At 59.5% G+C, this 43,879-nt stretch carries 38 protein-coding genes and 1 tRNA gene (1 of these 39 only partly in view); 19 read left to right on the forward strand and 20 right to left on the reverse strand.

Going from position 1 to position 43,879, the window contains the following annotated elements; all coding sequences use genetic code 11:
- The 13 genes from ACQZ5K_RS07865 to ACQZ5K_RS07925 form a co-directional block, all read right to left on the reverse strand.
- Window positions 1-1,150 carry the 5' portion of a LysM peptidoglycan-binding domain-containing M23 family metallopeptidase gene (locus tag ACQZ5K_RS07865; protein WP_196377945.1) on the reverse strand. 416 nt of this gene lie to the left of the window's left edge, so only the first 1,150 of its 1,566 coding nucleotides appear in the window; the start codon lies at window positions 1,148-1,150; the stop codon falls past the left edge of the window.
- A 345-nt stretch (window positions 1,151-1,495) separates the two neighbouring features.
- Window positions 1,496-2,149: a protein-L-isoaspartate(D-aspartate) O-methyltransferase gene (locus ACQZ5K_RS07870; protein WP_003522731.1), complete on the reverse strand. Its 654-nt coding sequence runs from the start codon at window positions 2,147-2,149 to the stop codon at window positions 1,496-1,498.
- On the reverse strand, window positions 2,146-2,916 hold the full coding sequence (gene surE / locus ACQZ5K_RS07875; protein WP_020811580.1) for a 5'/3'-nucleotidase SurE: 771 nt from the start codon (window positions 2,914-2,916) through the stop codon (window positions 2,146-2,148). Before surE ends, ACQZ5K_RS07870 begins: the two co-directional genes overlap by 4 nt.
- A gap of 213 nt (window positions 2,917-3,129) precedes the next feature.
- Window positions 3,130-4,413, reverse strand: a complete 1,284-nt coding sequence (gene serS, locus ACQZ5K_RS07880; protein ID WP_448740061.1) for a serine--tRNA ligase — start codon at window positions 4,411-4,413, stop codon at window positions 3,130-3,132.
- A 101-nt stretch (window positions 4,414-4,514) separates the two neighbouring features.
- The gene (gene tatC / locus ACQZ5K_RS07885) at window positions 4,515-5,318 is read right to left on the reverse strand and encodes a twin-arginine translocase subunit TatC (protein WP_003522727.1); all 804 of its coding nucleotides are present in this window, start codon (window positions 5,316-5,318) and stop codon (window positions 4,515-4,517) included.
- Window positions 5,315-6,082 carry a Sec-independent protein translocase protein TatB gene (tatB, locus tag ACQZ5K_RS07890; protein ID WP_448740062.1) on the reverse strand — a complete coding sequence of 256 codons (768 nt, stop codon included), beginning with the start codon at window positions 6,080-6,082 and terminating at the stop codon, window positions 5,315-5,317. Before tatB ends, tatC begins: the two co-directional genes overlap by 4 nt.
- 157 nt (window positions 6,083-6,239) lie before the next feature.
- Window positions 6,240-6,446, reverse strand: a complete 207-nt coding sequence (locus ACQZ5K_RS07895; RefSeq protein ID WP_003509722.1) for a twin-arginine translocase TatA/TatE family subunit — start codon at window positions 6,444-6,446, stop codon at window positions 6,240-6,242.
- A 128-nt stretch (window positions 6,447-6,574) separates the two neighbouring features.
- Window positions 6,575-7,309 carry an SMC-Scp complex subunit ScpB gene (gene scpB, locus ACQZ5K_RS07900; RefSeq protein WP_448740063.1) on the reverse strand — a complete coding sequence of 245 codons (735 nt, stop codon included), beginning with the start codon at window positions 7,307-7,309 and terminating at the stop codon, window positions 6,575-6,577.
- Window positions 7,299-8,147, reverse strand: a complete 849-nt coding sequence (locus ACQZ5K_RS07905; RefSeq protein WP_173999888.1) for a segregation and condensation protein A — start codon at window positions 8,145-8,147, stop codon at window positions 7,299-7,301. The genes scpB and ACQZ5K_RS07905 overlap by 11 nt, the downstream gene beginning before the upstream one ends.
- 58 nt (window positions 8,148-8,205) lie before the next feature.
- The gene (gene nagZ / locus ACQZ5K_RS07910) at window positions 8,206-9,222 is read right to left on the reverse strand and encodes a beta-N-acetylhexosaminidase (RefSeq protein ID WP_448740064.1); all 1,017 of its coding nucleotides are present in this window, start codon (window positions 9,220-9,222) and stop codon (window positions 8,206-8,208) included.
- Between the two features lie 246 nt (window positions 9,223-9,468).
- Complete coding sequence (locus ACQZ5K_RS07915) at window positions 9,469-12,471, reverse strand: SPOR domain-containing protein (protein ID WP_448740065.1); 3,003 nt, start codon at window positions 12,469-12,471, stop codon at window positions 9,469-9,471.
- Window positions 12,472-12,537: 66 nt separating this feature from the next.
- On the reverse strand, window positions 12,538-14,295 hold the full coding sequence (gene argS / locus ACQZ5K_RS07920; RefSeq protein ID WP_003522720.1) for an arginine--tRNA ligase: 1,758 nt from the start codon (window positions 14,293-14,295) through the stop codon (window positions 12,538-12,540).
- Window positions 14,296-14,370: 75 nt separating this feature from the next.
- Window positions 14,371-15,588 carry a deoxyguanosinetriphosphate triphosphohydrolase gene (locus tag ACQZ5K_RS07925; protein WP_448740066.1) on the reverse strand — a complete coding sequence of 406 codons (1,218 nt, stop codon included), beginning with the start codon at window positions 15,586-15,588 and terminating at the stop codon, window positions 14,371-14,373.
- A gap of 215 nt (window positions 15,589-15,803) precedes the next feature.
- Between ACQZ5K_RS07925 and erpA the strand changes: the two genes are divergently transcribed.
- Together erpA and xth are read left to right on the forward strand one after the other, a co-directional pair.
- Window positions 15,804-16,136 carry an iron-sulfur cluster insertion protein ErpA gene (gene erpA / locus ACQZ5K_RS07930; protein WP_003509729.1) on the forward strand — a complete coding sequence of 111 codons (333 nt, stop codon included), beginning with the start codon at window positions 15,804-15,806 and terminating at the stop codon, window positions 16,134-16,136.
- A 96-nt stretch (window positions 16,137-16,232) separates the two neighbouring features.
- A complete protein-coding gene (gene xth / locus ACQZ5K_RS07935) occupies window positions 16,233-17,030 on the forward strand; it encodes an exodeoxyribonuclease III (protein ID WP_127756934.1) in 798 nt (265 codons plus the stop codon).
- Window positions 17,031-17,072: 42 nt separating this feature from the next.
- On the opposite strand, the gene exoR is transcribed toward xth, so the two are convergent.
- The 5 genes from exoR to ACQZ5K_RS07960 form a co-directional block, all read right to left on the reverse strand.
- Window positions 17,073-17,867 carry an exopolysaccharide production regulator ExoR gene (gene exoR, locus ACQZ5K_RS07940; RefSeq protein WP_003509731.1) on the reverse strand — a complete coding sequence of 265 codons (795 nt, stop codon included), beginning with the start codon at window positions 17,865-17,867 and terminating at the stop codon, window positions 17,073-17,075.
- 564 nt (window positions 17,868-18,431) lie between these two features.
- The gene (locus ACQZ5K_RS07945) at window positions 18,432-19,715 is read right to left on the reverse strand and encodes an outer membrane protein transport protein (RefSeq protein ID WP_448740067.1); all 1,284 of its coding nucleotides are present in this window, start codon (window positions 19,713-19,715) and stop codon (window positions 18,432-18,434) included.
- A 463-nt stretch (window positions 19,716-20,178) separates the two neighbouring features.
- Complete coding sequence (locus tag ACQZ5K_RS07950) at window positions 20,179-23,022, reverse strand: valine--tRNA ligase (protein ID WP_448740068.1); 2,844 nt, start codon at window positions 23,020-23,022, stop codon at window positions 20,179-20,181.
- 218 nt (window positions 23,023-23,240) lie between these two features.
- A complete protein-coding gene (popZ, locus tag ACQZ5K_RS07955) occupies window positions 23,241-24,248 on the reverse strand; it encodes a cell division protein PopZ (RefSeq protein ID WP_448740069.1) in 1,008 nt (335 codons plus the stop codon).
- Between the two features lie 389 nt (window positions 24,249-24,637).
- The gene (locus ACQZ5K_RS07960; RefSeq protein WP_448740070.1) at window positions 24,638-25,309 is read right to left on the reverse strand and encodes a protein-L-isoaspartate O-methyltransferase family protein; all 672 of its coding nucleotides are present in this window, start codon (window positions 25,307-25,309) and stop codon (window positions 24,638-24,640) included.
- A gap of 304 nt (window positions 25,310-25,613) precedes the next feature.
- On the opposite strand from ACQZ5K_RS07960, the gene ACQZ5K_RS07965 reads away from it, so the two are divergent.
- A tRNA-Cys gene (locus ACQZ5K_RS07965) sits at window positions 25,614-25,687 on the forward strand.
- A gap of 106 nt (window positions 25,688-25,793) precedes the next feature.
- Here the strand turns inward: ACQZ5K_RS07965 and ACQZ5K_RS07970 are convergent.
- A complete protein-coding gene (locus ACQZ5K_RS07970; RefSeq protein WP_003495626.1) occupies window positions 25,794-25,946 on the reverse strand; it encodes a DUF3309 family protein in 153 nt (50 codons plus the stop codon).
- Window positions 25,947-26,654: 708 nt separating this feature from the next.
- On the opposite strand from ACQZ5K_RS07970, the gene ACQZ5K_RS07975 reads away from it, so the two are divergent.
- Window positions 26,655-26,960, forward strand: a complete 306-nt coding sequence (locus ACQZ5K_RS07975) for a hypothetical protein (protein ID WP_142779319.1) — start codon at window positions 26,655-26,657, stop codon at window positions 26,958-26,960.
- A 94-nt stretch (window positions 26,961-27,054) separates the two neighbouring features.
- On the forward strand, window positions 27,055-27,300 hold the full coding sequence (locus ACQZ5K_RS07980) for a DUF982 domain-containing protein (protein ID WP_448740071.1): 246 nt from the start codon (window positions 27,055-27,057) through the stop codon (window positions 27,298-27,300).
- 513 nt (window positions 27,301-27,813) lie between these two features.
- Here ACQZ5K_RS07980 and wrbA read toward each other — a convergent pair.
- The gene (gene wrbA, locus ACQZ5K_RS07985; RefSeq protein WP_448740072.1) at window positions 27,814-28,413 is read right to left on the reverse strand and encodes an NAD(P)H:quinone oxidoreductase type IV; all 600 of its coding nucleotides are present in this window, start codon (window positions 28,411-28,413) and stop codon (window positions 27,814-27,816) included.
- A gap of 278 nt (window positions 28,414-28,691) precedes the next feature.
- On the opposite strand from wrbA, the gene ACQZ5K_RS07990 reads away from it, so the two are divergent.
- The 14 genes from ACQZ5K_RS07990 to ACQZ5K_RS08055 all read left to right on the forward strand — a co-directional run bounded on the left by ACQZ5K_RS07990 (window position 28,692) and on the right by ACQZ5K_RS08055 (window position 43,803).
- Window positions 28,692-29,483: a competence/damage-inducible protein A gene (locus ACQZ5K_RS07990; protein WP_003523372.1), complete on the forward strand. Its 792-nt coding sequence runs from the start codon at window positions 28,692-28,694 to the stop codon at window positions 29,481-29,483.
- 221 nt (window positions 29,484-29,704) lie between these two features.
- On the forward strand, window positions 29,705-30,550 hold the full coding sequence (locus tag ACQZ5K_RS07995; RefSeq protein ID WP_448740073.1) for a universal stress protein: 846 nt from the start codon (window positions 29,705-29,707) through the stop codon (window positions 30,548-30,550).
- A 109-nt stretch (window positions 30,551-30,659) separates the two neighbouring features.
- On the forward strand, window positions 30,660-31,157 hold the full coding sequence (gene gpt, locus ACQZ5K_RS08000; RefSeq protein WP_003523375.1) for a xanthine phosphoribosyltransferase: 498 nt from the start codon (window positions 30,660-30,662) through the stop codon (window positions 31,155-31,157).
- Between the two features lie 554 nt (window positions 31,158-31,711).
- A complete protein-coding gene (locus ACQZ5K_RS08005) occupies window positions 31,712-31,843 on the forward strand; it encodes a hypothetical protein (protein ID WP_256364474.1) in 132 nt (43 codons plus the stop codon).
- Window positions 31,833-35,651: a vitamin B12-dependent ribonucleotide reductase gene (locus ACQZ5K_RS08010; protein WP_448740074.1), complete on the forward strand. Its 3,819-nt coding sequence runs from the start codon at window positions 31,833-31,835 to the stop codon at window positions 35,649-35,651. The genes ACQZ5K_RS08005 and ACQZ5K_RS08010 overlap by 11 nt, the downstream gene beginning before the upstream one ends.
- A gap of 222 nt (window positions 35,652-35,873) precedes the next feature.
- The gene (locus ACQZ5K_RS08015; protein WP_262513486.1) at window positions 35,874-37,400 is read left to right on the forward strand and encodes an adenylate/guanylate cyclase domain-containing protein; all 1,527 of its coding nucleotides are present in this window, start codon (window positions 35,874-35,876) and stop codon (window positions 37,398-37,400) included.
- Between the two features lie 8 nt (window positions 37,401-37,408).
- Complete coding sequence (locus ACQZ5K_RS08020; RefSeq protein ID WP_262513487.1) at window positions 37,409-38,194, forward strand: E2 domain-associated cysteine-rich protein; 786 nt, start codon at window positions 37,409-37,411, stop codon at window positions 38,192-38,194.
- 10 nt (window positions 38,195-38,204) lie between these two features.
- Window positions 38,205-38,771, forward strand: coding sequence for a Pycsar system effector family protein (locus ACQZ5K_RS08025; protein ID WP_262513488.1), 567 nt, complete (start codon window positions 38,205-38,207; stop codon window positions 38,769-38,771).
- 11 nt (window positions 38,772-38,782) lie between these two features.
- Window positions 38,783-39,481, forward strand: coding sequence for an adenylate/guanylate cyclase domain-containing protein (locus ACQZ5K_RS08030; RefSeq protein ID WP_262513489.1), 699 nt, complete (start codon window positions 38,783-38,785; stop codon window positions 39,479-39,481).
- A gap of 5 nt (window positions 39,482-39,486) precedes the next feature.
- Window positions 39,487-40,407 carry a TIR domain-containing protein gene (locus ACQZ5K_RS08035; RefSeq protein ID WP_448740084.1) on the forward strand — a complete coding sequence of 307 codons (921 nt, stop codon included), beginning with the start codon at window positions 39,487-39,489 and terminating at the stop codon, window positions 40,405-40,407.
- Between the two features lie 240 nt (window positions 40,408-40,647).
- Entirely contained in the window at window positions 40,648-41,862 is a 1,215-nt protein-coding gene (locus ACQZ5K_RS08040) for a DUF4236 domain-containing protein (protein WP_448740075.1), read from the forward strand.
- A 270-nt stretch (window positions 41,863-42,132) separates the two neighbouring features.
- Window positions 42,133-42,828 carry a restriction endonuclease gene (locus tag ACQZ5K_RS08045; RefSeq protein ID WP_262513491.1) on the forward strand — a complete coding sequence of 232 codons (696 nt, stop codon included), beginning with the start codon at window positions 42,133-42,135 and terminating at the stop codon, window positions 42,826-42,828.
- A gap of 241 nt (window positions 42,829-43,069) precedes the next feature.
- Window positions 43,070-43,435, forward strand: a complete 366-nt coding sequence (locus ACQZ5K_RS08050; RefSeq protein WP_262513492.1) for a hypothetical protein — start codon at window positions 43,070-43,072, stop codon at window positions 43,433-43,435.
- Between the two features lie 80 nt (window positions 43,436-43,515).
- Entirely contained in the window at window positions 43,516-43,803 is a 288-nt protein-coding gene (locus ACQZ5K_RS08055; protein ID WP_448740076.1) for a hypothetical protein, read from the forward strand.
- Window positions 43,804-43,879 lie beyond the last annotated feature (76 nt).

Consider the following 43,879-nt stretch of genomic DNA (forward strand, 5'->3'; position numbering starts at 1 on the left):
TCTCGATGTCACTGACACTGGCGGTGGCCGGCGTGGCAGGCGCAGTCGGAGCCGCGGCAGCAGCCGGTGCCTTGTAAGGCTCAGGCTTGGCCGATGCGGTTTCGACCGGCTTGGCCGCTTCCTTGGCGGGAACGGAAGCCGTCTTGATGGCATCCGTCGAAGCGCCCGGCATATTGAGCGTCTGGCCGACGCGGATGCTTTCGTTGCTGAGACCGTTTGCCGCCTTGAGGGCAGCGACCGACACGCCGTTTTCGCGGGCGATCTTCGCCAGGCTGTCGCCCGGCTGAACCTTGTAACCACCGGTCGGCGGCAGCGGCTTGCCGCCGGGAGGCGTCAGCTTGCCGGTCTCGGAGGAAACCTTGTCACGGGCGGCCGCCTGCGACGGCAGCACGGCCACGTTCCCTTCAGGACTACGCAGCGGTGTCGGCTGGTCGCCATTGCGGTTGAGAGCGATATCGCCGGCCGCGTCCTTGGCGGCATTGCGGACCTGACCGAACTTCGGAATGAGGATCGACTGGCCGGCCTGCGCCGAGGATGCGGTCTTCAGACCGTTGACGCGCAGCAGTTCCTTTTCCGGAACGCCGTAGCGGTTGGAGAGGGTCGCGATGCTTTCGCCGGGACGCAGGGTCACGGAGGAAGCGCCATCGGTATGCCAGCCGTTCTTGTCGGAACGAACGGTTGCGGTCGTCAGATTGTCGGTGACGGGAGCGGCAGCCTGCCGGGCGGGCGCAGCAAGAGACGGCGCGGCCTTGGGCTGAGCGGACGGGAAAGGCTGGGCCATGGCTTCGTTGCGGCTCGACGGATCGCGGCTTGCCACCGCCGTCGGCGCCGACAGCTCGGAGCGCTGCACCGGAGAGGCCGAAGCCGAGCGGGCCGTGGAAGGCTGAACGCCGCCATAACCACCCGATTGCGGGTAGGAATTGCCCGCCATGTTCTGGTTGGCATAACCGCCCTGCGGTGCGGCAGAGGCGTAACCGCCATTCATGTCGCCCTGCGGAACCGGGGCCTGCCCGTAAGCACCGCCGCCCTGACGGGCAGGAATTGACGCCGTGGTCATCTGATCCGGTCCACTGGAAAAGAGGCCGCTGAACCGCGTTGCATCCGAGCTACAGCCCGTTGCGACGCTTGCCAGCAATGCCGCTGCGAACATTTTTGCGACTGATTTTCCGATTTTAGACGAATGTCTCATACGCATGACTCGATCTACACTGACGCCAACCCGCCGCATCGAGACCGATCCGGCACAAATTTCACTTCTTGCAAGGCCCATTTCCCGAGGTGGGGAAAACCATGCGTCGATGTTTATGATTAAAGCGCGTTAGTGTTACCACGCCGTTAAAACGTTAAGCCGTTCAGCGCTTTTTTGACACTTCGATAACCATGACGAAAACCGGATGCGTCATGTTGATACAATAATGATATTGAAAATCAGATAGTTGCGGCAATTCAGAACATTAGGAGACAAAAATAGAATGTCGCCAAAATTTTCATTTTGTCACAAATGACGCGCAATATGAGTGCTGAGCGGCAGGTAAGGCGCCTCGAACAGCTCTTCCTTCTCGAAGCGGCTGCCGGTCTTGGAGAAGCGTGTCATCACGCAACGTTCGTCTTCGAGAATGATCGGCGCGATCATCATGCCGCCCGAAACGATCTGTTCGGCAAAGAAGCGGGGCATGGTAGTGAAGGCGGCGGTGGAGACGATGCGGTCGAAGGTGCCCTCGCCCACCAGGCCGTTGCTGCCATCCGCCTGACGGATGACGACATTGCGGATGGAGAGATCGTCGAGACAGTTCTGCGCCTGCTGCACCAGCGTCTTGTAACGCTCCAGCGAAAAGACGCGCTCCACCCGACGAGCGATGATCGCGGTCATGAAACCGCTGCCCGTGCCGATTTCCAGCACGCGCTGGCCGGGTTTCAGCTGCAGCCGGGCAAGGATTTTTACCGCCATGTCGGCGCCTTCCATGAAGGCGCCGCAGTCGATCGGGATCGTGCGGCTGGAATAGGCGTCCGCCGCAAATTGCGGCGGCACGAATTTGGAGCGCGGCGTCTGCTCGACCGCCGTCAGAAGGTCGAGATCGGAAATTCCCTCGCCCCTTAAGCGGAGAACGAGAGCGGCAAAACCTTCCTTTTCGACCATTGCGGATTTCAATCGGCGACTCCGAATCCAAGCGCTTGCGCAACCCGATCCTTCACCGTGTAGTCCGTCAGGTCAAGCTTAAGCGGTGTGACGGAAATCTTGCCATGTTTCAAAGCGTGGATATCGGTGCCTTCGCGGAAGGTGCCGAGACGCTCTCCGAAGCGCAGCCAGTAATAGGGAAAACCGCGGCCATCCTGACGTTCTTCCACCGTCAGGCCGAAATCGAGCTTGCCCTGCCCGGTCACGGAAACGCCCTGCACATCCTTGGGCGCGCAATTGGGGAAATTCAGATTGAGGAACGTGCCATCGGGCAGATCGACATTCATCAGCTTGCGCAGGAGGTCCGGCGCATAGGTCTCGGCGACTTCCCACGGCACGACGCGGCCGTCGGCGTGGCTGAACGCCTGGCTGAGCGCAAAGGAGCGCACGCCCTGCAGCGTGCCTTCGATGGCGCCGGCAATGGTGCCGGAATAGGTCACGTCATCGGCCATGTTGGCGCCGGCGTTGACGCCGGAGAGCACGAGATCCGGCTTCTCCGGCAGCACTTCGCGAATGCCCATGATGACGCAATCGGTCGGCGTGCCGCGCAGCGCGAAATGCTTGTCGGAAACTTTTCGCAGACGCAGCGGTTCAGACAGTGTCAGCGAGTGCGCGAGACCGCTCTGGTCGGTCTCCGGCGCGACGATCCAGACATCGTCGGACAGCGTGCGGGCGATACGCTCCAGCACGGCCAGACCTTCGGCGTGGATACCGTCGTCATTCGTCAGCAAAATCCGCATGTTTCTCTCTCCGCTTCTCATGTCTTCAGTGACGGAGCATCCTTTCCTCCGGCGGTGAAGTGTGCAGTTCACTCAACGTCATCCTCGGGCCTGTCCCGAGGATCTAATCACGTCCAAATAAATCGATAGGTTGCAGATCCTCGGGACAGGCCCGAGGATGACGGTCGGAGTAATTGGCAGACTCTCCTTCCAATAGCACGATGCCGCGCTCTCTTAAGCCGCCTTTTCGATCCGCGTCAGACCGCCCATATAGGGCAGCAGCACGTCTGGAATTGTGACGGAACCGTCCTCGTTCAGATAATTTTCGAGAACCGCAATCAGGCAGCGGCCGACAGCCGTGCCGGAGCCGTTCAGCGTGTGCACGAACTTCGTCGCCTTGTCGTCCTTGCCGCGATAGCGCGCATTCATGCGCCGCGCCTGGAAATCGCCGCAGACCGAGCAGGACGAAATTTCGCGATAGGTGTTCTGGCCGGGCAGCCACACTTCCAGATCGTAGGTCTTGCGGGCGCTGAAGCCCATATCGCCGGTGCAGAGCGTCATGGTGCGGAAATGCAGGCCAAGGCGCTTCAGCACCTCTTCGGCGCAGGCCGTCATGCGCTCATGTTCGGCAACGGCGCTTTCCGCATCGGTAATGGAGACGAGTTCGCACTTCCAGAACTGGTGCTGGCGCAGCATGCCGCGCGTGTCGCGGCCGGCCGAGCCCGCTTCCGAACGGAAGGACGGCGTCAGCGCCGTGAAGCGCAGCGGCAACTTCTCCTGATCGAGAATTTCACCGGAGACGAGGTTGGTCAGCGTCACTTCCGCCGTCGGGATTAGCCAGCGGCCATCCGTGGTCCTGAACAGGTCCTCGGTAAATTTCGGCAATTGGCCGGTGCCGAACATCGCCTCGTCGCGCACCATCAGCGGCGAGGATACCTCCGTATAACCGTGCTCGCCGGTGTGCAGGTCGATCATGAACTGGCCGAGCGCCCGTTCCAGACGCGCAAGCTGGCTGGTCAGCACGGTAAAACGCGCACCGGAAAGCTTGGCGGCGCGCTCGAAATCCATATAGCCGAGCGCTTCGCCGATATCGAAGTGTTCCCTGGCCTCATGGTTCCAGCCGGGCTTCTGGCCGACCACGCGGGCCACCACATTGTCATGTTCGTCATTGCCGTCGGGCACGTCGTCAAAGGGCATGTTGGGCAGGCGCGACAGGGCATCGTTGAGCTCGGCGGTGACCTGACGGTCCTCCTCCTCCGCGCGCGGCATGTTGTCCTTGAGATCGGCGACTTCGGCTTTGAGTTTTTCCGCAAGCTCCATGTTCTTCTGCGCCATGGCGGCACCGATTTCCTTGGAGGCGGCGTTGCGGCGCGATTGCATGTCCTGCAGGGACTGGATGACGGAACGGCGCTTTTCATCAAGCGCGATCAGGCCGCTGGCAGCAGGCTCCGCGCCGCGGCGTGCAAGCGCCGCATCAAAAGCTTCGGGGTTTTCACGTATCCATTTAATGTCGTGCATCGTCGTTCCAGACCGTTGTTGCATCGTCGCGTTTTACAGCAAAACGCCGGGCATGAGCCCGGCGCGAGGAAATGTCGTGAGCGGCGAGACCTTCAAGAATGTCAGGTCTCCTCCAGCTCCGTGCTTTTGGATTCCGCCGCACGTTTCCTCTCCACGAGTCGAGCCATGTAGATGGAAATCTCGTAGAGAATGATCGCAGGCAGCGCAAGACCGATCTGGGACATGGGATCCGGCGGCGTCAGCACAGCGGCGACCACGAAGGCGAGGACGATCGCGAACTTGCGCTTTTCCCGCAGCCAGTCGCTGGTCAAAAGCCCCACACGCGCCAGAAGCGTGGTGACGACAGGCAGCTGGAACACCAGACCGAAGGAGAGAACCAGCGTCATGATGAGGCTGAGATATTCCGACACCTTCGGCATCAGCGAAATCGCCACCTCGCCATCTTCGGGCAATTGCTGCATGGCGAGGAAGAACCACATGACCATGGGCGTGAAGAAGAAATAGACGAGCGCCGCACCGATGAGGAAAAGGATCGGCGACGCGATGAGGAACGGCAGGAAAGCCGCCCGTTCGTTCTTGTAGAGACCGGGCGCCACGAATTTATAGAGCTGCGAGGCGACCACCGGAAACGAGATCACCATCGCGCCGAACATGGCGACCTTGATCTGCGTGAAGAAGAATTCCTGCGGCGCGGTATAGATCAGCGACGATTTCGTGACATCGAGACCCGCCCAGAGAACCGCCCATTTGTAAGGAATGACGAGCAGGTTGAACAGGTGCTTGGCAACGGCGAAACAGGCGATGAAGGCGACGAAGAACGCGCCGAGCGCCCAGATCAGCCGCGTGCGCAACTCCATGAGATGCTCGATAAGCGGCTGCGGCTTATCCTCGATATCCCCGCTCATGCTTCATCCTTTTTGGGCTTTGCGGCCTTGGTTTTTGCCGTTTTCGCCGGCTTGGTCTCGGCCACGACCGCCTTGTCTGCGGCAGCCTTCCTGACGGCCGCCTTTTTGGCGACGGCCTTCACGGTGGGATTGGAAACAGCGGGCTTCGAAACGGCGGGCTCACTGGTTTTCGCGGCGGTTTTCGTCGCCGGAGCGGTTTCGGGCGTTGCCGCTGCGGCCTTGCTGCGGGCGGCGCGTTTGGGCTTGGCGGCAACCGTTTCGGCCTCCACGGTCGCAATCGATTTCGCCCGCGCCCGCTTCGGCTTCTCCTCCGCAGCGACGGCTGCGGCGACCGGCGCGGCGGATGCGGCGACAACAGGCGGCGCATCCGGCAGCTTCATCTCCGGCTCAGGCACGCTCACCAGCGGCGCAACCGGCTCGCTTGTGACGGGCGCTTGGGTGGAAGACAGGCCGTCCGGCGGGGTGGTCGCCTTCTGCAGATCGGACTTGATCTCGTTGCCAAGCTGGCGAAGCGGGTTCATCGCATCGCGCAGCGAATTGGTGGGGTTAAGATTGCGGACATCGGAGATGGTCTGGCGCACATCGTCCATGTCGGCCTCTTTGAGGGCCTCGTCGAACTGGGTGCGGAAATCCCCCGCCATCTTGCGAAGGCCGGCCATCGTCTTGCCGAAAGCGCGGATCATGGGCGGCAAGTCCTTCGGCCCGACGACCACGATCAACACGACCGCAATCACCAGAAGCTCGCTCCAGCCGATATCTAACATCAATATGCTCCCGAGACCCTAGCGCATCGGCCCCAAAAATCGGAATCGATTTTCGACCGGAACGATGCGCAACATACAAGTGGTAGAGCGTCCTTGTGCGTCCGAAAGAACGCACGGCGCTCTAGCGCCAGTCCCACACCAAGCGGCGACAGGCCGCTTACTTGATCTCGTCAGCCTTGTGGTCGACGGTCTTCGTGTTGGCATCGGCCGGCGGCGGCGTCTGGTCTTCGTCAGCCATGCCCTTCTTGAAGCTCTTGATGCCCTTTGCGACATCGCCCATCAATTCCGGGATCTTGCCGCGTCCGAAGAGGACGAGAACGATCACCAGCACGATAAGCCAATGCCACACACTAAAAGAACCCATAACTGAAACTCCTGAATTTCGCTTTCAGACGATGTAAGACGTTTGAAAGGCTTTTTCAAACGACAAATCGTCGCTTCAACAGCGAGTGCGCATAAAGTTTTCGTGGCCCCGCCAACAGGATGGCGATATCAGTCGTCGCCATCGCCGCCGCCCGGCGCAAGCAGGCCCAGTTCCTCGAGATCGAGCTGCGTGATCGGGTCTTCGTCCTCACGCAATTCGTCGCTCATCATCGGCAGAGGAACGCCGAAATTGGAGGGAATGCGGCCGGAAAGCAGCCCTGCCCCCTTCAGCTCCTCAAGGCCCGGCAGATCCCGCAATTCCTCAAGGCCGAAATGGTCGAGAAACTCCACCGTGGTACCGATCGTCACCGGCCTGCCGGGTGTGCGCCTGCGGCCACGGAACCTGACCCAGCCCGCCTCCATCAGCACATCAAGCGTGCCGCGCGAGGTCTGAACGCCGCGGATTTCCTCGATTTCGGCGCGTGTCACCGGTTGATGATATGCGATAATCGCCAGAACTTCCAGCGCCGCGCGCGACAGCTTCTTCGGCTCCTTTTCCTCGGCGCGGATGACGAAGGAGAGATCGCCGGCGGTGCGGAAGGCCCATTGCCCACCCACCTGCACGAGATTGACGCCCCGCTCCGCATAAAGAACCTTGAGATGCTGCAGAATGGCGACGACATCCATGCCGCGCGGCAGGCGCTCGGCGATGAAAGCCACGGAAACCGGCTCGGACGAGGCAAAGACCAGGGCCTCGGCGATCCGCTCGGCCTCCTTCAACTGGCGCTCGGAAAATACCGTGGGTTCGGGCTCGGCCCCATCGGCCGTGATGGTGGCCTCGGCGGTCTCGTCGTCATTCATCATTGTCAGTCCTTTCGGCATTCACCGCACGGTCGTCTCGTCCACCCTTACGCATATAAATGGGCTGGAAAGCGCCCTCCTGCCGGATTTGCAGCGAGCCCTCGCGCACAAGCTCCAGCGAAGCGGCAAAGGCGCTGGCAATCGCCGTCACCCGCATGGCGGGATCGGGCACATATTGCAGCAGATACTGATCGAGCACGGTCCATTCCCCGACATCGCCGAGGAGATGGGTCAGAAGCTCACGCGCCTCGACAAGCGACCAGACCTGCCGTTTTTCAATCGTGACCTGGGTAATCGCCTGCCGCTGCCGCAGATTGGCATAGGCGCTCAGGAGATCGTAGAGGTTCGCCTCATAGGCCGAGCGGTTGATATGGGGAATATGCTCCGGCGCGCCACGGGCAAAAACATCGCGGCCGAGCTGGGCGCGGTTGACGAGCCGTTCCGCCGCCTCGCGCATCGCCTCCAGGCGTTTCAGCCGGAACGCCAGCGTCGCGGCCATTTCCTCACCCGAGGGACCGTCATCCTTCGATTGTTGCGGAATGAGAAGCTTGGATTTGAGGAAGGCGAGCCACGCCGCCATGACGAGATAATCGGCCGCAAGCTCGATGCGCACGCGGCGCGCGCTTTCCACGAATTGCAGATATTGTTCGGCAAGCGCCAGCACCGAAATGCGCGATAGATCGACCTTCTGCGTGCGGGCAAGATGCAGCAGCAGATCGAGCGGGCCTTCGAAACCCGCGACATCGATGACCAGCCCGGCCTCGCCCGTCAGCCGCTCCGGCGTCACATCCTGCCAGAGCTTGTCCATCGGTGTTAAATTGCGAGACTTGTCTGCGGCCATTGTTCCATCCGCCGGGCGTCCGGCCTGTCGTCCCGAGTAACGGGCCGCCGCCCGACTGTCAGGAAACGGCCCACATGGCGTTGAATTCGGCTCTCAGCTCCGCTTCGTCGGAAGGGTCCGCAACGGGGAAACCCGCTTCCACGGCCCGCACCCGCTCCAGCGAACGGCCGGAAAGAACGGGAACCTCCTTCACGACCTCAAGCATTTCACCCATCACGCCGTTGCAATGCAAGACTATATCGCAGCCGCCCGCAACAATATTCGCAGCTCTTTCACCGAGCGTGCCCTTCAGCGCATTCATGGAACTGTCGTCGGACATCAGCAGACCGTCAAATCCGATCCGGCCGCGAATGATTTCCTCGATCACCTTCGGCGAGGTCGTCGCCGGCCGCTCGCGATCAACGGCGTTGAATACCAGATGCGCGCTCATCGCCATCAATTCGCGGTTCAGCGCCCGGAACGGCACGAAATCATGGGCGTCCAGCTCAGCGAGCGGCACATCGACGACCGGCAGTTCATGGTGCGAATCCACCATGCCGCGGCCATGGCCTGGCATATGTTTCATGACAGGCAGCATGCCGCCCGCCTTCAGCCCGTCGGCCGCCGCCTGCCCCATCTCGGCCACCATGGTCGGGGTATAGCCATAAGCGCGGTTGCCGATGACATTGCTGGCGCCTTCCACCGGCACATCGAGCACCGGCAGGCAATCGACATTGATGCCGAATCTCATGAGGTCGAAAGCATGCAGGCGCGACATCAGCCAGGCGGCGCGCAGACCCGCCCCCCGGTCGCGCTCATAGATTTCACCGAGAATGCGGGCGTTCGGATAGGCCTGCAGGATCGGCGGCTTGATACGCTGCACGCGCCCGCCCTCCTGATCGATCAGCACCGGCGCGTCCGGCCGCCCGACGGCGTCGCGCATGGCGGCGACGAGATCGGTAATCTGCTGCGGCTCGCCAATATTGCGCCCGAACAGGATGAAGCCCCAGGGCTGCTCATCGCGGTAAAGGGCAATCTCGTCGGCAGTCAGCGAAAGCCCGCTGCATCCGAGGATCATAGCTTTGCAATCGGTCATGGTGTCACGCTCGCAGGAAATGGAATGGGAAATGGCCTTGTACCGAAAGGCGTGGGGAGGAGTGTCAAACTCTCCGTCGTCATGCTCGGGCCTGTCCCGAGCATCTGCAACCCACCGGCTGGCTAAACGTTGGCAGATCCTCGGCACAAGGCCGAGGATGACGTCGCGTGTGGGGAAAACCTTCCCCACCCAAAGAAGGGTTGCCTTAGACGGCAACCCCAATCTTACAAGCCGTATTGGCCTCTATCACCGCGCCACGAGGCAGCTACCGCCGGCCGAGCGGAACTTTTCGCACAGCGCCACGGCTTCGTTCTTGTCACCCGCCGGGATGCGGACGCGGTAGAACGTGCCCTTGCCGGCGATTTCGGCGGCCTTGATGTCGACGCCGCGTCCACCGATGACCGAGCCGAACTTGGCCGACATGTTCTGGTAGGACTTCTGGGCTTCGGCCTGGCTCGGCAGCGAGGCGATCTGGATGTAGTAGCCACCGGCGGAAGGCGTGCTGGTCGCGGCTGCCGTCTGCTGCTGCGCGGCCTGCGGCTGCGCCGGAGCTGTTGCGGGACGGACATTGCCCTGGTTGGTCACCGTTGCCACCACATTGGCGGGCTGCGAGGACGGACGCGCCGCGGGAAGCGGTGCTGCCGACTGCGCTGCCGGCTTGGCAGCGGCGGCAGGCGTATTTGCCTGCGGCTGAGCCTGTTCCGGCGCGACCGGAACCCGCGATGCGGCGATGACGGCGGGAGCGCCCTCACCGGGCTTGGCGGTCTGCGGCGCTGCAAGCTCCTCGACCTTGTCGGCCTTCGGCGGCTGGGCTGCCGGTACCTCGACCTCCTGGGCAACCAGCGTGCCGTCAGGCTTGACGATCATGGTGCGGACCTTGCGCGGCGAAACGCCGGTTGCAGCCGAACCTTCGTTCTGTGCGGCCTTTTCTTCCGGCGAAAGCAGGCGTGGATCCTCGGTCTCGCCAACCGGCGTGCCGGCGGCTTCCATATCCGCGTCGTTTTCGCCTTCAAGCGGCAATTGTTCGGGGATCAGCGTGCGCTGAACCACATCCACCGGCTGCTCGTTGCTGGAAATCAGCGCCGGCTGCTTCGGATCGGCAGCGCTGCCGCCAGCCACACGGTCATAAACCGCCTTGTCCTGATTTGGCACGACGCGACCGCCCGGATTTTCCGGCACGACCTTCATCGGGTCATTGTCGGCGGAGATGATAACAGGCGCACCGTTGGAACCCGTGCTGGACGAGCCGCCGGAAACCAATGCGTAAACGCCGCCACCGATCAGCACCAGACCGATTGCCGCGGCAACCGGCATGATCCAGCGGCGACCGCCGCGTTCATCTTCATCACGATAGGCCGCCTGATGGTCGACATAGGTGTTTTCGGCATCGCGCGGGGCGTTGCCACGAGAAGCCGCAGCCTCCTGCATGGAACGACGGAAATCCTCTTCCAGCGCCCGTTCGAATTCATCGGCCTCTTCCGGAGCCTGAACAGGACGCGCCTGGGCGGCGCCGCGATTTTCCGCATGTTTGTGACGATCGAGACCACCGGCGACAGCAGGCGCAAACAGCGTCGCAAGCTCGGTATCGATATCGAGATCTTCCTCGTGACGGCGCGCGGCCGGCTTGGGTTCAAAAACCCCGACCGGCAGTTCCGGCACATCCATTTCGACGATGGTTTCCGGATGTTCTTCCGTCTCGCCGATCTGCGAAGGATCGAAAGGCAGGCTTTCCAGCGTCTGCGGTGCGACTGGCTGCGGTGCTGCTGCAACAGCGGGGCGCGGCTGAACCGGAACGGCGGCTACCGGTGCGGCCATGGGAGCCGGGCGCGGCTGCGGTGCGGGCTGTTCCCTCACCGGCTGCGGTGCTACGGCGGCAACGGCGACCGGAGCGACCGGCTGCTGGCGAACGGGCTGCGGCACGGGCGCAGGTGCAACTTCCGCCTCCGCGATTTCAGACAGGTCCAGATCAAGATCGAGATCGTCGAGCGCAAGCTCGAAATCATCATCGTTGAAGCCGGCGAAATCAGTGAAATCCAGCTCTTCAGCGGGTGCTGCAGGCGCAGCAGCGGCAATCGGCGCCGCCTTCACCGGCGCGGCGGCAACCACGGGCGGCTCCACCTTCGCAGCCTGCGCAGCGGGAACGTCCTGCACGAGCGGTGTTTCACCGCGACCGGGAATGGAATATTTCGCGACGTCGTAAATCAGCTCGTCCATCGGCGAGAGATGTTTCGCTGCCGGCTTCTCGGCAACCTCAAACGCCAGAGACTCTGCGGCCGGCGTGAAGGTCTCGGCGACCGAAGGTGCAAATGACGGAGCGGTCTCCACCGCCTGAACGACGGCAGGCGCGGGAGCGGCTTCGACCTGCGGCTCGATACGGGCTGCGGCAGGCTGCTCGGAACGCGGCTCAACCCGCTTCGGATCGACAGCCGAAACATCCCGGCGCGCGCCGAAATTGGCAAGCGGCAGCCGCAGGCTGGAGAATTCCAGCGAAGACCGGCCGCCATGCGACGGCGGACGCACGGAAATCGGTGCGGGCGCTTCCTCGGCGACAGCTATTTCCACCTCATCGGCGAGATCGAAAGCCTGCGGCTCCGGCGCATAGGTCTGAACATTGCTAGAAACATCGGCCGGGAGCTCCGGCATGGCGTGCCATTCGGGCTGCACGGGCTCAGCGGCCTGCGGCTCTTCCCACGCCACCTGCTGGTGGGCGGCCGGCTGGTAAACCATCGGCTCCGCGGGACGCGACTGGCGCGAATGCACATCGAAAACTTCCGCCACCGCGCCGGCATCATCACGGAAATCCGCGCGAATATCCTGGGTGGTCGTTTCGACGTAGTTGTGAATATAGGCCTGATCGACTTCCGGAAGCGGCTCTTCCCTCACCTCCGGTGCGGATGCGGCCACGGGCGCGGGTTCATCCGCCGGCGCAAGCTCGGGCTCGCGGCGGGCGAAAACCGATTCGACACGCTGCATGAAATCGTTGGGGTGGATGCCCGCACGAACATCGTTTGCCGGATCAAGAACGACCGGATCGGCGTGCGGTGCGTCGTAAACCTCGAATTCCCTCAGAAGCTCATCTTCGAGATTGAATTCGGGTTCGCGGCGGGTCACCGATGGCGCAGCCTCGGAACCCGCATGCGAAGGACGATCTTCGAAGCCGACGATACGCGCCAGTTCTGCCAGAGGATCGTTGTCAGCGAACCCTTCGGACCGGGCGTCCCGGTTATACGCGACATTTTTTTCGACCATTACGTGTTCCACCATCTACGCATTGCAGCTCTTGCCAGCGTATTGTGAGCAAATAATGGTGATATGTTATCGCATTTCAGCAGGTGCGTCCGCTCCTAAAAGCGTAAGGCCGGACCTCAAAACATTTGCGACAGCATTCACCAGCCCAAGTCTGGCAATGCTCAATTCTCGGTTTTTATCGTTAATAAAACGTAATTCCGGCTGGTCTTTACCCTTGTTCCAGTGTCCATGGAAGGAACTGGCGAGATCGTAGAGGTAAAAAGCGAGCCGGTGCGGCTCGTGCGAAAGGGCCGCCGATTCGATCAGGCGCGGATATTCCGCAAGCTTTGCAACCAGCTGCAACTCATTGATATCGCTAATCAAAGCAACAGATGCCGCCATCTCCTCAGCCGAAGGAGAAAGCCCCGGAAAAGCTTCCTGCGCCTGCCGGAAGATCGACATCGAACGGGCATGTGCATATTGCACGTAAAAAACCGGATTATCCTTCGATTGTTCGGTCACTTTCGCGAAATCGAAGTCCAGCGGCTCGGAATTCTTCCGATAAAGCATCATGAATCGCACCGGATCGCGACCCACTTCGTCGACAACATCGCGCAGCGTGACGAAGTCGCCGGAGCGTTTCGACATCTTCACCGGCTCGCCGTCACGGAACAGCTTGACGAGCTGGCACAGAAGCACCGTCAGTTTCGACTTGCCTTCGGAGACGGCGCGCGCAACCGCTTCCAGCCGCTTCACGTAACCGCCATGGTCGGCGCCGAGCACATAGATCATCTCGGAAAAACCACGGTCGAACTTGTTTTTGAAGTAAGCAACGTCGGCGGCGAAATAGGTGTAGGAACCGTCCGACTTCATCAGCGCACGGTCCATGTCGTCGCCCACCTCGGTGGAGCGGAACAGCGTCTGTTCGCGGTCTTCCCAGTCTTCCGGCAATTCGCCCTTCGGCGGCGGCAGGGTGCCCTTGTAGACATGGCCCTTGAAGGTGAGATCGTTGATAGCCGAGAGGATCGGGCCGCCATTGCCCTCATGCAACGTGCGCTCCGAGAAGAACACGTCGTGCCGGACGTTGAGCAGCGCCAGATCCTCGCGGATCATCGCCATCATCGCGTCGATCGCCTTGTCCTTGACGATCGGCATCCACTTTTCCTCGGGCATGGCGCGCAGCTTGATGCCATATTCATCCGCCAGCGCCTGACCGACGGGAACGAGATAGTCGCCGGGATAAAGGCCGGACGGAATGGTGCCGATATCTTCGCCAAGCGCCTCGCGGTAACGCAGGAACACCGAACGGGCCAGCACATCGATCTGCGAGCCGGCATCGTTGATGTAATATTCCTTGGTGACGCCATAACCGGCAAAAGCGAGCAGGTTCGCCAGCGTGTCGCCGACGACGGCGCCACGGCAATGGCCGACATGCATCGGGCCTGTCGGATTGGCGGAGACATATTCGACGTTGATCTTCTGGCCCGCACCGATAGTGGAGCGGCCGAAATCGACGCCCTGCCCGATCATGTCGGCGAGAAGACGCTGCCAGTAACCGACCGAAACCTTGAGATTGATGAAGCCCGGACCCGCAACATTGACGCTGTCCACATCACCATCGGCCTGAAGAGCCGGTACGATGAGTTCTGCCAGCGCGCGCGGATTGGTGCCGAGCGGCTTCGCCAGCACCATGGCGGCATTGGTTGCGACATCGCCGTGGCTGAGATCGCGCGGGGATTCGACGGTAATTCGACTGAAATCGACCTTTTCGCGGTTCTCTTTCACGAGATCGAGGGTCTCGAGCGCGTTTTTGATCCTGGTATCGAAATCGGCAAAAATGTTCATCGTTCCAACCTGCGCGAAGGGCTTCTGTTTATATCCGGCCTTTTAACCGGGTCGGCTTCGCGATCGCCCGCTGCCCTATCGCAAATCGGGGGTGCGGTCAAACAGCCGCTGGTGGGCGCGCAGTGCATAACTGTCGGTCATGCCGGCCAGATAGTCGCCCACATGCCGGGCTTTTGCGGCCACGCTCATGCCGGAAATGCTGTCCACCCAGTAGTGGCTCTGCATTTCCGCCGGCGTTTCCATATAACGGTGGAAAAGATCGGTGACGATCTGTGTGGCGCCGGCGCGGATGCGCATGATTTCCGGATGCCGGTAGATATGGCCGAACAGCAGTTTCTTGATCTGCCGGTCGGTCTCGGCCATTTCCGGCGAGAAGGTCGCAACGGTGAAATCGGCAGCGCGGATATCCGCCGCACTCTTCGGCTTCAGACGGGCGAGATTCTGCTGCGCAACGCCGATCACGTCTTCCACCATATGGGTGATCTGCCGACGCATGATCTCATTGGCGAAACGCTCCTTGTCGAGCACCGGATACTTCGTCCGCACCTCGGCCATCAGGCCGCCGAGGAACGGCACCTCCTCCAGCATCTCGAAGGTGAGATAACCGGCACGCAACCCGTCATCGATGTCATGGGTATTATAGGCGATGTCATCGGCAATCGCCGCCACCTGCGCCTCGAGGCTGGCATAGCTGCCGATTTCCAGATCCTGCAGCTCGCAATATTCGAGGATGGGCAGCGGAACCGGCCCCTTGATCCCCTCGCCCTTCGCATTCACCAGCGGGCCATTGTGCTTGACCAGACCTTCGAGCGTCTCCCAGGTCAGGTTGATGCCGTCATATTCGGCGTAACGGCGCTCCAGCTTGGTGACGATGCGCAGCGACTGGGCGTTATGATCGAAGCCGCCATAGGGCAGCAGCACCGCGTCCAGCGCATCCTCGCCGGTATGGCCGAAAGGCGTATGGCCGAAATCATGCACCAGCGCCACGCCCTCGGCCAGATCCTCGTCGAGCTTCAGCGCGCGGGCGAGCGCCCGGGCGATCTGCGCCACCTCGATGGTGTGTGTGAGACGCGTGCGATAATGGTCGCCATCAGGGCTGATGAACACCTGCGTCTTGTGCTTCAGGCGGCGAAAGGCCGTCGTGTGGACGATGCGATCGCGGTCGCGCTGGAACTCCGAGCGCGTCAGGCTTCCGGTTTCGGGAAAAAGACGCCCGCGCGTGGTCCATGGATCCGAGGCGAAAACCGCCCTCTCGCCGCTTCCGAAACCCAATGCGCGCTGGTCTATTATCATGCATCCACCTGTTGTCTTCTCCAGCCGGGACTTCCTTTTGGTCTCGGCCATTGACCTTTTCATTCACCCTTCATACCTATCGCAGAGGTCGGCGCAAAGCATCATCGCCGCGTTGACCGTCTTCACACAGGCTATAGACCGTTAATTTGACCGGTTTATAATGGTGACAACGAGATTATTGCTCTCCGGTTCTTGACCCCGGCAGGAGAAACGACATGGAAAACAGCGACATTACCCTTTCTGAAGCTGCGGCGAAGCGAATCGCCCAGATCGTCGCGGCCGATGCCGGCAAACAGGCGCTGCGCGTCTCGGTGGAAGGCGGCGGCTGCTCGGGCTTCTCCTACAAGTTCGATCTGGCCGAAGACAAAGCCGATGACGACATAGTGATTGCCCGCGGCGACGCCAAGGTGCTGATCGACAGCCTCTCGGTCGTCTATATGGCCGGCTCCGAAATCGACTTCGTCGACAATCTGCTTGGGCAGTCGTTCCAGATCAAGAACCCGAATGCGGTGGCTAGCTGTGGCTGTGGCACCAGCTTCTCGATCTGACATCATCTTTCCACCACATCCACAGGGCCGTTTTCCAAAAACGGTGGCAATCGCTTTTGCATCGGGTAAAAGTACCCTCGCAAAAGGGAAACTCCGATGAAGATTGCCACCTGGAACATCAACGGCGTCAAGGCGCGTATCGAAAACCTCTGCCAGTGGCTGAAGGATTCATCGCCCGATATCGTCTGCCTTCAGGAAATCAAATCGGTCGACGAGGGTTTTCCCCGGCTGGAGCTGGAGGCGCTCGGCTATCATGTCGAGACTCATGGCCAGAAGGGCTTCAACGGTGTCGCCCTGCTCTCGAAGGTCAAGCCCGACGAGGTCAATCGCGGCCTGCCGGGTGACGATGCCGATGAACAGGCGCGTTTCATCGAGGGCGTGTTTTCCGTCGATGGCGGCGCGATCCGCGTCTGCTCGCTTTACCTGCCGAACGGCAATCCGCCGGACGATCCGGTGAAATATCCCTACAAGCTTGCCTGGATGGAACGGCTGCGGCGCTTTGCCGAAGATCGCCTCGCGCTCGAGGAGCCGCTGATCCTCGCGGGCGACTACAATGTCATCCCGGAGCCGTTCGATTGCCACGACCCACGCGTGTGGGAAGGCGACGCATTATTCCTGCCGAAGACCCGTGCAGCCTTCCGCAAGCTGGAAAATCTGGGCTTCACCGATGCGGCGCGTGCAACCACGGATGAAGCAGGACTTTATTCCTTCTGGGATTATCAGGCCGGGGCATGGCCGAAAAACAATGGCATCCGCATCGATCATCTGATGCTGTCGGCCGAAGCTGCCGACAGGCTGCAATCCGTCAGCATCGAAAAACATGTGCGGGCCTGGGAAAAACCGTCCGACCATGTGCCGGTCTGCGGTTATTTCGATTTCAGTCCGGTCGGCTGAGCCACTCCTGGCGGGTGGATAAAACCACCCCGATCAGCACCCTCAATCCGGATCGTTGAACTGCATGTTCTGCGCCATGGCGATGGCGGCGCGGCGATCGTTCTCACCGGCGAGCGAAAAAGCCTGCTCCTGCAGGTTCTGTATCCAGGTGCAGTCCGCCGCCGTGCACTTGTCGAGCGCCGCGGTCATGAAGGCCAGCCCCTGCGTCGTCTGGCCTTCCTGGAAGATCAGGTTGCCGAAAATCGACATGGCGCCGGCATGGCCGTGCTTGCGGGCCTGGTTGAGCCACTTCTTGGCCTGCTGTACATCGGCGCGGCCGCCCTCGCCGGCGAGAATCATCTCCGCCAGACGGAACTGCGCCTCAGCGACGCCAAAGGTGGAAGCAACCTGGAAATAAAGCTGGCGGGCCTGCGACAGGTCCATCTTCACCGGACTGCCGGGAATACCGTGACGGTAATAATCGGCAAGGGAAAGCAGCGCGTTGACGAAGAAGCCGGTATCTTCCGAACCCGGCTCCACACCCTGATTGGCGATTTCGCTGTAGATCTTGAAAGCTTCGAAGTCGTTCTTGGCGACGCCATCGCCATAGGCATACATATTGGCAAGCGCCCAGCGCGAGCCGGTATGGCCCTTTTCAGCCGCGTAGCGATAGGCCTCGACGGCTTCACCCTTGTTGCCGTTCTTGTAGGCCTTGAAGCCGAACTTGAACAGGTCGAAGGGGCCGGATTCCTTGGTCACGCCCGCATTGATGTCAAAAGCCGCAGCAGGCATTGCGAGCGACGCAAGCAACATGCCCATGAGGAGCGGCTTTAAAACGTTGGCTTCACATTTCAGCATTTCAGCGAACTTCTCTTAACTCTTCCCGGCATATAGCCAATACTTGCGGAATACTGCAAAGCCGAACCCCGCCGGGTCGCGATTTTTCGAACACACTGCGTCTTTCCGGCAGCACTTTCCAGCGCACCACCGGTGGTCTTTTGCGGCAATTGCCCTAATTTTCCAGTGAGACAGATATAGGCATAATTTCCGGCAATATAACGGCATTTCACCGTCCACCGGTCAGCGCCAAACAAGAAAGCCGGATGAAATTCCCGTATTACTTGCTTAAACCCTGAATCCAAACCCGTTTTCACTTTCCGGCCTTGCGCACCACCACATCAAACGCCTGCATGTTCTTCCATTCCCGCGTCCCTAAACATAAGCCAAGCACCCTGTTTGTGGCGGGAAATGGACAGATATGCTCACATTCCAACGCGACCACACGCTTGCAGAAAAGTGTTGCCAAATCGTCACAAAACTTTCGGGCTAGAAAATTTTATCGAGCAGGAATCATAGTCGCGCATGAAAAAAGGCCCGGTTGGTAAACCGGACCTTTATTTTAGCATCTACGGAAGGATGATGTCAGAACTTGACCTTCACGCCGGTCGAGATCGCCGCCACGACATCGCTGCCGAAGCTATAGCCAGCCTCGTCGCCGCAGGTCGCGGTGCCGACGTTGCTGCAGCGGCCGCCGCTGATCGAGGATTCACCCGAGGTCAGCAGGCCGACAGCGCCGGCGATCTTGAACTCGACGTTCGGCGTGGGCGAATAAACGAGCTGGGTGCCGACCATCCAGGTATCGGTCTGCGTGCCGATAACCGTCGATGTGCCGCGATCCCAGGTCAGGCTGACGGCGCCGCTCCACTGGTCGTTAAACTTGTGGCCGATACCGCCGGTAACCGTCCAGCCGTCACGATAATAAAGATCGAGCGTGGTGAGCGAGGTGACGCCCGCAATACAGGACGGAACACCGACCTGGCAGAAAGGCACGACTTGGATCTGGCTCCAGTCCGTCCACTTGACCGAACCGAAAGCGAGCCAGTTCGCCGCAATACCGGACTGCACCTTGAGTTCCAGGCTGTCAGGCATGGAAACCGAGCCGTAAACCGGAGTAACCTTGCCGCCGTAAGCGATGAGAGCCGGGCTGCCAGCTGCCGGAAGGCTTCTGAGGTCGACCGTACCGTTCAGATCGTGATCGACCGCGCTGTTATAAACGAGGCTCGTGCGGAAAGCGATTTCCGGTATCTCATAGGCGATACCTGCGCGCCATCCCCAGCCGTCGCCTTCCATATCGAGCTTGCCGACACCGGAATAAAGGGAAGGATAAGCCGGACCGAGCAGCGTCGGGGAAACCACCTGACGGTATTTATAGCCGCTGACTTCCTGATAGAAGCCGCCGCCGATGATCGAGAAATCGCCCTTGCCGAGATCGAACTTCACGCGGCAGGTGGTGGCGTAGTTATGCGATTTGACCTTGGTTTCGATATTGTAGCTCGATCCCTGCCAGATGCCGGGGTTCAAATCCGCGCCCCAGGGCTGCGAATAGTCGAACATGCAGTCGCCGAAATCGCCGATGGCCGCCTTGGCGCCAACACGCGTCGACCAGTAGTTTTCAGAATCGTCGGCGGTGGTCGACCAGGAACCGGGCAGCGGACCCCCGCTCTTCAGCGGATTGTCGCGCGCATTCTCCACCTTGCGCTGCGGCGCGACGAAAGTGGCGGAACTGTCGAGAACGTAGTCGGACGGATCGAACAGCAGATCGATATTGTAGCCGCCGCGCTCAAGGCCACTCGCCAGTGAGGGCGTTACCGCCGCGATGCTGACTGCGAAACATACCGCGCCGCGAAAAATTGCAGTTTTTGCCATCTCTCTCCCCAATCAAGGCAATGTGATCATCAAAAGAGTGAAGCGCTTCGCAGCAAATGACAATCTGCCGCACTCTGGCACAGTTCTGCGACACTTCTCCAATTTTTACGTAAGAATTTCATGTCGATCCCCTTGCATAATCATTTTAGGTTATTTTTCTAATCCAATTGAAGCAATCAGACATAAAATGAAACAAATTCCCACTTGAGGCAGGAATTGTCGCTAAATAACCACACTCACGGGTTTCCCGAGGAAACGCGCTTATCAGGCCGTTTTTGTTGGATTTTTCGGCTGTTTCAGAGGTTTTTGACCGGACATGGCGTGAAATAATCGCTCTTTCGGGTGCGCCATGATTCGCCATTGCAGTGCAGCAATCAATCGAGACGAATTGTTACGCAGAAACAAAAAACGCCCCGTTTCGAACGGGGCGATTTTGTTTCCATAAAAGAGCCGGAGGCAGCTATTACCCCGCTTCGCTGACCCGCGTGAGCGCCGTTCTCAGGCTTGCAAGCTGCACTTCCAGCTCCGCCTTGCGCTCGCGCTCGGCGGCGACCACTTCCGGATCGGCATTGGCCACGAATTTTTCGTTCGACAGCTTCTTGTCGATGCGTTCCATTTCCGCATCCACCTTGCCGATTGCTTTTTCGAGACGGGCTTCCTCGGCGGCCAGATCGATGAGCTTGCCGAGCGGCAGGCAGACCGTGGCCTCACCGACGATGATCTGCGCGGAGCCCTTCGGCGCGACATCGGCGGCGCGGATTTCATCCGCCCGCGCCAGGCGCCGGATGGCGGCGGCGTGGCGGTCGAGCCGCGCTTCGGTGGAGGTATTGGCGCCGACAACCACCAGCGAAGCGGTGGCGCCGGGCGGCACGTTCATCTCGGCGCGCGCGGAGCGAATGCCGGAGACGAGATCGATCAGCCAGTTGATTTCGGCCGCCGCAGCATCGTCGCGGAATTCCGGCACCGGCCAGTCGGTCAGGCAAAGCAGATTATCCCGCTCCTCGCCCTCGCCCGCCGTATGCGCCCACAGCTCTTCCGTCATGAAGGGCATGAAGGGATGCAGGAGCTTGTAGATCTCGTCCAGAACATAGGCCGCGCAGGCCTGCGATTCCCTCTTGGCCTTTTCGTCTTCGCCGCTGAAGACGGGCTTCAACAGTTCCAGATACCAGTCGCAGAACTGGTTCCAGACGAAACGATAGAGAATGCCTGACGCATCGTTGAAGCGGAAGTTCTCAAGCGCCGCCGTCACGTCGCGCGCCGTATTGGCAAGCTCGGTCAGGATCCAGCGGTTGATGGTCAGCGATGCGGTTTCAGCCAGGAAGTGCGGATCGCGCTTGACGCCATTCATCTCGGCAAAGCGCGTGGCGTTCCAGAGCTTGGTGCCGAAGTTGCGGTAACCGGCGATACGTGCCGGATCGAGCTTCACGTCGCGACCCTGCGCCGCCATGATGGCGAGCGTGAAACGCAGCGCATCCGCGCCATATTCGTCGATGAGTTCCAGCGGGTCGATGACGTTGCCCTTGGACTTCGACATCTTCTGGCCGTTCTTGTCGCGAACCAGCGCGTGGATATAGACCGTGCTGAAAGGCTCGACCGGATTGCCGGCGTCGTCCTTCATGAAATGCAGACCCATCTGCATCATTCGCACCACCCAGAAGGGGATGATGTCGAAGCCCGTGACCAGCACGTTGGTCGGGTAATAACGCGCCAGTTCCGGCGTCTGTTCAGGCCAGCCGAGCGTCGAGAACGGCCAGAGCGCCGACGAGAACCAGGTGTCGAGCACGTCTTCGTCGCGCGTCAGGATGTCGCCCGGCGCGAAGTTCTCAAGCTTCTCTTCGACCCAGGCCTTCCACGGACCTTCATGGGCGATATAGTGCTGGATGGCGGCCTGCAGGGCCTCTTCTTCGGTCTTCTCAACAAAGACCTGCCCGTCCGGGCCATACCATGCGGGAATCTGGTGTCCCCACCACAATTGCCGCGAGATGCACCACGGCTGGATGTTCTCCATCCACTGGAAGTAAGTGTTTTCCCAGTTCTTCGGCACAAAATTGGTGCGGCCTTCGCGAACCGAGGCAATCGCCGGCTGCGCCAGCGTCTTGTTGTCCACCCACCACTGGTCGGTCAGGCGCGGCTCGATCGGCACGCCGCCGCGGTCGCCATGCGGCACCACATGCTTGTGCGGCTCGATCTTGTCGAGCAGCCCGGCCTCTTCGAAGATTTCAACGATGATCTTGCGCGCGGTAAAGCGATCCTGTCCTTCCAGACGATCCCATGCGCCGTGGAGCGCAGCGGGATGGCTGAGGCCTTCAAGGAAATCCTCGTTATCCTTGATGGTGATCGTGCCGTCGATATTCATGACATTGATGGCGCGCAGGCCGCAGCGCTTGCCGACTTCGAAATCGTTGAAGTCATGCGCAGGCGTAATCTTCACGGCGCCCGTGCCGGCGGTCGGATCGGCATAGTCATCGGCAACGATCGGGATCTTGCGGCCGACGATCGGCAGGATGACGTGCTTGCCGACAATGCCCTTGTAACGCTCATCCTCAGGGTTCACCGCAATACCCGTATCGCCGAGCATCGTTTCCGGACGCGTCGTGGCGACGACGATATAATCGCGGGTCTCGAACTCGGTGGGCTTGCCCTCCTCATCGAAAGCGATCGGATACTGATAGGTAACGCCCTTTTCGAGCGGGTAGCGCAGGTGCCAGAGATTGCCCTTGACCTCGATCTGCTCGACCTCCATGTCGGAAATCGCGGTCAGCAGCTTCGGGTCCCAGTTGACCAGACGCTTGTCCTTATAGATCAGGCCCTGCTTGTAGAGCGTGACGAAAACTTCGAGAACCGCCTCGGAGAGACCTTCATCCATGGTGAAGCGCTCACGCGACCAGTCGCAGGAGGCGCCGAGACGTTTCAGCTGGTTGAAGATCAAACCGCCGGATTCGGCCTTCCATTCCCAGACCTTCTCCACGAAAGCCTCGCGGCCCATCTCGCGACGGCCCGGAAGCTGCTGCTCCATCAGCTTGCGCTCGACGACCATCTGCGTGGCGATGCCGGCATGGTCCATGCCCGGCTGCCACAACACGTCCTTGCCGCGCATGCGCTCGAAGCGGACCAGAATATCCTGCAGCGTGTTGTTGAGCGCGTGGCCCATATGCAGGGAACCGGTCACATTCGGCGGCGGGATGACGATGGTGAAGGTTTCCGCGCCCGGCTTGGCGTTGGCGCCGGCACGAAAAGCGTTAGCCTCGTCCCAGGCTTTGGCGATCTTCGGTTCGACGGATGCGGAATCGTAGGTCTTTTCGAGCATTTCCTGACCTGAATTTTAGAGTTCTTGTGTGGATTTTTTAAATAAGGATGGACGGGAGAGAGTCAACAGAAACCCGCCCTCAAGCCAACCATTGAGCGGACCCACGGGTGACTATGACCCCATAACACCTTCATCTTCAACAAAAAAGCCGCCCCGATGCCGGAGCGGCCCCTGTTTCGTCGCATCCGCCGCAATCGCACATGCGGCCGGAGCGGAACTTAGCGGCGCGAACCGCGCGCCACGCGCTCGATTTCCTCGCGCACCAGACGCTCCACGAGCGTCGGCAGATTGTCTTCCAGCCAATCCTGCAGCATCGGACGCAACATTTCGGCGGCCATATCCTCAATCGAGCGCCGCTCGACGCCGTCGAAAACCTCTGCAAGCTCGCTGAACGAACGGGCGATCTGCGCACCGGCAGCAGCGGAAAGAAGATTGAGCGACAGACCGCCCTCAACACCCGCCTCGTCTTTTGCCTGTGGCTCGGCCAGATCGAATGCCGGTTTCTCAACGACAGGTTCCAGCACCGCTATGTCGAAACGCTCCGCTGTCAGCGGCGTTTCGAGGGCGCCGCGCAGCGAAAGCTGATCGAAACGGTTTTCGGCCGAAGACGCGCTTTCGATGGCGGCAGCAGCAGCGCGATCCTCAGCGGCAAAAGATACCGGCTGCTCGTTCACGCTGGATGCCGGCTGCTCGCTCACGCTCGCGGCGGACGCAGCCGCCATCAGCGGCCGAACATCCGTCGGGCGTTGCGGTGCGGCGCGTTCGGAAGACGGCGCAGACAAAGGCTGCGATAGAGCCGGCGCAGCAGCCGACGGCGCGGTCTCGGCCGCGCCACGCTGGGCCTGCGCGGCGAAAGCCTGCGGCCCCATGGCGGCGTTACGGTCTGCGGCGGCACGCACACGGGCAGCGACATCGGCAAGCGACATGGTCTTTTCGGCAGAGCTTTCCTGCCGTTCAGCCATAGGCCCTTCAGAAATCGGCGAAAAATCCTGCGCAGGCCGTGCGCCAAAAGCCTGGTTTGCGGCGGGGGGAACGCGCGCCGGCGGGCTGATGGGCTCCGCCACGAAGGCCGCTTCGCTCGCGGCCTCGTCTTCATCGTCATAGACCGGCGGCAACTGCGCGGAAAACGCACCGGCAGGTCCGGTCTCGTTGCTTTCGATGATCCGGCGGATAGACGCCAGAATCTCTTCCATGGACGGTTCACGCGCTACGCTTGGCTGAGCCATATCAATCCCCGGTTTCCACTCTTCGAACGCCCTTGCCGCATCCCTCGGACACCGGATGAGCGCTCCTTGACCTGTTCAATTTTCACATCGCGTTTTCGACAACCGAAATCGATCGTCACACCGATGCTCTGAAACATGGCCGGCCAAGCGTTTGAGCATTTCGCCGTCCCTGTCGCAGGATCATGCGGGGCAGAAATACGCACACCCCGAATCACCCTTAGTTTAGGTCAGCATAGCGAGGAACTAAATCACTGATTCGACAAGTTTCGTGATGATGCACAGCTTTGTGAGAACGGCCCGAAAGGACGCGCCCCGCCGGCAAACCGAACATAAAAACGCCGGGGCGGAAACTCCACCCCGGCGTCAAAAAGAAGAGGATCGTTTGCCGATCAGAAAACGAATTCGGCCGCCTTGGCAAAACCCGGCAGCGGCTTGACCGAAGCATTGAAGAAAGTGGCGGCCGATGTGCTGTTGCCATCGCGGCGATAAACGGTGGCCTTCGCGGCGCCGCCATATCCGACGACGACGATCAGACGGCCGCCGTCACGCAGCTGGTCGGTCAGTGCCGCCGGCACTTCCTCAACCGAGCCGTTGATGAAAATGAGGTCATAGGGCGCTTCGCCCGCATAGCCCTTTTCGAGGTCGCCGGTCACGACCGCGACATTGTCATATCCGAGCGAGGCGAGCGTCTCGGTCGCCTGTGCGGCCAGCCCCTCATCGCTTTCAAGCGAAACTACCGAACCGGCAAGCTGCGAAAGGATGGCGGCCGCATAACCTGCACCGCCGCCGACTTCCAGCACCACGTCCTCCTTCGACACGGCCGAAAGCTGCAGCAGCTTCGCCAGCGGCGAGGTCTTCATGACATAACGGGCCGGACGGCCATCGCGGGCGGGACAGATCTGCAGGTCCTCGTCCACATAGGCGATCTGCCGCACGCCCGCCGGCACAAATGCCTCGCGCGGCACGCTCAAAAACGCCTTCAGCACGGAATGCGACGTCACGTCGGTCGTGCGCAACTGGCTGTCGACCATATTGGCGCGTGCGGTTTCGAAATCCATCATATCGTATCGCCTCAATTTCACGGATGCCGGTCGGGAAGCCTCGGCTCCAAAAGCTCAAAACGGCAGGGGCTCACCCTCGCCTTTGGATAATCTCATAATTGCCCAAGCGCACGCTTTCAAGCGCGCTAAGCCGGATGTGTGGGAAAAAGCGACAGGATATCACGCCCATGAAGGAGACTTTTTATCGTAACGATCTGTCTTCGTGCGCAGAAACTAAAAAACAAGCGCATTCGAAATTAGGGCCTTGCACCCTAAATGGATTCGTTCTAAATGCCCGCCATCGCTCAAGACGACGAGCGGTTGAGGCCTCGTGGCGGAGTGGTGACGCAGAGGACTGCAAATCCTTGTACCCCGGTTCAATTCCGGGCGAGGCCTCCAAATCTTACATCACACCCAATTTCGGTATGAACTGAGCAGCGCCACACAGGCGCTTGAGTTCAACTCGCCTGTCATCATGCGAGCGACGCTGCCCCTTTTCGTATGATCAAATCCGCCCAAGCAGAACCAGGATCAGGACGATGACCAGAACCAGTCCGAGACCGCCTGACGGGCCATAACCATAATTATGGTAACCCCAGCTTGGCAGTGCGCCGATCAGGAAAAGAATGAGCAGGATGACGAGGATGGTGCCGAGCATGTGTAACCCTCCACTATTGGCATGTGCCCTGCCTGTTTGAACGATAAAACGCCCAAAAAGTTCCCTTTCCTGTATAGCCGGCAGCATAATGGTGGAAAGGCATCCTCTTCCGTTTCAACGGGTTACACCGGAAATTCGGGAATGCGGCCTTGGCTGCTCCGTCTCGGGAAGTAATTCTCTGGCTAATTATATCGCCGCAAAAGCCCCTGAAGGCCTGCGGCGGGCCGGCCTTCACCGGCCTTCACCAAAGCAGCGATTTATTCGAGGTAATTTCTCGGCCTATGTCTATCGGCAGTTGTCCGTCATATTAGCGCCAGTCCCCCGTACCCTGAAACTGGCGGGAGACGGAGAGATCTGGCATCACTGGCAGTGCGCCAGATCTCTCCCGCCCCTCCCCACGCTCCTCGAATTCTCCTTTGCAGGCACACGGATATTTTACCGACTGTGTTTGGCGTTCCCCTTGCCTTGCCGGTTTCACTCCGACTAGACCCCGGATCGGGAGGGAGAAACGAGAATCATATGTCCGGTTTTGCGAACCTCATCCCGCTTTTCATCTTCGGCCTCCTCGTCTACTTTTTCTTTCGCTGGGTCGCGCGCGACATTCAGAATCCGAAGAGCAAATAGTCGGGGAAATCGTCTCCGGCCCCCTGCCCGCCGGGAACCGCCGCGCCTCGACATCGTTTTCACGGACGCACTTCGGAGGACAGGATGAAAACGCTCGTATCGCCGGCCGCTATCGCGCTTACACTGGCGCTTGCCGGATGCACCACGGCCGGACCGGCCGCCTATGTCGGCCCCGCGCCCTATGTCGAACCCATCCCCGGCAGCATCATCTACAGAGGCCAGCCGCGCACCAAACTGACGAAATCGCCAATCGGCAGCACCTTCACCCATGAATTCCGCATCGACGGCAGCACGAGGGCGGTGGAAACCTACCGCATCGCGCCGGACCGCTCGCTGGAACTCATCGACCGCCGCATCATCCGCGAATGGCTGTTCGGGCGCGACGACTGACCACACCGCAACCGCGCGAAACGGGCCGGGAACGGGATTGCGCATCCTGGCCGCTTGGTTTAGAGCCGGGCGCAACAACCACTATGGATAGGCGATGAATACGCGCTGGCAAAAACCCGTCCTGATCGCGTTCGAAACGCCGGGCGACTATACGAGCATCGACACCACGCAGGCGGCCTCCTGGGCGCTGATCGAGGATTGGCCGATCGAAGACGGCGATGCGCTGGACAAGGTGCTGCTGATCTGCGCCGCCGTCGATGCCGGCAGGAAAAAGCCCGAGGATGCGCGCAAGGCCTTCATCGCAGCCGCAATCGAAGCCGGCCTCGATATCAAGGCCTGACGGCGGAACACCTGCCGGCCGTCGACTAAAAATGCCGCCTGCGGCGTCAGCTTTTCAGAATAAGACGTTGGATGGATCGCAACAGATGGAAGCTTCCGGAAACATGAAAAAAGCCCTGTTCATTTTTCTCCTCTCCTGCTTGGCGATCGGCCTTCTCGGCCACCTCGTGGTGGCCTTCGTCGTCACCGGCTGAAGCGCGAAAATCCTCTCCGCCGGAAGACGGGGCGAGTGGACATTAGAATTTCCTGAATTTCATTCTTTCGTTATGGAACCGCGATAAACTCTGGCCGTTCTCTTTTCATCCAACAGGAGGAGGATTGGAATGCGTGACGGATTGAACGGTTTTCTCGAAATCTCGATGCTCGGCTTCGTGGTCGCAAGCTGCCTTTTCATGGTCAACCTACCGATCTGACCCACGGCAAAAGTTCTTCTTCGACAGGACCGGCGACGTGACGTTCCGGCATTAAAAAATGCGGCCTTGTGGGCCGCATTTTTTTTCAACAGATCATCCAATCAGGCGGAAAGCTTGGCGGCGAGTTTCGCCACATGCGCGCCCTGATAACGAGCGGCTTCCAGTTCGATTTCGGAAGGCTGGCGCGAGCCGTCGCCATCGGTGATGGTGGAGGCGCCATAGGGCGAGCCGCCCTTGATTTCATCGACGCCCATCTGGCCCTGGAAAGCATAGGGCAGACCGACGACCGCCATGCCATGGTGCAGGAAGGTGGGGATGAAGCCGAGGATGGTCGATTCCTGGCCGCCATGCTGCGTGGCGGAAGAGGTGAAAGCCGAACCCACCTTGCCGACCAGCTTGCCGCTGAACCACAGGCCGCCGGTCTGGTCCCAGAAATTGCGCATCTGCGAGGCGACCGTGCCGAAACGCGTGCCGGCGCCGACGATAATGGCGTCGTAATCCGCCAGTTCGTCCACCGTCGCCACCGGGGCCGGCTGATCCAGCTTGAAATGGGAAGACTTTGCAACTTCTTCCGGAACGAGTTCGGGAACGCGCTTCACCACGGCGTCCGCGCCGGTGGACTTCACGCCCTCGGCAACGGCATAGGCCATTTTCTCGATATGGCCGTAAGAGGAGTAATAAAGTACCAGAACCTTCGTCATTCTCTTCGTTTCCTTTGCTGGAACTGTTTCCGGCGTACCGGCGACAAGCTTCTTTAAAAACTCAATGATCATCGGCTTTGACCTGTAAAAAGCGTATGACAAAAAGGTAGCGGACGGATCGGTCTGCCGCCAGCCGGGGATTGGCATACGCACTGTTCACGATGAGTGAACGCTCGGGGCCATCGTCAACCAATCCCCCTTTTGCGTTTCTTCAAAACCGCTTTGCATTCGCGCTGGCGCGGCGTTAACGTCGGGTGAAACAGATGACGAGTGCAACCATGTCCAATCCCTCCTCCGCCCAATCCGTCGTGACCGCCGCCATGCTTGCCATTGGCGACGAACTGCTTTCGGGCCGCACCAAGGACAAGAATATCGGCCACCTCGCGGATGTCCTCACCATGTCCGGCATCGACCTGAAGGAAGTGCGCATCGTCGCCGATGAGGAGGAAGCGATCGTGGAAGCGCTGAACGCATTGCGCGGCCGCTATGATTATGTCTTCACATCAGGCGGCATCGGCCCAACCCATGACGACATCACCGCGGATGCGGTCTCTGCGGCGTTTGGCCTGCCCTGCGAGCACGATGCCGAGGCGCTGCGCCTGCTGGGTGACATGTATCGCGTCCGCGAGATGGAGTTCACCGAGGCGCGCAAGCGCATGGCGCGCATGCCGAGAGGAGCCGCCCACATCGCCAATCCCGTTTCCGTCGCCCCCGGCTTCGTCATCGGCAATGTTTACGTCATGGCTGGCGTGCCGCAGGTGTTTCAGGCCATGCTGGACAATGTCATGCCGACGCTGCGCACCGGCGCAAAAGTCATGTCGCAGGCGGTGCGGTCGCCCTATGGCGAAGGCGATATCGGCACGCCGCTGACGGCCATCCAGAAAGCCCATCCCGAAACCAGCATCGGCTCCTATCCCAAATATGACGGGCAGCGCTTTTCGACGGAGATCGTGGTGCGCGCCCGCGACGCCGGCGTCCTGAAGGCGGCAGCAGACGCGGTTGCGGCCATGATCGAGACCATCGGACATGAAAAAAGACTGGCAGCCAGCAAGGGCGATGCAACCGCCTAAGGCAGAAAAGGCTTGAGACAGAAGAGGCTTGAGACCGGGAAGCTTTGACCAAAATCAAGGTGGCGGCCTGTAAAGGCGGCCACTCTCCCCCTGAGCATTTCCAGGAAAAGCGGAACAGCTTTTCCGTCCGGACAATGCATAAAACAGAGACTTGGATCGTTCTGGCGATTCGAAGAAAAGCCAGAACGATCTGAAAACGACATGTCACCGAGGAGAGAGAAATGGGTTACAAGACGATATTGGCAGTGGTCGACAATGTTTCGAACACGCAGAAGCTCGGCGAATTCGTGGTAAGCCTTGCCGATCAGTTTTCCTCGCATGTGATCGGCCTGCATATGGAAACGCTGGCCGCTGTTCCCCTCGTCGCACCGATGGAAATTCCCGATCCCGCCACCGTGCAGGCGCTGCAGGACGTGGCGCATAAGGAAACCATCGATGTCGGCACTATCTTCGAGCGTACGCTGGCCGCCAACGGCATCTCGCACGAATGGCGCAGCTTCGTCACATCGGTGGGTTACGCCTCCGCATCGGCAATCGACAGCGCCCGCTGCGCCGATCTCATCGTCGCCCGCCAGAGCAACTCCTCCGCACTTTCCGACAGCCGTTCGGATATTGACGGTTTCCTTTATGAAAGCGGCCGCCCCGTTCTCCTCGTGCCACATGTGCTGACCGTTGCGAAACCGATCAAGCGCGTCCTGATCGCCTGGAACGGCTCGCGCGAGGCGACCCGCGCCACCTTCGACGCCCTGCCCTTCCTCAAGGCGGCCGATAGCGTCGAGATATTCTCCGTCGATCAGGCCGAGAGCGAAACGCAGTCTTCCGGCCTCGCCGGTGCGGAACTGGCCGCCACGCTCGCCCGCCACGGCGTCAACGTTACCGTGACCTCGCAGGAAAAGATCGCCGGCGTCTCGCCGCAGGCGGCCATCGAAAACCGGCTGTCCGATAACAGCATCGACCTTCTTGTCATGGGCGCTTACGGCCATTCCCGCTGGTGGGAACTGCTGTTTGGCGGTGTCACCCGCACCCTGCTCGATTCCATGACGGCGCTGACGCTGCTGTCGCGTTAAACCGGTGGAAGTGGATTGAGCTACAAGACCGTGCGGAAAGCTTGCCTTTTTGCCGGTCTTGCGGCTATTAGCCAAAGCCATCGACAATTTTGACCAGATGGTAGACGACATGTCCCTTCCCGATAAAGCCTTTCCCGTCTCCTGGGACCAGTTCCACCGCGATGCCCGTGCGCTTGCCTGGCGTCTTGCCGGCCTTGAGCGGGAGTTCCGCGCGATCGTCTGTATCACCCGCGGCGGCCTGGTGCCGGCGGCGATCATTTCCCGCGAACTGAATATCCGCCTGATCGACACGGTCTGCATCGCCACCCGTCATGATTACGTCAATCAGGGCGAAACGGTTCTGCTGAAGGGTGTCGCCCCGGAACTTTCGGCGGATGGCGGCGAAGGCGTGCTGGTGCTGGACGACCTGACCGATACCGGCAAGACCGCGCTCGAAGTGCGCGAAATGCTGCCCAAGGCGCATTTCGCCTGTGTTTACGCCAAGCCGAAGGGCGTGCCGACCATCGACACCTTCGTCACCGAAGTCAGCCAGGACACCTGGATTTATTTTCCCTGGGACATGGGCTTCACCTATCAGGAGCCGATTGCCAAGGGATCGCGCGGCTGACGAGCCCCGAAGAGAAAAATCACGCTTTGGAACCGCCCCATTGGGGCGGTTTTTTTGTCGGGAACCGCCTTTATGGCGACAGCTAAAAAACACGGAAAAACCGCAGTGTCGCCTTTATGCCTCACCCCGGAAATGCGGGGTTTTGTCTTTCCGTTGCGGAAACCAGCCTCGCGCAAGCTTCAAACTTTCCCGCCAAGTCACTGATTTTTCTAAGAGCTTTTCCTATCCCCGTTTTCCACAGGCACTCCACACAATATCTTGTGGTTAAAAATGGGTTTCAATCTATGGCTTGACGAATCTGTGCCGCGAGAGGAAAGTGACAATTATGTTGCGGCGGCAACGGACCGGAAAGTAACGAGGCCGGTTCCTCTCCATCTTCAGCGCGCATGTCCAAAGCGGCGTCCCGGCCATGAGGGGGCGGTTCGCCGCAGGCTTTTGCGCGCCTTTTCGGAACCGCCAAAAACATGACGCGGGGACTGGCGGCAGGAAGCTGTTGATACTATATTTAGTATTCCATGACATGCTTGCAGCCGAATAAGCCACGAGATACAGGGATGACATCCAAGGATGAACATCCCTTTCAGATCGGCAACAACCGGCTGCGCGAAGGCATCGCACGGCTGGACCGGATTTTTGCGCCCTTTACCGGGCGCCCAATGGACGAGGACAGAAACCATGCGCATTGAACGCCGCTTCACGAAGCCCGGCCAATCGCCTTATGCGGAAATCGACTTCCGCAAGGCCGTCAGTGAAATCAAGAACCCGGATGGATCCATCGTGTTCCGTCTGGCTGACATCGACGTTCCCGCGCAGTTCAGCCAGGTTGCGACCGACGTTCTGGCGCAGAAATATTTCCGCAAGGCCGGCGTACCGAAGTTCCTTAAGAAGGTTGAGGAAAACGACGTTCCTTCCTTCCTGTGGCGCTCGGTGCCCGATGAAAAGGCGCTGAAGGATGTGCCGGAAGCCGAGCGTTTCGGCTCCGAGACCGATGCGCGTCAGGTTTTCGACCGTCTGGCCGGCACCTGGGCCTATTGGGGCTGGAAGGGCAAATATTTCTCGTCCGAAGAAGATGCGCTGGCTTTCCGCGACGAGCTTGCCTACATGCTCGCCACCCAGCGCGTTGCGCCGAATTCCCCGCAATGGTTCAACACCGGCCTGCACTGGGCCTATGGCATCGATGGCCCCGGCCAGGGCCACTTCTATGTCGATCCCTTCACGGCTAAGCTGACCAAGTCCAAGTCCGCTTACGAACATCCGCAGCCGCATGCCTGCTTCATCCAGTCCGTTGAGGACGACCTCGTCAATGAAGGCGGCATCATGGATCTGTGGGTGCGTGAAGCGCGCCTGTTCAAATACGGTTCCGGCACCGGCTCCAACTTCTCCTATCTGCGCGGCGAAGGCGAAAAGCTTTCCGGCGGCGGCCGCTCCTCCGGCCTGATGAGCTTCCTCAAGATCGGCGACCGCGCAGCCGGCGCCATCAAGTCCGGCGGCACGACCCGTCGTGCGGCCAAGATGGTCGTTGTCGATGCCGACCATCCGGATATCGAAGCCTATATCGACTGGAAGGTGAACGAGGAGCAGAAGGTTGCCGCTCTCGTGACCGGCTCCAAGATCGTCGCCAAGCATCTGAAGGCGATCATGAAGGCCTGCGTCAATTGCGAGGCCGACAATGGCGATTGCTTCGACCCGGCCAAGAACCCTGCCCTGAAGCGCGAAATCCGCGCTGCCAAGAAGGACATGGTGCCGGAAAACTACGTCAAGCGCGTCATCCAGTTCGCCGAGCAGGGTTACAAGGACATCCAGTTCAAGACCTATGACACGGATTGGGATTCGGAAGCCTACCTCACGGTTTCAGGCCAGAACTCCAACAACTCCGTCTCGCTGAAGGACGACTTCCTGCGCGCTGTCGAAAATGACGGTGACTGGAACCTCACCGCCCGCAAGGACGGCAAGGTCATGAAGACGCTGAAGGCCCGCGACCTCTGGGAAAAGATTTCCCACGCCGCCTGGGCATCGGCCGATCCGGGCCTGCACTTCAACACCACCATGAACGACTGGCACACTTCGCCGGCCGCCGGCCCCATCCGTGCCTCCAACCCGTGCTCGGAATATATGTTCCTCGATGACACGGCCTGCAACCTCGCCTCGCTGAACCTTTTGCAGTTCAAGGATCAGGCAACGAAGCGCATCGATATCGCCGATTACGAACATGCCGTTCGCCTGTGGACGGTCGTGCTCGAAGTCTCGGTCATGATGGCGCAGTTCCCGTCGCGCCAGATCGCCGAACTCTCCTATGAATACCGCACGCTCGGCCTCGGCTACGCCAATATCGGCGGCCTCCTGATGTCCTCGGGCATTCCCTATGACAGCGCCGAAGGCCGCGCCATTGCAGGTAGCCTCACCGCCATCATGACCGGTGTGTCCTACGCCACCTCGGCCGAAATGGCCGGCGAGCTCGGCCCCTTCCCGGGCTTTGCGCCGAACCGCGACAACATGCTGCGCGTCATCCGCAACCACCGCCGCGCCGCCCACGGCCAGTCGGAAGGTTATGAAGGCCTGTCGGTCAACCCGGTCGCGCTCGTCCATGGCGATTGCCCGGATCAGGACCTGATCGCCCATGCCGTCGCCGCCTGGGACAAGGCGCTGACGCTCGGCGAGCAGCACGGCTACCGCAACGCCCAGACAACGGTTATCGCGCCCACCGGCACGATCGGCCTCGTGATGGATTGCGACACGACCGGCATCGAGCCCGACTTCGCGCTGGTGAAGTTCAAGAAGCTCGCCGGCGGCGGTTACTTCAAGATCATCAACCGCGCCGTTCCGGATGCGCTGCGTTCGCTCGGTTACTCCGAAAGCCAGATCGCCGAGATCGAAGCCTATGCCGTCGGCCATGGCAATCTCAACCAGGCGCCCGGCATCAACCCTTCCACGCTGAAGGCCAAGGGCTTCACCGACGAGAAGATCGAAGCCGTCAATGGCGCGCTGAAGAGCGCCTTCGACATCAAGTTCGTCTTCAACCAGTGGACGCTCGGTGCCGACTTCCTCAAGGAAACGCTGAAAGTTTCCGATGAGCAGCTCTCCGACATGAGCTTCAACCTGCTCGAGCACCTCGGCTTCGGCAAGAAGGACATCGAAGCGGCAAACGTTCACGTCTGCGGCGCGATGACGCTGGAAGGCGCACCGTTCCTGAAGGCCGAGCATCTGCCGGTCTTCGATTGCGCCAACCCCTGCGGCAAGATCGGCAAGCGTTATCTCTCTGTCGAATCGCATATCCGCATGATGGCGGCGGCACAGCCCTTCATCTCGGGTGCGATCTCCAAGACGATCAACATGCCGAACGATGCGACCGTCGAGGATTGCGGCAGCGCCTACATGCTCTCCTGGAAGCTGGCGCTGAAGGCCAACGCCCTTTACCGCGATGGCTCCAAGCTTTCCCAGCCGCTCAACGCCTCGCTGGTGGAAGATGAGGACGAAGAAGACCTGATCGAAGAGCTGATCCAGCAGCCGGCTGCACAGCAGGCCGTGACGATCACCGAAAAGATCGTCGAACGCGTCATCGAGCGTGTCTCGCGCGAGCGTGAAAAGCTGCCGAACCGCCGTCAGGGTTACACCCAGAAGGCAACCGTCGGCGGTCACAAGGTCTATCTGCGCACCGGCGAATTCGGCGATGGCCGCATCGGCGAAATCTTCATCGACATGCACAAGGAAGGTGCGGCCTTCCGTGCGATGATGAACAACTTCGCCATCGCCATTTCGCTCGGCCTGCAATATGGCGTGCCGCTGGAAGAATATGTGGAGGCCTTCACCTTCACCAAGTTCGAACCGGCCGGCATGGTGCAGGGCAACGACGCGATTAAGAACGCCACGTCGATCCTCGACTACGTGTTCCGCGAACTCGCCGTCTCCTATCTCGGCCGCCACGATCTCGCCCATGTCGATACGTCGGATTTCTCCAACACGGCGCTCGGCAAGGGTATCCAGGAAGGCAAGACCAACCTCGTTTCCACCGGCTGGACCCGCGGTTACAAGCCGACGCTGGTTTCCAGCAATGGCGGCGAACGTTCGTCTTCCGAGCCAAAGGGCTCTGCAACGGCAGCCCCTGCCCGCGCCTCGGCCAACGTCACCTCCTTCGCCGGCTCCGCCGCCCGCAAGCTGGAACCGACGGTCTCCATCGCAACCTCAGAAATCGTCTCCTTCAAGCGGGACTATGAAGAGCGCGCCAGGGAACTGGCCGAAGAAATCGCCGAGGAAGTGATCGACGACGTCGCCCAGGAATCCCAGCAGACGGCCACCGCCCTCTTCTCCGACAAGGCCGCCGCCGACGCTGCATCGGCCAAGACGGAAGCCAAGAAGGTGGAAAACGAACGCCGCATGCGCTCGATTGCACAAGGGTATACCGGCAACATGTGCTCGGAATGCCAGAACTTCACGATGGTGCGGAACGGCACTTGCGAGAAGTGCGATACTTGCGGTGCGACGAGTGGGTGCAGCTGATAGCTAAACCGTGAAGTAAATCGCCCGGTGAGAAACCAACCCTAGTACTGGCCAAATAGCCTTAGTACTGGCCATTTTGGAAACTGAAACTGGCCAACGCCTCAAATGACTATTTCCGGGCACTGAAAAGTGCCCGGAAAATGCCCAACAGAACAAACAGTGAAACAATCGCGTAAGTTGGACACCGTCCAAAGCACACGGAAATCCTGGAGTTTAGTAGCAATGGCAAATAGCTGGAAGCACGACCGCGCCAAAACTGCAATCGACGCGCGCATCAAGGATGTCGAAAACGTAACGGTGGTCGACTACACGCGAACCACCTCACTTCAGTCGATTCCAACGAACAAGGCCTATCGCCTGGACGGCGTTCATCTCTATATCGACATCGTCAACTTCGAAGAGATGCTCTGGTCGACGGATACCGAAGGACAGACCTCCCACAAGCGCGCTCTCCGGTTCCTGAATCTCCATTACCGAGCAGTGCACCGCATCTTAGCCGACGCAGATGCTATTCGGGTGGACTTCCATAACCAGCGTCTGCACGCCGTCATCGCCAAGCCTTACGGAACGGATGCGGCAGGTGACCGCGTGGACCGCGCGGTGGCGATAGCAAAGCTGATCGTGGATGTTCTTGCCGAAACCGGCGACGATGACGAGAATATCCCTAATGCGAAGGTGCGCGTCGGCATCGACACTGGAAAGGCGCTGGCCGTAAACAACGGGCGCAATGGCTACCGCGAGCCGCTTTTTCTCGGTCGCCCGGCAAACATCGCCGCAAAGCTCGCGTCGAACAATAAGGTGATCGGAATCTATCTGAGCAACGACGCCCGCGATGCGATCGATCTCGACACCGTAGATGTGCCTGCAAAGACGAAGCTCACGGACGATGAAATCGCACACTGCGAAGACAATGCCCAGCTCGGCCTGAGCAAGGACTCGATCGTAAGGGAGTGGAGAAAGGATAACGAGAACAACCCCATCGGGTCCTTCTCCTTCTCTCGAGCGACCCCCCCCTTAAAGAACCTGGATATCACCGTTCTTACGCCGGGTAACTCTCGCCGTATGGACATGGTCTCGGTCTACGCCGATGTGGATAATTTCACCGCTTATGTCGACTCCCACATCGACGATGACGCGGAAGATGTCGTCCGCTGCCTTCATGTTATCCGCGCAGAACTTGATCGTGTTCTCACCTCGGATTTCTCCGGACGCCGGATTCGCTTCATCGGCGACTGCGTCCATGGTCACATTCTTGAGGGCACCGCCTACACCACCGACACAGATGCCACCATCTCCACTGCAGTACTTTGTGCTGGCGGACTTCGCAGCAGTTTCGATCTTGCTCTCGAACGCCTTCAGGATAACGGCGTGGACACAGACGATCTGGGCCTAGCCATCGGCTTTGACTTTGGCCCGGGTTCGATCACACGCCTTGGAATGCAGGGGAGCCGCGTTCGGTGCTCCGCCGGGCGCTCGGTGCTGCTGTCCGAGGCCGAACAGAAGCGTTGCGATGGAACGCAAACGGCAATCGGCCAGTCGGCCTACGATGAGGGACCGTCTTCGGTACGGAAGCTCTTCGGGTCGTCCCGCCGGGTCGCTAACCTGACCTACGATGTCGCACTCGAAGCACTTGCCGCCGAAGATGATTCCACAGCAAAGGCGGCGCGGGCCGTGCTCTATGCGGCGGCGAGTCCTGCCATCGCTCGAGCGGCAGAGACACCTTTCCGCCCGCATGCGAAGATCGATTGAGGCCAGCGTTGTCGCCGATCGAACATCTTCACAGCGTGGCCCATGAGAACCACGCCCGGCTCATCTCTGGCAATGACGAACGAGCGATATACGGCGTCCGTCCGCCCAGCGCATCCGGCGCTCCCTCATCCGAGTTCATCCTAGAAATCTCACGGGAGGGGGAGACGGTGTCGGTAAGAGAGGCGGAGGCTACCCTCCTGCCGTCTTTCTGTGCAGAGCGGCACATCAATCCAGGCGGTACGTTCTGCCTCTACTGGGGTGAAGTTGAACCAACGCAGATCAAGGACCACGAGGATGCGGAGGCTTGGTGGGGAAAGCTTCTAACCTTTCTGCTCCGCCAACGTTCAGCAGCCGTGCTACGACGCTGGCCGGGCAAGGCTGACGCTCGCGCGCATGGTTCGGAGGCTGCGCGTTTCCAGACGATGGCGGAGGAGAATGCCGAGGCACTTGGTCCCAGGTTCGTGGCCTTGCTGAGAGACGATCGCCTTCGTTTGGGGCGTGGGCACCGCCGGGAGCGTATCGCACTTCTCCAGGACGGCCGACGCGTGGTCACCGTCGTGCCCACCGTGCGGCGTGTGATGACGCTGCGTCAAAGATGCAAATGTGAACATGCTGATGTTCGTCGTCTCCCGCTGGCCTCCTGTGGTGATCACGCGCGGCTGCTTGCCGAACTCGTCCTTAACATGGACGGCTGGCGAAAAGCAGAAGCCGACTTCTACACGCATTTACGCGCCGCCAGTCAGGTCTGCTGCGGCACAATGGACGATTGCCCGCTTGCACGGATTTCCGGCTGAGGAAAAGAGGATGGCCAAGAACGACCAACAGGAAGCATATGAGAAGCTGCTCTCGGCCAACCACGGCAGGATGATCGACTTCGCCAAATTTGCCGAGGCCAAGAATGCTGCCCTCCTCACCTTCTGCTCCGTCTGGATGGGAGCAATCATCACGCTCCTACGGGCTCCGCAAGAACTGCCTCTCGGCTACAACCACGCCTTTAAAGCGGCCCTGCCCCTTCTCTTCATCGCCGCCATGATCAGCCTGAAATCCCTGATGCCCAAGTTTCTTGACCAGATGCATAAGCGCGAGGACGATTACAAGAACCTTCTTTATTTCGGTGACATCGCCAAGGGAGGAACGAAGGACTATCCAGATATGGCAGCCGATCTCTACATGCCAACCGGTAACGACTCAGCGACCGCTACCTACCTCCGTGATCTGTCGGTACAGACCGCGATCCATGCGAAGATCGCCCATCGGAAGTTCCGAATGTTCAACTGGGCCGGATTCCTGGTTCTGACCGCTTTCGCAATCATGACGATGCCTCCGCTGATCTTCTGTATCCGCTGGGCAATCAGCCAATTGCATTGCTGAGGGGTATCACGATGACGATAGCCGACGATATCAGAGGCAATGCCAGCACGACCTTTCGTACTAACTGGAACGTGCGTGAAGGAACGACCGTACCGGAGCCAGCGGACCTCAAACTTTCGAATGACGCCGTACATCTGAAAACCGCCACGATACTGTACGCGGATCTGGACGGCTCCACGAACCTCGTTGAAAAGAAGACTTGGCAGTTCGCAGGCGAAGTCTACAAGACCTTCCTCTATGCGACCTCACGCCTAATCCGCAAGCATGGCGGGACCATCGTTTCCTATGATGGCGACCGCGTGATGGGCATCTTCATCTCAAACAGGCAACGCAATGTTGCGGTCTCCTGCGCGCTTGAAATCAACTATGCGATCAAAAACATCGTGCAGCCGGAGTTGAGCAAGCAATACAAGACCGACTTCAAAATCCGGCACATCGTAGGCGTGGATACTTCCGAAATCAGAGCTGCAAGGACCGGTGTCCGCGGCGACAATGATATTGTCTGGATCGGGAATGCGGCCAATCTTGCCGCCAAGCTCACGGCGCTCAACGCGGATCAGCCGACATGGATTACCAAACGGGTCTACGACTACCTTGAGAACGACCAGAAGAATGGCCCTCAGGGAGAAAACATATGGAAGTCGTGGAACTGGTCACAGCACAATAACGATGCGATTTGGTCAACGACCTACTGGAGGAGCTTCTCTTGAGCAGGATGCTTGAACGTTTTCAAGGCGACGAAGGCAGGGACCTGAGAATCGAGGCATTCCTATCTCAGACGATCGTCGGCCGTGATACCTCGTTGGCCGAAGAACTAGCAGATCTCGCAGAGTTGCTGGAATACGATACTGGGCAGACACTGATCGAGCAGAATGCAGAGGACAATGATATCTTCCTGATCGTGTCCGGATCTTTCGGCATCCACGTCAACGGCCGCCGCATCGGCGCGCGGGGACGTGGGGATCACGTCGGTGAGATGGCAGCAGTGGAACAGACGCAACGCCGATCCGCAACCGTTGTCGCAGACGAGCCGTCGATTGTCGGCAAACTGACCTCTCAGCAGTTCGCATCACTTGGCAAAAATTACCCTGATATCTACAAGCAGATCGCCCGCGCACTTTCACGTAGGCTTCTGGAACGGAACAAGCATGTCGGTGCCTTCAGAGAGAAAACACGCGTTTTCATCATCTCTTCCGCCGAGGCACGGCATGTAGCCCGTCTTGTCCGCAACGCATTCGAACACGATACCGAAACGATCCTAGCCACCCTGTGGACAGATGACGTCTTCAAGGTCGCAAACTACACCCTTCAAGATCTCGAATCTCAGATCGACGACTCGGATTTCGCAGTTGCGATAGCCCACGCAGACGATCTCACCGAGAGCCGTGGAAAGCCGTGGCCGAGTCCTCGAGACAACGTCGTGTTCGAACTCGGACTGTTCATGGGAAGGCTGGGCAGGCAGCGCGCAATCCTCATGGAGCCGCGCGACGAGAAAGTGAAACTCCCCAGTGATATGAGTGGCATTACGACGATCCCCTACAGGTACGAGGGCGGTCAGGATACAGCCGCGCTCATCGCTCCAGCTTGCGACAGGCTCCGCGCCCACATTCTCAAGCTAGGACCATTCAATGGATAGCTATCGAAACAAGCCCAACGCCCCTTCTGATTGTGCCGGACTGCCGGAACAGACTTGTGCTTGCTCTTTTCTTGCCCGATATTCCGAAGCAGCTAACCTATGAGTGTTGCGTAGATTCCATGCTTTCGGAGCGAGCCTCTCAACGGAGGAGAACCTCGGTTAGTTCTGGAACCGATTAAAGCTGACGAATGCCGGGGAAAGCCAGATTTAACTGCGGAGGCCTTGGTCGGGGGGCGGCAATTGCCATTTTACATTCGAAAATCGGTTTCAGCAGGACCGTTTCGCTTCAACTTTTCCAAAGGCGGGGTCGGCGTTTCCGTTGGCATCAAGGGCCTTCGGATTGGAACAGGTCCACGCGGGCATTACATCCACGCAGGCCGCGGGGGTCTCTATTATCGCGCCACGCTGGGCGACGCTGGACGGAGTCGATCATCGGGAGTCGCTCCCTTTAAGCCTTCCCATGATGTGACCTTCGACAACAGCGACGTCACGATGACCGAGATCGAGTCCGGCGACGTCATGTACATGCAGGACGAGTCGTTCTCGGAACTCCTCAATGAGATCAACTCGAAGGCTGGGCAAACGCGGATGTCCGCCGCTTTGATGTGGACGGCTGCGGGCATCGGTACATTTGCAGGCCTAGCGTCCGGAGGCCCAGGATTGTTGCTTTGCGCACTGGCACTTCCAGGCTGGGCGATCGGCAGGTGGTTAGACTCGTACCGAAGAACCACCGTCCTCTATTACGATCTCGAAGGCGATGCGGAGTCAGCGTACAATCATCTTGTGCAAGGATTTGACGGCCTCAATGGATGCGCTGCGAAATGGCACATCGAGGCCGGGGGCGCAGTTCAAAACCTCACCGCTTGGAAGCGCAACGCGGGAGCGTCCCACCTCGTCAACAGGAAAGCAACCACCCTCGCCTACAGCCTTCCTTCGGTTATCAAAAGCAACGTGACACCTCCTGCCCTTCATGTTGGCAAGCAGATCATGTTCTTCATGCCCGACATCGTCCTTGTCCAGGAGGGCGGCCGGGTCGGTGCCGTGAACTACGTCAATCTAAACATCAGGTGGCAGGATTCCAGATTCATCGAAACCGAGCGCGTACCGAGCGACGCGAAGATCGTGGATTACACCTGGAAGCATCCAAACAAGAACGGCGGTCCCGACCGCCGTTTCAAGGACAACCGGCAGATCCCCGTGTGTCTTTACGAGGCAATCCATTTCACTAGCAACAGCGGCGTGAACGAACTCGTCGAGTTTTCCCGGACAGGAGTTGCAAGCTTTTTTGCAGATGGCTGCCGGATGCTGGCGGCACTACCGCGAGAACGAACAGTCGAACTACCCTCGGCACCTGCCAACGATGTGATGGAGGCCACACCCACTGTTGAACCAGTGCGGAAACGCAATCGGCTCACAGCGGCAATCCCCCCCGAATCCCAACCTTATCGCCGCTGACCCGTGTTGTTCTCAAAGATCGGTAATAGGTTCGGAATGTACGGTTCTTCCCTAGCCATCGGCCGCAGTCGATACGACGCCTTCGCAAGTGCTATGAAGCTGACTGACCGATTCATTCGCCCAGAGAAACAGTGAGAATCTCGTAACCCCTTCACTCTCTGCATCTTACACCAAGGGCCGGCCGCCCTCCGGAAAGCTCTCATTTTTAGTCGGGTCTTGGCCTCTCACCAACGAGCCTTAATCCTTGGAATATCTCAAACGAGTTTCGCGATGACAGCATGGAAAGACTATCAAGAGGAAGCCGCAGCATTTTTCCGCTCGATCGGACTTACTGCAGAGACCGACCAGCGAATCGCTGGCGTTCGAACGAGGCATGACATCGACGTGCTTGTGCGATCGCACCATTATGGGTTCGAGATAACCTGGATCGTCGAATGCAAACAATGGAAATCCCCCGTTTCAAAATTGCACGTCCTAGGGCTTCGAGAGATCGTCTCTGACATCGGCGCAGACCGCGGGATTCTGTTGTCGGAAGCAGGCTTCCAACGAGGTGCAAAGGAAGCAGCGGGGTTAACGAACGTTCAAGTTACTTCTCTAGCAGAAATGCGGCAGACAACTGGTCCACGTCTCGCCGCCATGAGGATCCAGGACCTCTTCGACAGGGTCGAGATTTGCCACGATCGGTATTGGCGAATTCCAAAACATTGGCGTATCGAAGATGGTCTTCGTCCTGATGTAGGTGACCATGGTTATTCTGCCAACGTTGTGATCGACGGCTGCAGAGATGTGATCTCAAGAGCAATTCGTGGAACTTTTCCCTTCGAATCTCAGCATATGGGTGTTTTTGTATTGGAACCGTTACGTGGCGAGTTTGCGACAATCGAGAATGTTCTAGTTCGCGTAGAGCCACTAATAGACGAGCTAGAACATCGTCTCGCAGCGTCTGAGCGAAAGCGTGGCCTCTGATTATCTTCGCAGTTGCCATGCACGAGATTATAGCATCTGCCGCGATTGATCTGGCCGCGAGAAAATCGAAATGACCCGATTGAATTCAGATGCAATGCCGTCGAAGCTGGCGACTGGTTGAGTGGAGTTTTGGATGTGGACAACGCCCAAGCTACGCGCGCCACCGTTGCTCATCTTGCACCCCGTGCTATCTTCACAGTCGAATATGAGTCCTTACGCCATGATGGCACCCGGAGGATGCATGAGCAGCCACACGTTCCAGGCGCGTGTCCGAGAGTGGACTGCGGCCTGCTTCCCGCCCTCCGTGCAAGGCGATGTCAAGGAGCGGACTCATCGATTTCTCGAAGAGGCCATCGAGCTCGCGCAAGCATCAAACTGCACTCGCGAGGATGCACTCGCGCTGATCGACTATGTCTTCTCTCGTCCAGAAGGGGAACCGTTTCAAGAGGCTGGAGGTGTGCTCGTCACCCTGGCTGCCTTGTGCAATGCCCAGGAAATGGACATGGATCTTGCGGGTGAACACGAGCTTTCCCGCAACTGGTCAAGGATTGACAAGATTCGCGCAAAGCAGGCCGCTAAGCCACAGGGATCGGCGCTTCCCCAATGATCGAAGCAGCCTCCCTCGCCAGCGTCACGCAAGCCTCCGTCGCAACACTGCGACTCAAGGGCTGCAGGTAGGCGCGCAGCATGGGCATTCAGATCTCGTATGGAAGTTCCGAGCTGAAAGATTGCTGCCTCGTCCGAGAGATGGCCGAACAAGTCTACGGTAGGACACTGGCCGACCGCCTTACGACGGCTATCGCGGAAGCCGAAGCGTTCGACAATGCCGAGCAATGGCGTGATTTTCTTGGGGAGGACCTGATGTCGACGGCAACTAAATCCTTTCAAGTTTCGTTTGGTTCGGTGTACGTCGCATCGTTTGCGGCAATCGACAACTATCAGACAGTCAATGTGTTGGTTTCCACGCGGAACTGAGCCGGTTTTTCCACCGAGAAGTGAGCCACCTCTAAGTATGGTTGTCTGATCAGGCTTTGGTCAATGGGTTGGCCTT

The organism is Agrobacterium sp. 22-226-1 (assembly GCF_053522345.1).

Bases quoted from the DNA above. Each gene is read 5' to 3' on its own strand.
- surE (WP_020811580.1), bottom strand. From the start codon at position 2,916: ATGCGGATTTTGCTGACGAATGACGACGGTATCCACGCCGAAGGTCTG.
- serS (WP_448740061.1), bottom strand. From the start codon at position 4,413: ATGCACGACATTAAATGGATACGTGAAAACCCCGAAGCTTTTGATGCG.
- tatC (WP_003522727.1), bottom strand. From the start codon at position 5,318: ATGAGCGGGGATATCGAGGATAAGCCGCAGCCGCTTATCGAGCATCTC.
- tatB (WP_448740062.1), bottom strand. From the start codon at position 6,082: ATGTTAGATATCGGCTGGAGCGAGCTTCTGGTGATTGCGGTCGTGTTG.
- ACQZ5K_RS07895 (WP_003509722.1), bottom strand. From the start codon at position 6,446: ATGGGTTCTTTTAGTGTGTGGCATTGGCTTATCGTGCTGGTGATCGTT.
- scpB (WP_448740063.1), bottom strand. From the start codon at position 7,309: ATGATGAATGACGACGAGACCGCCGAGGCCACCATCACGGCCGATGGG.
- ACQZ5K_RS07905 (WP_173999888.1), bottom strand. From the start codon at position 8,147: ATGGCCGCAGACAAGTCTCGCAATTTAACACCGATGGACAAGCTCTGG.
- nagZ (WP_448740064.1), bottom strand. From the start codon at position 9,222: ATGACCGATTGCAAAGCTATGATCCTCGGATGCAGCGGGCTTTCGCTG.
- ACQZ5K_RS07915 (WP_448740065.1), bottom strand. From the start codon at position 12,471: ATGGTCGAAAAAAATGTCGCGTATAACCGGGACGCCCGGTCCGAAGGG.
- argS (WP_003522720.1), bottom strand. From the start codon at position 14,295: ATGAACATTTTTGCCGATTTCGATACCAGGATCAAAAACGCGCTCGAG.
- ACQZ5K_RS07925 (WP_448740066.1), bottom strand. From the start codon at position 15,588: ATGATAATAGACCAGCGCGCATTGGGTTTCGGAAGCGGCGAGAGGGCG.
- erpA (WP_003509729.1), top strand. From the start codon at position 15,804: ATGGAAAACAGCGACATTACCCTTTCTGAAGCTGCGGCGAAGCGAATC.
- xth (WP_127756934.1), top strand. From the start codon at position 16,233: ATGAAGATTGCCACCTGGAACATCAACGGCGTCAAGGCGCGTATCGAA.
- exoR (WP_003509731.1), bottom strand. From the start codon at position 17,867: ATGCTGAAATGTGAAGCCAACGTTTTAAAGCCGCTCCTCATGGGCATG.
- ACQZ5K_RS07945 (WP_448740067.1), bottom strand. From the start codon at position 19,715: ATGGCAAAAACTGCAATTTTTCGCGGCGCGGTATGTTTCGCAGTCAGC.
- ACQZ5K_RS07950 (WP_448740068.1), bottom strand. From the start codon at position 23,022: ATGCTCGAAAAGACCTACGATTCCGCATCCGTCGAACCGAAGATCGCC.
- popZ (WP_448740069.1), bottom strand. From the start codon at position 24,248: ATGGCTCAGCCAAGCGTAGCGCGTGAACCGTCCATGGAAGAGATTCTG.
- ACQZ5K_RS07960 (WP_448740070.1), bottom strand. From the start codon at position 25,309: ATGATGGATTTCGAAACCGCACGCGCCAATATGGTCGACAGCCAGTTG.
- ACQZ5K_RS07970 (WP_003495626.1), bottom strand. From the start codon at position 25,946: ATGCTCGGCACCATCCTCGTCATCCTGCTCATTCTTTTCCTGATCGGC.
- ACQZ5K_RS07975 (WP_142779319.1), top strand. From the start codon at position 26,655: ATGAAAACGCTCGTATCGCCGGCCGCTATCGCGCTTACACTGGCGCTT.
- ACQZ5K_RS07980 (WP_448740071.1), top strand. From the start codon at position 27,055: ATGAATACGCGCTGGCAAAAACCCGTCCTGATCGCGTTCGAAACGCCG.
- wrbA (WP_448740072.1), bottom strand. From the start codon at position 28,413: ATGACGAAGGTTCTGGTACTTTATTACTCCTCTTACGGCCATATCGAG.
- ACQZ5K_RS07990 (WP_003523372.1), top strand. From the start codon at position 28,692: ATGTCCAATCCCTCCTCCGCCCAATCCGTCGTGACCGCCGCCATGCTT.
- ACQZ5K_RS07995 (WP_448740073.1), top strand. From the start codon at position 29,705: ATGGGTTACAAGACGATATTGGCAGTGGTCGACAATGTTTCGAACACG.
- gpt (WP_003523375.1), top strand. From the start codon at position 30,660: ATGTCCCTTCCCGATAAAGCCTTTCCCGTCTCCTGGGACCAGTTCCAC.
- ACQZ5K_RS08005 (WP_256364474.1), top strand. From the start codon at position 31,712: ATGACATCCAAGGATGAACATCCCTTTCAGATCGGCAACAACCGGCTG.
- ACQZ5K_RS08010 (WP_448740074.1), top strand. From the start codon at position 31,833: ATGCGCATTGAACGCCGCTTCACGAAGCCCGGCCAATCGCCTTATGCG.
- ACQZ5K_RS08015 (WP_262513486.1), top strand. From the start codon at position 35,874: ATGGCAAATAGCTGGAAGCACGACCGCGCCAAAACTGCAATCGACGCG.
- ACQZ5K_RS08025 (WP_262513488.1), top strand. From the start codon at position 38,205: ATGGCCAAGAACGACCAACAGGAAGCATATGAGAAGCTGCTCTCGGCC.
- ACQZ5K_RS08030 (WP_262513489.1), top strand. From the start codon at position 38,783: ATGACGATAGCCGACGATATCAGAGGCAATGCCAGCACGACCTTTCGT.
- ACQZ5K_RS08035 (WP_448740084.1), top strand. From the start codon at position 39,487: ATGCTTGAACGTTTTCAAGGCGACGAAGGCAGGGACCTGAGAATCGAG.
- ACQZ5K_RS08045 (WP_262513491.1), top strand. From the start codon at position 42,133: ATGACAGCATGGAAAGACTATCAAGAGGAAGCCGCAGCATTTTTCCGC.
- ACQZ5K_RS08050 (WP_262513492.1), top strand. From the start codon at position 43,070: ATGAGCAGCCACACGTTCCAGGCGCGTGTCCGAGAGTGGACTGCGGCC.
- ACQZ5K_RS08055 (WP_448740076.1), top strand. From the start codon at position 43,516: ATGGGCATTCAGATCTCGTATGGAAGTTCCGAGCTGAAAGATTGCTGC.